Origin of the sequence: Trujillonella humicola (assembly GCF_046233715.1) — a bacterium.
In the GTDB taxonomy this organism is placed as follows: Bacteria; Actinomycetota; Actinomycetes; order Mycobacteriales; family Geodermatophilaceae; genus Trujillonella; species Trujillonella humicola.
This window is the reverse complement of the sequence record NZ_JBJNRJ010000038.1, coordinates 1-48,543: the sequence shown is the minus strand read 5'-3', so window position 1 is coordinate 48,543 and position 48,543 is coordinate 1. Positions and strand designations below refer to the sequence as shown.

The 48,543-nt window shown below is 74.4% G+C and carries 49 protein-coding genes, 1 tRNA gene and 1 pseudogene; 29 read left to right on the top strand and 22 right to left on the bottom strand.

What is annotated here, in order from left to right; genetic code table 11:
* The coding region (locus ACK586_RS17445; RefSeq protein ID WP_409331767.1) for a transposase at positions 1–805 on the top strand (805 nt) is incomplete at its 5' end.
* A 141-nt stretch (positions 806–946) separates the two neighbouring features.
* Positions 947–1,033 (top strand) — tRNA-Ser (locus ACK586_RS17440).
* Between the two features lie 115 nt (positions 1,034–1,148).
* Here ACK586_RS17440 and ACK586_RS17435 read toward each other — a convergent pair.
* From ACK586_RS17435 to ACK586_RS17415, 5 genes are all read right to left on the bottom strand, one after another.
* Positions 1,149–2,180, bottom strand: a complete 1,032-nt coding sequence (locus tag ACK586_RS17435) for a PH domain-containing protein (RefSeq protein WP_409331766.1) — start codon at positions 2,178–2,180, stop codon at positions 1,149–1,151.
* Positions 2,181–2,336: 156 nt separating this feature from the next.
* A complete protein-coding gene (locus ACK586_RS17430) occupies positions 2,337–3,473 on the bottom strand; it encodes an NAD(P)/FAD-dependent oxidoreductase (protein WP_409331765.1) in 1,137 nt (378 codons plus the stop codon).
* Positions 3,474–3,564: 91 nt separating this feature from the next.
* A complete protein-coding gene (locus tag ACK586_RS17425) occupies positions 3,565–4,473 on the bottom strand; it encodes an alpha/beta fold hydrolase (RefSeq protein ID WP_409331764.1) in 909 nt (302 codons plus the stop codon).
* Positions 4,474–4,625: 152 nt separating this feature from the next.
* Positions 4,626–5,201: an LOG family protein gene (locus ACK586_RS17420; RefSeq protein WP_409331763.1), complete on the bottom strand. Its 576-nt coding sequence runs from the start codon at positions 5,199–5,201 to the stop codon at positions 4,626–4,628.
* A complete protein-coding gene (locus ACK586_RS17415; protein WP_409331762.1) occupies positions 5,198–5,500 on the bottom strand; it encodes a hypothetical protein in 303 nt (100 codons plus the stop codon). The genes ACK586_RS17420 and ACK586_RS17415 overlap by 4 nt, the downstream gene beginning before the upstream one ends.
* A 42-nt stretch (positions 5,501–5,542) precedes the next feature.
* On the opposite strand from ACK586_RS17415, the gene ACK586_RS17410 reads away from it, so the two are divergent.
* Positions 5,543–6,013 (top strand): NUDIX domain-containing protein, encoded by a 471-nt coding sequence (locus ACK586_RS17410; protein ID WP_409331761.1) that lies wholly within the window; start codon positions 5,543–5,545, stop codon positions 6,011–6,013.
* 22 nt (positions 6,014–6,035) lie between these two features.
* On the opposite strand, the gene ACK586_RS17405 is transcribed toward ACK586_RS17410, so the two are convergent.
* On the bottom strand, positions 6,036–6,854 hold the full coding sequence (locus ACK586_RS17405; protein WP_409331760.1) for an endonuclease/exonuclease/phosphatase family protein: 819 nt from the start codon (positions 6,852–6,854) through the stop codon (positions 6,036–6,038).
* A 150-nt stretch (positions 6,855–7,004) separates the two neighbouring features.
* Between ACK586_RS17405 and ACK586_RS17400 the strand changes: the two genes are divergently transcribed.
* The 4 genes from ACK586_RS17400 to ACK586_RS17385 all read left to right on the top strand — a co-directional run bounded on the left by ACK586_RS17400 (position 7,005) and on the right by ACK586_RS17385 (position 9,865).
* Positions 7,005–7,814 carry a hypothetical protein gene (locus ACK586_RS17400; protein WP_409331759.1) on the top strand — a complete coding sequence of 270 codons (810 nt, stop codon included), beginning with the start codon at positions 7,005–7,007 and terminating at the stop codon, positions 7,812–7,814.
* Between the two features lie 55 nt (positions 7,815–7,869).
* Positions 7,870–8,757, top strand: coding sequence for a 1,4-dihydroxy-2-naphthoyl-CoA synthase (locus tag ACK586_RS17395; protein ID WP_409331758.1), 888 nt, complete (start codon positions 7,870–7,872; stop codon positions 8,755–8,757).
* 90 nt (positions 8,758–8,847) lie between these two features.
* Positions 8,848–9,159 (top strand): hypothetical protein, encoded by a 312-nt coding sequence (locus ACK586_RS17390; protein WP_409331757.1) that lies wholly within the window; start codon positions 8,848–8,850, stop codon positions 9,157–9,159.
* A gap of 109 nt (positions 9,160–9,268) precedes the next feature.
* The gene (locus ACK586_RS17385; RefSeq protein ID WP_409331756.1) at positions 9,269–9,865 is read left to right on the top strand and encodes a TetR-like C-terminal domain-containing protein; all 597 of its coding nucleotides are present in this window, start codon (positions 9,269–9,271) and stop codon (positions 9,863–9,865) included.
* Positions 9,866–9,872: 7 nt separating this feature from the next.
* Here the strand turns inward: ACK586_RS17385 and ACK586_RS17380 are convergent, their stop codons facing one another.
* Both ACK586_RS17380 and ACK586_RS17375 read right to left on the bottom strand, forming a co-directional pair.
* On the bottom strand, positions 9,873–10,547 hold the full coding sequence (locus ACK586_RS17380; RefSeq protein WP_409331755.1) for a TetR/AcrR family transcriptional regulator: 675 nt from the start codon (positions 10,545–10,547) through the stop codon (positions 9,873–9,875).
* A gap of 43 nt (positions 10,548–10,590) precedes the next feature.
* On the bottom strand, positions 10,591–11,052 hold the full coding sequence (locus tag ACK586_RS17375) for a DUF5946 family protein (protein ID WP_409331754.1): 462 nt from the start codon (positions 11,050–11,052) through the stop codon (positions 10,591–10,593).
* Positions 11,053–11,176: 124 nt separating this feature from the next.
* Here ACK586_RS17375 and ACK586_RS17370 point away from each other — a divergent pair, with 124 nt between their 5' ends.
* The 3 genes from ACK586_RS17370 to ACK586_RS17360 all read left to right on the top strand — a co-directional run bounded on the left by ACK586_RS17370 (position 11,177) and on the right by ACK586_RS17360 (position 14,903).
* Positions 11,177–12,292, top strand: coding sequence for an NDMA-dependent alcohol dehydrogenase (locus ACK586_RS17370; RefSeq protein ID WP_409331753.1), 1,116 nt, complete (start codon positions 11,177–11,179; stop codon positions 12,290–12,292).
* Between the two features lie 126 nt (positions 12,293–12,418).
* A complete protein-coding gene (locus ACK586_RS17365) occupies positions 12,419–13,084 on the top strand; it encodes an HAD family hydrolase (protein ID WP_409331752.1) in 666 nt (221 codons plus the stop codon).
* Positions 13,085–13,157: 73 nt separating this feature from the next.
* Positions 13,158–14,903 carry a serine/threonine-protein kinase gene (locus ACK586_RS17360; protein ID WP_409331751.1) on the top strand — a complete coding sequence of 582 codons (1,746 nt, stop codon included), beginning with the start codon at positions 13,158–13,160 and terminating at the stop codon, positions 14,901–14,903.
* Here the strand turns inward: ACK586_RS17360 and ACK586_RS17355 are convergent, their stop codons facing one another.
* From ACK586_RS17355 to ACK586_RS17325, 7 genes are all read right to left on the bottom strand, one after another.
* The gene (locus tag ACK586_RS17355; protein ID WP_409331750.1) at positions 14,904–15,578 is read right to left on the bottom strand and encodes a hypothetical protein; all 675 of its coding nucleotides are present in this window, start codon (positions 15,576–15,578) and stop codon (positions 14,904–14,906) included. It abuts the gene before it with no gap.
* Positions 15,579–15,700: 122 nt separating this feature from the next.
* Positions 15,701–16,672, bottom strand: a complete 972-nt coding sequence (locus tag ACK586_RS17350) for a glucosyl-3-phosphoglycerate synthase (RefSeq protein WP_409331749.1) — start codon at positions 16,670–16,672, stop codon at positions 15,701–15,703.
* Between the two features lie 52 nt (positions 16,673–16,724).
* Complete coding sequence (locus ACK586_RS17345) at positions 16,725–18,914, bottom strand: phage holin family protein (RefSeq protein WP_409331748.1); 2,190 nt, start codon at positions 18,912–18,914, stop codon at positions 16,725–16,727.
* Positions 18,911–19,627, bottom strand: coding sequence for a DedA family protein (locus ACK586_RS17340; RefSeq protein WP_409331747.1), 717 nt, complete (start codon positions 19,625–19,627; stop codon positions 18,911–18,913). The genes ACK586_RS17345 and ACK586_RS17340 overlap by 4 nt, the downstream gene beginning before the upstream one ends.
* Positions 19,624–20,424, bottom strand: a complete 801-nt coding sequence (locus tag ACK586_RS17335) for an MBL fold metallo-hydrolase (RefSeq protein WP_409331746.1) — start codon at positions 20,422–20,424, stop codon at positions 19,624–19,626. The genes ACK586_RS17340 and ACK586_RS17335 overlap by 4 nt, the downstream gene beginning before the upstream one ends.
* A 193-nt stretch (positions 20,425–20,617) precedes the next feature.
* Positions 20,618–21,694, bottom strand: a complete 1,077-nt coding sequence (locus tag ACK586_RS17330; RefSeq protein WP_409331745.1) for a hypothetical protein — start codon at positions 21,692–21,694, stop codon at positions 20,618–20,620.
* A gap of 154 nt (positions 21,695–21,848) precedes the next feature.
* Complete coding sequence (locus ACK586_RS17325) at positions 21,849–22,238, bottom strand: VanZ family protein (RefSeq protein ID WP_409331744.1); 390 nt, start codon at positions 22,236–22,238, stop codon at positions 21,849–21,851.
* Between the two features lie 214 nt (positions 22,239–22,452).
* Between ACK586_RS17325 and ACK586_RS25650 the strand changes: the two genes are divergently transcribed.
* From ACK586_RS25650 to nrfD, 4 genes are all read left to right on the top strand, one after another.
* Positions 22,453–23,025 carry a hypothetical protein gene (locus ACK586_RS25650; protein WP_483409972.1) on the top strand — a complete coding sequence of 191 codons (573 nt, stop codon included), beginning with the start codon at positions 22,453–22,455 and terminating at the stop codon, positions 23,023–23,025.
* A gap of 12 nt (positions 23,026–23,037) precedes the next feature.
* The gene (fdh, locus tag ACK586_RS17320) at positions 23,038–25,752 is read left to right on the top strand and encodes a formate dehydrogenase (protein ID WP_483409971.1); all 2,715 of its coding nucleotides are present in this window, start codon (positions 23,038–23,040) and stop codon (positions 25,750–25,752) included.
* Between the two features lie 43 nt (positions 25,753–25,795).
* Positions 25,796–26,863, top strand: coding sequence for a 4Fe-4S dicluster domain-containing protein (locus ACK586_RS17315; RefSeq protein ID WP_409331743.1), 1,068 nt, complete (start codon positions 25,796–25,798; stop codon positions 26,861–26,863).
* Positions 26,864–26,966: 103 nt separating this feature from the next.
* Positions 26,967–28,004: an NrfD/PsrC family molybdoenzyme membrane anchor subunit gene (gene nrfD / locus ACK586_RS17310; RefSeq protein WP_409331742.1), complete on the top strand. Its 1,038-nt coding sequence runs from the start codon at positions 26,967–26,969 to the stop codon at positions 28,002–28,004.
* Here nrfD and ACK586_RS17305 read toward each other — a convergent pair.
* From ACK586_RS17305 to gmd, 3 genes are read right to left on the bottom strand one after another with little or no spacing between them, the layout of a single operon-like run.
* Positions 27,994–28,890, bottom strand: a complete 897-nt coding sequence (locus tag ACK586_RS17305) for an SGNH/GDSL hydrolase family protein (RefSeq protein WP_409331741.1) — start codon at positions 28,888–28,890, stop codon at positions 27,994–27,996. The genes nrfD and ACK586_RS17305 overlap by 11 nt on opposite strands.
* Before the next feature lie 31 nt (positions 28,891–28,921).
* Complete coding sequence (locus tag ACK586_RS17300) at positions 28,922–29,905, bottom strand: GDP-mannose 4,6-dehydratase (RefSeq protein ID WP_409331740.1); 984 nt, start codon at positions 29,903–29,905, stop codon at positions 28,922–28,924.
* A 1-nt stretch (position 29,906) separates the two neighbouring features.
* Positions 29,907–30,887 (bottom strand): GDP-mannose 4,6-dehydratase, encoded by a 981-nt coding sequence (gene gmd, locus ACK586_RS17295; protein WP_409331739.1) that lies wholly within the window; start codon positions 30,885–30,887, stop codon positions 29,907–29,909.
* Positions 30,888–31,078: 191 nt separating this feature from the next.
* On the opposite strand from gmd, the gene ACK586_RS17290 reads away from it, so the two are divergent.
* From ACK586_RS17290 to ACK586_RS17275, 4 genes are all read left to right on the top strand, one after another.
* Positions 31,079–33,295, top strand: a complete 2,217-nt coding sequence (locus ACK586_RS17290) for an acyltransferase family protein (RefSeq protein WP_409331738.1) — start codon at positions 31,079–31,081, stop codon at positions 33,293–33,295.
* A gap of 87 nt (positions 33,296–33,382) precedes the next feature.
* Positions 33,383–33,580: a hypothetical protein gene (locus tag ACK586_RS17285; RefSeq protein WP_409331737.1), complete on the top strand. Its 198-nt coding sequence runs from the start codon at positions 33,383–33,385 to the stop codon at positions 33,578–33,580.
* A 149-nt stretch (positions 33,581–33,729) separates the two neighbouring features.
* Positions 33,730–33,903, top strand: a complete 174-nt coding sequence (locus ACK586_RS17280; RefSeq protein ID WP_409331736.1) for a hypothetical protein — start codon at positions 33,730–33,732, stop codon at positions 33,901–33,903.
* A 45-nt stretch (positions 33,904–33,948) separates the two neighbouring features.
* The gene (locus ACK586_RS17275) at positions 33,949–34,392 is read left to right on the top strand and encodes a hypothetical protein (RefSeq protein WP_409331735.1); all 444 of its coding nucleotides are present in this window, start codon (positions 33,949–33,951) and stop codon (positions 34,390–34,392) included.
* Between the two features lie 3 nt (positions 34,393–34,395).
* On the opposite strand, the gene ACK586_RS17270 is transcribed toward ACK586_RS17275, so the two are convergent.
* Complete coding sequence (locus ACK586_RS17270) at positions 34,396–35,643, bottom strand: glycoside hydrolase family 3 N-terminal domain-containing protein (RefSeq protein ID WP_409331734.1); 1,248 nt, start codon at positions 35,641–35,643, stop codon at positions 34,396–34,398.
* Positions 35,644–35,757: 114 nt separating this feature from the next.
* Complete coding sequence (locus ACK586_RS17265; RefSeq protein ID WP_409331733.1) at positions 35,758–35,994, bottom strand: AbrB/MazE/SpoVT family DNA-binding domain-containing protein; 237 nt, start codon at positions 35,992–35,994, stop codon at positions 35,758–35,760.
* Positions 35,995–36,130: 136 nt separating this feature from the next.
* Between ACK586_RS17265 and ACK586_RS17260 the strand changes: the two genes are divergently transcribed.
* The 3 genes from ACK586_RS17260 (at position 36,131) to ACK586_RS17250 (ending at position 37,199) form a co-directional block, all read left to right on the top strand.
* A complete protein-coding gene (locus ACK586_RS17260; RefSeq protein WP_409331732.1) occupies positions 36,131–36,541 on the top strand; it encodes a hypothetical protein in 411 nt (136 codons plus the stop codon).
* Between the two features lie 76 nt (positions 36,542–36,617).
* A complete protein-coding gene (locus tag ACK586_RS17255; protein WP_409331731.1) occupies positions 36,618–36,944 on the top strand; it encodes a hypothetical protein in 327 nt (108 codons plus the stop codon).
* A 123-nt stretch (positions 36,945–37,067) separates the two neighbouring features.
* The gene (locus ACK586_RS17250) at positions 37,068–37,199 is read left to right on the top strand and encodes a hypothetical protein (RefSeq protein ID WP_409331730.1); all 132 of its coding nucleotides are present in this window, start codon (positions 37,068–37,070) and stop codon (positions 37,197–37,199) included.
* 4 nt (positions 37,200–37,203) lie between these two features.
* On the opposite strand, the gene ACK586_RS17245 is transcribed toward ACK586_RS17250, so the two are convergent.
* Positions 37,204–37,491, bottom strand: a complete 288-nt coding sequence (locus tag ACK586_RS17245; protein ID WP_409331729.1) for a Dabb family protein — start codon at positions 37,489–37,491, stop codon at positions 37,204–37,206.
* A 108-nt stretch (positions 37,492–37,599) separates the two neighbouring features.
* Between ACK586_RS17245 and ACK586_RS17240 the strand changes: the two genes are divergently transcribed.
* From ACK586_RS17240 to ACK586_RS17205, 8 genes and pseudogenes are all read left to right on the top strand, one after another.
* Entirely contained in the window at positions 37,600–38,391 is a 792-nt protein-coding gene (locus ACK586_RS17240) for a hypothetical protein (protein ID WP_409331728.1), read from the top strand.
* Positions 38,392–38,565: 174 nt separating this feature from the next.
* Positions 38,566–39,285 carry a hypothetical protein gene (locus ACK586_RS17235; RefSeq protein WP_409331727.1) on the top strand — a complete coding sequence of 240 codons (720 nt, stop codon included), beginning with the start codon at positions 38,566–38,568 and terminating at the stop codon, positions 39,283–39,285.
* Between the two features lie 230 nt (positions 39,286–39,515).
* Positions 39,516–41,078, top strand: a complete 1,563-nt coding sequence (locus tag ACK586_RS17230; protein WP_409331726.1) for a hypothetical protein — start codon at positions 39,516–39,518, stop codon at positions 41,076–41,078.
* Positions 41,079–41,251: 173 nt separating this feature from the next.
* The gene (locus tag ACK586_RS17225) at positions 41,252–42,013 is read left to right on the top strand and encodes a PP2C family protein-serine/threonine phosphatase (RefSeq protein WP_409331725.1); all 762 of its coding nucleotides are present in this window, start codon (positions 41,252–41,254) and stop codon (positions 42,011–42,013) included.
* 1,467 nt (positions 42,014–43,480) lie between these two features.
* Positions 43,481–44,116 (top strand): glycoside hydrolase family 16 protein, encoded by a 636-nt coding sequence (locus tag ACK586_RS17220; protein ID WP_409331724.1) that lies wholly within the window; start codon positions 43,481–43,483, stop codon positions 44,114–44,116.
* A gap of 362 nt (positions 44,117–44,478) precedes the next feature.
* Complete coding sequence (locus tag ACK586_RS17215) at positions 44,479–45,654, top strand: acyltransferase family protein (RefSeq protein ID WP_409331723.1); 1,176 nt, start codon at positions 44,479–44,481, stop codon at positions 45,652–45,654.
* Positions 45,655–45,820: 166 nt separating this feature from the next.
* Positions 45,821–47,305, top strand: a complete 1,485-nt coding sequence (locus ACK586_RS17210) for an oligosaccharide flippase family protein (protein WP_409331722.1) — start codon at positions 45,821–45,823, stop codon at positions 47,303–47,305.
* Positions 47,306–47,354: 49 nt separating this feature from the next.
* A pseudogene (locus ACK586_RS17205) lies at positions 47,355–48,131 on the top strand (alpha-1,2-fucosyltransferase); the annotation flags it as partial.
* Here ACK586_RS17205 and ACK586_RS17200 read toward each other — a convergent pair.
* On the bottom strand, positions 48,059–48,418 hold the full coding sequence (locus tag ACK586_RS17200) for a transposase (RefSeq protein ID WP_409331721.1): 360 nt from the start codon (positions 48,416–48,418) through the stop codon (positions 48,059–48,061). The pseudogene ACK586_RS17205 and the gene ACK586_RS17200 overlap by 73 nt on opposite strands.
* Between the last annotated feature and the right edge of the window lie 125 nt (positions 48,419–48,543).

The following is a 48,543-nucleotide window of genomic DNA, read 5'->3' as shown; positions in this document are numbered from 1 at the left end:
CGTCGTCGAGCTCGACCGACCCAAGCGCCCGGCCCGCCGCGCCGGCGCCAAGTCCGACCCCATCGATGCCGAGCGCGCCGCCCGCGATGCGCTGGCCCGAACCCAACTGGCCCAGCCCAAGACCGGGGCGGAGCGGGCTGCGCTGCAGATGCGCCTGACCGCCCGGCGTGCCGCCGTGGAGGCTGCCACCACCGCCCAGCGGCAACTGCTGGCCATGGTCATCACCGCCCCGGAGCCGGTGCGCGCCCGGTTCCGCGGGCAGACCACCCGCGCCATGATCTCCACCGCCGCCCGGCTGCGCCCTGGCGCCAGCAACGGCGACATCGAAACGATCACCGCGCTGACCGTGCTGCACGACCTGGCCGCCCGGATCCGGTTCCTCGAGGTCGAAGCGCTCGACCACGAGAAGGCCCTCCGCGCCATCGTCCGGTCCTGGCGGCCGGACCTGCTCGAACTGACCGGAGTCGGCCCGATCGTGGCCGCCACCGTGCTCACCGCCTGGTCCCACTCCGGCCGCTGCCGCAGCGACGCCGCGTTCGCGATGCTCGCCGGCACCGCGCCGATCCCGGCGTCCTCGGGCAAGACCGTGCGCTACCGGCTCAACCGCTCCGGCGACAGACAGCTCAACCGCGCCCTGCACACCGTCGTCCTCAGCCGGCTGCAACGCGATGAACGCACCCGCGCCTACGCCGACCGCCGCCGGGCCCAGGGCAAGACCGATCGAGAGATCAAGCGCTGCCTCAAGCGCTACCTCGCCCGAGAGCTCTACCGACGCCTCGAATCACCACCGGCAGCGGGGGCTTGACGAGCCATAGGAGCGTCCGCCGTCCGCCCGCTCGCCGTCTCTCCGCCCACCGCCTCTCCGCTCGCCGCTCGCTGGACGGACGGACGGACGGGCGGACGGGCGGCGGCGGGCCGCGGCCCGGGCGCTAGCCTCGGGAGGCCAGGAGGGCTCGCCTAGTGGCCGATGGCGGCGGTCTTGAAAACCGCTAGGAGTTCGCGCTCCTCGTGGGTTCGAATCCCACGCCCTCCGCTCGCGGCCCCGTGGCCCGGTGCCGCCGCGCGAGGACGACGACCGCCCCCGGCGCGGACGGCCGGACGCCCTCCGGCCCGCTCCGCGACGCGGAACGGGCCGGAGGGGACACCGGTCAGCCCAGCAGCTTGGCCTTCTGGGCGGCGAACTCCTCCTCGGTGAGGATCCCCGCGTCGCGCAGCTCGCCGAGCTTGCGCAGCTGCTCGACGAGGTCCGGCTTCGCCTCCGGGGCCGGCGCGGGCGCGGGCGCGGGCGGGGCGCCGTAGGCCATCTGCGGGTTCATGTGGTGCACGTACTGCGACTGCCGCTCCATCGTCTTCTTGTGCCGCGCCTCGCTCACCAGCGGCGCGAGCAGGTCGTAGACCTGGTGCGGGCTCTCGATGTTGTCCAGCACGACCTGGCCGCTGGTCGTCCCGCTCTCCAGGACGCCGGTCAGGTTGAAGGTGTCCTGGGAGACGCCGTAGGCCGGGTCGTCGAGGCCGAGGACGAGGTCGCCCACGTCCTTGCCGCGCTGCCACAGGGCCTGGCGGACGTCCATGTCGCGGACCGCCCACAGCGGCACGCTCTCGGTGCGGGTGCCGAGCAGCCCGCTCTCGATCCAGATGCGGTCCTTGGTGATCCGGTACCGCGCCTTGGCGACGCCGGCCGCGCCGGTCGCCCCGCCCTTGCTCTCGCCGAACCACAGCGTGTTCGGGTCGTTGGCCCACTGCTCGGTGCGCTTGGCCGACTGCTCGGCGAGCTTGGCCTTGCCCTGCTCGGCGACCGCCTTGCCCTGGTCGGCGACCTGCTTGAGCCGGTCCTTCCAGCTCGGCTTGCCCGCCGGCGGCTGCTGCTGCGGCGCGTAGGGCTGCTGCTGTCCGTACGGCTGCTGCGCGGGGCCCCCGGCGGCGGTGGCGCCGTACGCGGCCGGCTGCGTCTGGTCCGGCGCCGCGAAACCGGCCTCGGCGGAGCCGTAGTACTGCACGTCCGCGTCGCCCGGCGGCGGCGGGGGCGGGGGCGCCGCGGCACCCGGCAGCGGCAGGTCGGGCCGCGGCGCGTCGATGCCCGTCGTCCCCTGGTCGGAGACGTGCTCGGTCCAGGCGCCGCCGTTCCAGTAGCGCAGCTCGTGCGTCCCGCTCGGGTCGGGCAGCCAGCTCGCGTCCACCATCAGATGTCCCTCCAGCCCCCGGGACCCTCCCGGCGACCGCGACACTGTGCCAGCGGCCCGCCCGCTCGGGAACACCTCCGGGCGCGGTGCAGACAGGCCTCGGGTGGGGCTGCTCCGGGCGCGGGATCCGGCCGCCCGGCGGCAGCGGCGCGGTCCCTACCGGTCGCGGAGGTTGCGCGCCGCGGCGGCGAGGGTCCGGGCGGTGAGCCGGCCGTCGGCCAGGCCGAGCGCCACGACGTCGTCGAACACCCGCTGGTCGGCCGCGGCGCCTCGGACGGCGGCGTCCATCAGCCGCGGCCACCGGGACAGCTGCGAGGCCACCGTCGTCGCGCGCAGGTGCCCGCCCAGCCGCCGCCCCAGCGCCACGCGGTACGCCGCCCCGGCGCCCGCGCCCGCCGCCCCGGCGCCCGCGCCCGCCGCCGCGGCGGCCCCCGCGAGCGCGCCGGAGAGGACGGCGTAGAAGATGCCCTCCCCGGTCAGCGGGTTGATCAGCGAGGCGGCGTCCCCGGCCAGCAGCACGCGGCCGTCGGGCTGGCGGTGCCGGCCGGTCGACAGCGGCAGCCGGTGCGCGCGCAGCTCCCGCGGCTCGACGCCGGGCAGCAGGCGGTGCAGGCCGGCGACCAGGTCCGCCCGGCTCGCACCGCCCGACACGAGCTCGCCGTACCCGACGTTGGCCCGCCCGTCGCCCAGCGGGAACGACCACGCGTAGGCCGGCCACCGCTGCTCGGTCAGCACCAGCGCCTGCGCGCCCGGGCGCAGCCGCGGCTCGGGGGCGTAGCCGCGGATCGCCACCGCGATGCGGTCGTCCCGGGTGCGGGGCAGCCCGAGCGCCCGGCGGACGACGGACTCCGCGCCGTCCGCCCCGACCAGCACGCGCGCACGGAGGGCGCCGTCGACGACCACGCCGTCGTCGTCCACGACCAGCGACCGGACCCGGTGGCGGCGGAACACCGCGCCGGCGGCGAGCGCGGCGGCCAGGATGCGCGCGTCCAGCACCTGCCGGGGGACGACGTGCGAGGGCCGGGCGGTGTCCCCCTCGACGAGCGCGCCGCGCGGTGCCCGCAGCGACAGCCGCGGCACGGCCGGGTGGCCGGCGACGAGCGCCGCCGGGTCCGCGCCGAGGACGGCGAGCACGTCGAGGGCCTCGGCGGCGATCCCGTCGCCGCACACCTTGTCGCGGGGGAACTCGGCGCGGTCGATGATCAGCACGCTCAGGCCGGCCCGCCGCGCACCCAGCGCCGCCGCCGCGCCCGCCGGACCACCGCCGGCCACCACGACGTCCCAGGTATCCACCCCCGCGACGCTAGGGAGCCGCGTCGAGATCTGCACACTCGTCGCCATCACGCGCTGATGGCGACGAGTGTGCAGATCTCGTCGAGGGGGGTCAGCGGTCCTGGGCGAGCAGGGCGCGCCAGCTGTCCCGGTCGTGCGCGGCGGGCACGGTGTCGCGGAGGAAGGCGGCCAGGACGCGGCAGAAGCGCTGGGGGTCGTCGATGTGCGGCCAGTGCCCGGCGCCCTCGAAGACCTCGACGCGGGCGCTGGGCACCAGCCGGCGGACGGCGTCGGCGTGGCTCGTCGGCACGATCGGGTCGCGGCTGCCCCAGATCACCAGCATCGGGACCGCGTCGGCCAGGTAGAGCCGGTCGAGCGCGGTCACCGCCTGGCCCCGGGCGTCGACGACGCTGCGCAGCGTGCGCAGGAAGGCCCGCCGGGCCTCGACGTCCTTGAGCGCGAGCAGCGCCTCCCCGGCCTCGGCCAGGTCGCGCGCCTGCTTCCACCCGGTCACCCGGCCCACGCCCTCGACGGCCCACAGCCCCGCCCGCAGCGCCCCGGAGGCGCCGGCCAGGCCGGTGAGCACCAGCTCGGCGCCGGGGAGGGTGGCCGCCCGCAGCGTCGCCGACAGCTCCGGGCCCAGGCCGCCGCTGCCGACGAGCACCAGCCGCTGGCAGCGCTCGGGGAACTGGTAGGCGAACTGCAGCGCCACCCCGCCGCCGAGCGAGTGGCCGACCACGGTGACCTGCTCGACGTCCAGCACCGACAGCAGGTCGCGCATGCCGTTGGCGTAGCCGGCGATGGAGTAGTCGCCCCGCGGCTTGTCCGAGTCGCCGTGGCCGAGCAGGTCCGGCGCGATCACCGTGTGCTGCTCGGCGAGCGGGCCGATCACCTCCGCCCAGGTCTGCGCGTTGTTGCCGATGCCGTGGATCAGCAGCAGCGGCGGGCCGCTGCCGGCGCGGAGGAACGCGCGCAGGTGGCCGTGCACCACCCGGGTCTCCCGCACGAGCCGCGTGCTCATCCCCCCAGTGGACCACCGGTCCTTTGCGCCGGTATTACGCCGTCCCCCGGCGTTACGGTGGCCGCCCGCGCGAGATCTGCACACTCGTCGGCATCAGGCGCTGATGCCGACGAGTGTGCAGATCTCGTCGAGGGGTCAGGGGGGTCGAGGGGTCAGGGGGGTGTGGGGGTCCACTTCCGCGGCGGGTGCTCGTAGGACCCGATGAAGTCCAGCAGGCCGGCGGCGTCGGTCACCACGCCCAGCGCGTCGAGGCGGCGGCGGTCGAGGTAGCCGTCGTCGGCCATCCGGCGGAGCTGGGTCAGCAGCGGCTGCCAGAACCCGTCGACGTCCACCAGCACCGTCGGCTTGGCGTGCAGGCCGAGCATCCCCCAGGTCCAGGCCTCGAAGAGCTCCTCCAGGGTGCCGGCGGCGCCGGGCAGCGCGACGAACGCGTCGGCCAGCTCGGCCATCCGGGCCTTGCGCTCGTGCATCGACCCGACGACCTCCAGCCGGGGCAGCCCGGGGTGGGCGAGCTCGTCGTCGACCAGGTGCTGGGGGATGACCCCGACCACCTCGCCGCCGGCGGCCAGGGCGGCGTCGGCCACCACGCCCATGAGCCCCACGCGCCCGCCGCCGTAGACGATGCCCACCCCGGCGCGGGCCAGGTCGCCGGCCAGCGCGGCGGCCGCCGCGCGGTGGGACCCGGGCCCGCTCTGCGACCCGGTGAAGACGGCGACGCGCGAGGTCACCGGCCGAGCACGTCCTCGACGAACCCGTTGACCTGCTCGGTGATCACCCGCGGGAAGGTCTCGAAGGCGGCGGCCTTCTCCGGGGAGGCGTCGTAGGCCTGGACGGCGGCGGTGAACGCGGCCTCGTCGCCGTCGTGCGCGACCGCCCAGGTGAAGGTGTCCTGCGCGTGGTCGGCGTAGGCGAACACGACGCGGAACCCGTACTGCTCGCGGACGGGCGGCACGGCGGGGAACCAGGCGAGGAACTCGGGCAGGCGGCCGGGCTCGAGGCGGTAGCGGCGCAGCTGGACGGTGGTCACCGCGTCGATCCTGCCAGGGGGATCTGCGCTTCACTGGAGGGCGTGGCGTTCACCCTGACCGACGGCTGGACGACGTGCGATCTCGGCCACCGGCACTGGGGGAGGGCCGGGGCGGCCGGGCTGCTGCTGCACCGGCACGGCGGGTCCGGCCCCGAGCTGCTGCTGCAGCACCGCGCCGAGTGGTCGCACCACGGCGGCACCTGGGGCACGCCCGGCGGGGCGCTGCACCGGGGCGAGGCGCCCGAGCGCGGCGCACTCCGGGAGGTGCACGAGGAACTGGGGCTGGGGGAGGACGACGTCGTCCTCGGGGCCCGGTCCGTGGACGACCACGGCGGCTGGGCCTACACCACGGTGCTGGCCACCCCGTCGCGCCCGATCGAGCCGGCGGACCTGCGGCTGGACGGCGAGAGCACCGCGGTGGGCTGGATCCCGCTGACCGGGCTGGAGCGGGTGCCGCTGCACCCCGGGCTGGCCGCCTCCCTCCCGCGCCTGGTCCCCCTCCTGCTCCGATAGCCCCGGAGGAGAACCGGGGGCGTCACGCCGACGGTTCTCCTCCGTGCACGGGGGCGACGAGCGCGCGGTGGTCGCCGACCGCGAGGGTGGCCGCGGCGCCGTCGCCGGCCGGGACGGCGCCGAGGGACACCACGTGGTCCAGCTGCACCCGCGGCTCGCCGGCCGGGAACGACGCGGCCCGGACCAGCGGCACGCCGCCCAGCAGCCGGGCCGGCAGCCCGCCGGGGAGGTTGAGGTCGCCGGCCACGACGACCGGCCCGGGCAGCGTCGCCGCCCAGCGGCGCACGGCCCGCAGCTGCCGCAGCGCGGTCGGCGGGGAGAACGACAGGTGCGTGCCGATGACGGTCAGCCCGTCCAGGCACGCCGCCACGGCGACGCGCGGCTCGTCGGGCACCCACCACCAGCGCGGCCGGCCGGTCCGCGGGTCCGGCGCGCGCACCGGCAGCCGTGCCCGCCCGCCGCCGAGCGGCAGCACCGACCAGCCGAGCACCGGCCGGCGGCTGACCACGGCGATGCCGTACAGCGGGCCGGGGACGGCGTCGCCGGGCCCGCGGAGCACCGGCGGGTCGACCGGGGTCCAGCGGCGCACCGGCCCGGGGGTGCCGGCGACGGTGGCCGCGGCCCGCCAGTGGACGGCGTCCAGAGCGGCGGCGACCAGCGCCGGCTGGTCGCTGCCGCCGGACCGGGGTTGCCCCGCGTCGAGCTCCTGCACCGCCAGCACGTCCACGTCCAGCGTCGCGAGGGCCGCGCGCACGCGCTCGTCGGTCAGGACGGCGCCCGAGGGGCCGCGGCCGGAGGCGAGGTTCAGCGTGCCGACGCGCAGTACCGGTCGGTCGGCCACCCGCCGGACGGTACGCCGCGCGCGGTCCGGCACGCCGCGCGCCGGACCGGTCCGTCCGCCGCGGGCTCCGCTCCGACCTGGGGCTGCGCGATGCCGGGATCCATGTGACAGTGATGTGTGACACGGTTACGCACGGGTAGAGGGAGCGCCGTGAGCAGTCGCCAGCAGGTGTCCGGAGCAGCCGGGCGCACCTCGTCGTCGCGTTCCGCAGCAGGGCCCGCCGCAGCGCGGGCCGCGGCCGATCCCGCGGAGCGCCGCACCTGGCGGGTGCTGATGACCGCAGCGGTCGCCGGCCTGGTCGCCGCGCCCGTGCTGGCCCTGTCGGGCACCGGCGAGGCCGGCGCGGACGACGCCTCGGCATCCGGCGGCGCGGGCGGCGGCGGCGGCGCGGTCGCGGGCGGCCCCGGCATCGCGGCGCCCGGCGACTTCGGCCGGCTCTCCCCGCTCTTCGGCGCCGAGGGGCTCGACGGCTGGCCGTTCACGGCGGCCGGCGGTGCGGCCAACGCCGCGCAGTTCCAGAGCCTGAGCACGGCCTCGGGCCGGCTCGCCGAGTTCCTCGCCCCGCCGGGCGCCCTCGCGGTCCCCGGCGCGGCGGACGCCGCGGCGCCCGGTGCCCCGGCCGCGGCTCCGGCGGCGCCCGGCGCGCCCGGCACCGGCGGCACGGGCGGTTCGGGCGGCTCGGGTGGCACCGGCGTCCCCGCTCCGGGCGGCACCGGCGGCGCTCCCACCGCGCCGGCCCCCGCCCCGGTCCCGCAGCCGGCGCCGGCCCCGCCCCCGCCGCCCCCGGTCGTCCAGCAGACGACCGACGCCGTGGAGCAGACGGTCGGAGGCGTGACCGACGGGCTCGGCACCGTCGTCGACGGCGCCACCGGGGGCGACCCGGTGGGCGGACTGGTCGACGGGACGGGCCAGGTGGTCGGCGGGGTGACCGGCGGGGTCGGCGGGCTGCTCGGGCGGTGAGCCCGACGGCGGTCCGGCGCGAGCCCGCCCGCCGGTCGGCACTACCGTGCGGGTCATGAGCGCGCGCGACGACGTCTCGGAGATCTTCGACGCGACGGCGTGGCGGCCGGTCGAGGGGTTCGACTTCGCCGACCTCACCTACCACCGCGCCGTGGACGCCGGCGTCGTCCGCATCGCCTTCGACCGGCCCGAGGTGCGCAACGCCTTCCGCCCGCAGACCGTCGACGAGCTGATCACCGCGCTGGAGCACGCCCGGCTGTCCACCGACGTCGGCTGCGTGCTGCTCACCGGGAACGGGCCGAGCCCGAAGGACGGCGGCTGGGCGTTCTGCTCCGGCGGTGACCAGCGGGTGCGCGGGAGGTACGGCTACGAGCACGCCGCCGGGTCCAGCGGCCGGCTGCACGTGCTGGAGGCGCAGCGGCTGATCCGGTTCATGCCCAAGGTCGTCGTCTGCGTCGTCCCCGGCTGGGCGGCCGGCGGCGGGCACAGCCTGCACGTGGTGAGCGACCTGACCCTGGCCAGCGCCGAGCACGCCCGCTTCAAGCAGACCGACGCCGACGTCGGCAGCTTCGACGGCGGCTTCGGCTCGGCGTACCTGGCCCGCCAGGTCGGGCAGAAGTTCGCCCGCGAGGTCTTCTTCCTGGGCGAGGAGTACAGCGCCGCTGACGCGCACGCGATGGGCATGGTCAACCGGGTGGTGCCGCACGCGGAGCTCGAGCGCACGGCGCTGGTCTGGGGACGCCGGATCGTGGCCAAGAGCCCGACCGCCCAGCGGATGCTCAAGTACTCGTTCAACCTGATCGACGACGGTCTGGTCGGTCAGCAGCTCTTCGCCGGGGAGACGACCCGGCTGGCCTACATGGCCGAGGAGGCCGTCGAGGGCCGGGACGCGTTCCTGGAGAAGCGCGACCCGGACTTCTCGCCGTTCCCCTGGCACGTGTAGCCGCGCCGGTTCCCGCCGAGATCTGCACACTCGTCGCTATCGGCGTCTGATGGTGACGAGTGTGCAGATCTCGTCCGGGAGGAGAGCGCCGTGATCGTCGAGGTGGTGGGGGGCGCCGACCAGCGCCCCGAGGTGCGGGTGGTCGACGTCGACGACCTGACCTCGGTCTTCGTCGCCGTGGGTGAGGTCACCGACGAGGAGGTGGGGGCGGCCCTCGCCGCCGCCGGGCTCGGCCGCCTGGAGGACGCCGACACGGCCGCGCTGGACGCCGCCGCGGTGCGGGCCGCGGCCGAGCCGAACGCCGGCGGCGGGGACTGGGGACAGCGCTGGGAGCGGCTGACCGGGTCCGCGACGGAGGCCGGGACGCTGCGCGTGCCGGTGCGGAGCGCGGCTGGCGCGTGACCCGGTCGTGTACGACCGACTTGAGTGTGTCAAGCTCCGATCTTGTGGTCGCTCCAGTGAACGGCCAGGATGGCGCGGGACTGCGCCTCTAACAGGACGGGAGCGCGTTGTGAGTGGGACCCCTGGACGGCCGCTGAGCTCCGAGCTGTCGGAGCAGCTGCTGTCGGTCGCCGTCGACATCCTCGCCGAGGAGGGCTGGGGCCGGCTCAACAGCGACCGCGTCGCCGCCCGGGCCCGGGCGGGCAAGGCGGGCATCTACCGCCGCTGGCCGACGATGTCGGCGCTGGCCCGGCACGCGGTGAGCCGGTTCACCCTGGTGGACGAGCCGGCCGACACCGGCACGCTGCGCGGCGACATCGCCTCCGTCGTCGACCGGTGGCGCCGGCCGCTGGACCGCGAGGAGCGCGCCGCCGCGAGCATCGTCGGGGCCGCGCGCCACGACGAGGAGCTGCGCGCCGGGCTGGACACGGCGCTGACCCGCCCGCTGGCCGCCGCGGTCGCCACGATCGGCGAGCGCGCGGCGGCCCGGGGCGAGGAGGTGCCCGCGGCGCGGCTGGCCCTGCTGACCTCGGTCCTCGAGGCGTTCCAGTGGCAGCGCTACACGGCCGCCGGCGACGGCGCCCTGGTGGCCGAGCGGCTCGACGGGGTGGTCGACGAGGTGCTGCTGCCGCTGGTCGCCGGCACCCGGCAGACCGCCGCCGCCTGAGGTCGGCTCAGGCGGTGTCGCGCGGGTCGACCGCCGCGCTGGCCCGCAGCGCCGTCTCCAGGGCCGACAGCACCTGCTCGGCCAGCGCCGCGGCCGCTCTCGCCCGGTCGGGCACCTCCGGGGGCTCGGGCAGCGGCTGACGGGTCTCGGCGGCCACCGTGCGCGCCGCCGCCGTCCACGTCGCGGCCACCAGGGCCGCGGTGAGGTGGACGTCGGGCGGCCGGCGCCCGCTGTCCGCGGCCGACCACGCCTCGAGCAGCGCGGCGTGCAGCCGGGCGCGGGCCTGGTCGTTGAGCTCGCGCTCGTGGGCCTGCAGCGCCGGGGACGCGGTCATCGTCGTCACCATGCCGCGGTGCGCCGGGTCGGCGAGCCCGGCGATGTGCGCCTCGACCTCGGCCACCAGCGCCGGCCGGAGCGCGGCCAGGGGCGAGACGCCCGCCGGCCGGGCCCGCACGGCCGCGGCCGGTGCGTCCACCCACGACGCGCGGCCGGTGAAGAACAGCCCCTCCTTGGTGGGGAAGTGGTTGAACACCGTCTGGACGGCGACGTCGGCGGTCGCCGCGATGTCGGCGACGGTCACCGCCTCGTACCCGCGCTCGGCGAACAGCCGCTGCGCCGTCTCCAGGACCAGTGCCCGGGTCGCCGCCTTCTTCCGCGCTCGGCGGTCACCCCCATCACTCACGGCTGCCAAGGTAACAACGCTCCGTAGTCCATGCGTCGGCGCCTCAGGAGCGGGTGGCCCGGCTCCAGTCCTCGACGACGGTGCGCGCCCAGGTCTCGACGAGCACCTCCAGGCCGACCACGTCGAGGTCGGCGGCGATGTCGGCGGAGGTCATCTGCCAGGCCCGCGGCCGCTGCGGGGCGGGGTCGGGGTTGGGCTCGTCACCGAGCCGGCGGACCAGCAGGTCGAGCACCGGGTGCACGGCGCGCGGGTCGGCCGGGTCGGGGTGCTGGGCGGCGTAGGCGGTGTCGGCGAGGGCCGCCGTGGCGGCGGCCCGGGGGTCCGCGGCGGCCTCCTCGCGCAGGCCGCGGGTGGTCTCCTCGAACAGCCGGCGGCACGCGGCCGCCGCGCCCGCCGGCCCCTCCCGGCCGGGGGCCGGCACGAGCACCGCGCCGCAGCCGGGGCAGGCGGCCGGGTCCGTGCCTCCTCCGGGCGCCGGGGCAGGGCCGGCGTGCGTCGTGGTCATCCCGTCATCGTCCTCCAGCGGGCCCCGATCCGCCGCGGCGAGCGGACCCGGTGGGCGGGGAGCCGCGCCGCCCGGGGAAGCTGGGGCACCAGACGGCGCAGCGGCGGAAGGAGACCGGACCCCGGTGAGGACGACAGGAGCGGTGCTGTTCGAGCCCGGCGCGGAGTACCGGGTCGTCGACCTCGAGGTGGTCGACCCCGGGCCGGGCGAGGTGCTGGTCGAGATGGCCTACGCCGGGCTGTGCCACTCCGACGAGCACCTGCGGCACGCCAATCCCGGCGGCCAGTACCCGATCGTGGGCGGGCACGAGGGCTCGGCCGTCGTCCTCGCGGTGGGGCCGGGCGTCACCCGGGTCGCGCCCGGCGACCACGTCGTCACCAGCTTCCTGCCCGCCTGCGGGCACTGCCGGTACTGCGCCACCGGCCGGTCGAGCATCTGCGACGCCGGCGCCACCATCGCCACCGGGCAGCTGCCCACCGGCACGCTGCCGTTCCGGCTGGACGACGGCCGCGAGCTCGGCGGCTTCTGCATGGTCGGCGCGTTCGCCCGGCACGCGGTGCTCAGCGAGTTCTCCTGCGTGCGCATCGACCCGTCGGCGCCGCTGGACGTCGCGGCGCTGCTGGCCTGCAGCGTGCCGACCGGCTGGGGGTCCGCGGTCTACGCCGGTGGGGTGCGGCCGGGGGACACGGTCGTCGTCGTGGGCCTGGGCGGGGTGGGGGTCAACGCCGTGCAGGGCGCGGTGCACGCCGGCGCGCTGCACGTGATCGGCGCGGACCCGGTGGAGATGAAGCGGACGTTCGCCGGGTCGGTCGGTGCCACGCACACCGTGGCGGACGCGAAGGAGGCGGCCGGGCTGGCCCGCGAGCTCTCCCGCGGCACCGGCGCCGACGTCGTCGTCGTGACCGTCGGCAAGATGTCGGCCGAGGTCATGGCGGACGCGACGCGCTGCGTGGGCAAGGGCGGCGCGCTGGTGCTCACCGCGCTGGCCGACCGCCTCGCCGACGGCGTCGGCACCCTCAACGGGCAGCTGACCACCGTGTTCGAGCACCGGATCCAGGGGACGCTGTTCGGCCACTGCAACCCGTTCACCGACATCCCGCGGCTGCTGCGGATGCACGAGGAGGGCCGGCTGGAGCTGGACCGGCTGATCACCCGCCGCTACGCCCTCGACGAGCTCACCCAGGGCTACCGCGACCAGGCGGCCGGGGAGACGGTGCGCGGCCTGCTGGTCCACGGCTGAGCAGCCCCCGCGGCCACCTGCTCCCGAGGCATAGGAAGCTTTACCCACGTCTCAGCGGTCAGGACGTGGGTAAAGCTTCCTAAGCCTCGAGGTTGCGGGAGCGGCGGGGCGGGCACCGGATCGCCCATGGCCGCCTCCGCGATCGCCGTCCTCGACGTCGACGGCACCCTCGTCGACACCAACTACCAGCACGCCCTGGCCTGGTACCGCGCCTTCCGCTCGCTGGGCGAGACCTTCCCGATCTGGCGGATCCACCGGCTGATCGGCATGGGCGGGGACCAGCTGGTGGCGGCCCTCGGCGGCGGCGAGCTCGAGCAGCGCATCGGCGACGAGGCCCGGGAGCGCTGGGTGCAGGAGGCCGACCCGCTCATGCAGGAGGTGTCGGTCCTGCCCGGCGCCCGTGACCTGCTGCTCGCGGTGAAGGAGCGCGGCCACCGGCTGGTGCTCGCCAGCTCCGGCAAGCCGCACCACGTGGACCTGTCCCTGGACCTGCTCGACGCCCGCGACATCGCCGACGCCTGGACCAGCAGCGACGACGTCGAGAACACCAAGCCCGCGCCCGACCTGCTCCAGGTGGCCCTGCACAAGCTGGGTGCGCCCGACGACGCCCCGAGCGTGCTGGTCGGCGACTCGGTGTGGGACGTCGAGGCCGCCGGCAACGCCGGGATGCCCGCGCTGGTGGTGCGCTCCGGCGGGTTCGGGGACGACGAGCTGTCCGGCGCCGGCGCGATCGCCATCTTCGACACCCCCGGCGACCTCGCCGGCCAGCTGCAGGACACGCCCCTGGCCTGACGCCCTCCGGCGCGGCTCCGGCACCGCATACTCGTGCGGGCTGCCCGTCGGCGGGCGCGTACGCGGGGGGGACGTGGAGATCTCGAGCGGCTCGACCGTCGGGGGCTACCGCATCGTGCGGTTGCTCGGGCAGGGCGCCATGGGGGCCGTGTACGAGGCGCAGCACCCGACGCTGCCCCGGCGGGTCGCGCTCAAGGTGCTCAACCCGGTGGTCGCCCACCACCCGGAGCTGCGGCAGCGCTTCGAGCGCGAGGCCGACCTGCTGTGCGCCCTCGAGCACCCGAACGTCGTCGACGCGCTGGACCGGGGCCAGGACGGCGACCGGTTGTACATCGCGATGCGCTTCGTGGACGGGACGGACCTGGACACTGCCCTGCGCGAGCGCGGACCCTTCGCTCCGGCGCAGGCGGTCGAGGTGGTGGCGACGGTCGGCCGGGCGCTGGACCACGCCCACGCCCGCGGCCTGCTGCACCGGGACGTCAAGCCGGCGAACATCATGCTGCGGCGGGGCGCCGACGGCACCGAGGAGGCGGTGCTGACGGACTTCGGCATCGCCAAGGACCTCACGGCCGATGCGGGGCTGACCGCCGACGGCGGGGTGCCGGGCACCTTCCCCTACACCGCGCCCGAGCGGCTCGAGGGCAGGGCGGCCGACGGTCGCTCGGACGTCTACTCCCTCGGCGCCGTCCTCTTCGAGCTGCTCACCGGCCGCCGGGCCTACCCGATGGACGAACTGGCGCCCCTGTTCGCCGCCAAGGTCATGGGGCCGGTGCCCGACGTCGTGGAACTGCGCCCCGACCTGCCCCCGGCGCTCGCGGCGGTCGTGACCCGGGCGCTGCAGAAGGACCCGGCCGGCCGTTTCGCGACCTGCGCGGAGCTGGCCGCCGCGGCGCGGGCGGCCCTGGCGCCCCGGCCGCCCGCGCCGCCGACCACCATCGGCATCGGCGCCGGTACCGCGCCGCCTGGTCCCCCGCCGCCCGGTACCGCGCCGCCCGGGGCCCAGCCGGAGGAGGGCGGCCGCACGCCGACGCGCCGCGACCCGCGCCCCGGACAGCCGGCTCCCCCGCCCGCGCCGCGCCGCGTGCGGTGGGTCCCCGTCGTCCTCGCGCTCGCCCTGCTGGCCGGCCTGGTCACCGTGGTGGCCGTGCTGGCCGGCGGCGGGGACGGCGACCGAGGTGACCAGGGGGGCGGGACGACGGCGGACGGCGGGACGACGGCGCAGGACCCACCCGGCGCGGTCACCCCCTCCGACGACGACGACGGCGGGGAGCCCGGCTCCGGGGCGGGGGCCGCGCTGGCCGTGGGGGACTGCCTCGATGCGTCGTCGGCGCCGACCGCGTGCGACGGCGCGCACGCCACCGAGGTGTACGCCACCGGCGAGTGCCCGCCGGCCGCCCTGCTGGACTACCTCGGCGGGCGCCCGGGCACCGACGTGCTCCGCCAGGACCTGGTTCTCGGGACGGCGGGTGCCGCGTGCACGGTCGGCCTCCCGGACGCCGACCTCGACGGCTCGAGCGCGGGCGTGCTCGACGGCCCGGCCGACGAGTGGCGCCGCTGCCTGGACGACGACGGGGCCGAGCTGCCCTGCTCGCAGCCGCACGCCGCCGAGGTCGTCTTCGAGCAGCAGGCGCCCACCGATGCCCTGAACTGCACCGCCCGAGCCGGGGAGTACCTCGGCGCGCCGTTCTCCCGGCACGTCGCCGACCTCGTCGTGCGCGAGGCCGGGACGACGTGCGTGGTGGAGGCCCGGGGCAGCAACGTGCTCACCGCGTCGCTGCGGGACCTGGGCTCCCGCGCGCTGCCGCTGGAGGCCGACTGACTAGTCGACCGTGGCCCCGTAGATCACGCCGAGGACCGAGCCGCCGCAGTTGCTGACCGCGTCGTCGAGGTAGAACCGCAGGACGAGGGCGTTGACGCCGCTCACGTCGAGGGTGAAGTCCTGCGTCTGGTTGAACGGCACGCTGCGGATGTCGCGCTGCTCGTTGTTCGCGACGACCTCCACGACCAGGTTCTGGTCCGAGCGCTGGCTGTTGTTCGCCTGCGCGGCCGAGAAGGTCAGCTCGCTGAAGTTGTTGCCCAGCCGCAGCTCCAGCGTCTGGTTGGAGTAGCTGCGGTCGCCGCAGGAGCTCACCGTCGTCCCGACGCCGGGGACGTCCTTCTGGTCGGCGAGGTCGTAGCGGCGCTCCTCCCACTGCGAGCCGGCGTTGAAGAAGTCGTCGAGGCCGAGCTGGCGGCCCTCGTCCTGCTCGTCGAGGACGCCGTCGTCGGTCGCCGACGCACCGGCCGGGCTCGAGGAGGTGGTGGCCGTCGAGGACGTCGTCGTCGGGGTGGCCGAGGTCTGCGCCGGCTCCGACGTCGTCTCCGGGGCGCTGCTGGTGGTCTGCCCGATCGGCTGGGCCTCCCCGTCGCCGTCGCCGCCGCCGCACGCGGCACCCGTCAAGGTCACCGCCAGCGTCATCGTGCTCACAGCCAGCGCCCGCCCGGTCCTGCTCACGTCCACCCCGTTCTGCGGCCCGCACCCTGCGACGCCGCGGCTGCACAGGGTAGGCGGCCCGCGGCGCGCGGTCGCCGCGTACGGGCCGTGTCGGAGCCGGAAAGGCCCCGTCCGGGTCGGGGTCAGCCGGGGAGGGACCGCACCGCGCGGTACTCGGGGACGCCGGCCATCGGCGGTCGCTCGTCGACGGCGACCGCGCTGCTGTGCGGCACGAAGGCGGCGCCGTCGTGCCGGAACTGGGTGAGCAGGCCGCCGGCCGCCCGGTCCAGCCCAGCGCGGGCGAGCACGGTCGACAGCACCTGGCCGGCCATCCGGCCCAGCGCCTCCTGCGACTGGGAGGTGTGCCGGCGGACGCCGAGGTCGACCTGCGCCAGCCCGTGCAGCCCGACCAGGCCCAGCAGGTCGACCAGCAGCCCGACCTCGACGCCGTAGCCGGACACGAAGGGCACCTGCTCGAGCAGGTGCCGGCGGCCGGCGTACTCGCCACCCAGCGGCTGGACGACGCCGGCCAGCTCCGGCCACAGCGCGTTCAGCAGCGGGCGGGCGGTCAGCTCGGTGACCCGCCCGCCCCCGGCCGGCTCGCTGAGCCCGTCGACCTCCAGCGGGCGGGTGTAGCAGCCCTTCACGTAGCCGACGGTGGGGTCGGCCAGCAGCGGCCCGAGCAGCCCCGGCACGTAGTGGGTGACGTCGCCGACGAGGTCGGAGTCGAGGAAGACGAGGAGGTCGCCGCTGGTGGCGGCCAGCGACTTCCACAGCGCCTCGCCCTTGCCCGGCCGGCTGCCCTGCGCGGGGAGCACGTCGGCGCTGGCCACCACCTCGGCACCGGCGGCCCGCGCGACCGCGGCCGTGGCGTCGGTGGAGTCGGAGTCGACCACGAGCAGCTCGTCGACCAGCGGGACCCGGCGCACCCAGTGCTCGGCGAGGTCGGCGACCAGGGAGCCGACGGTGGCCTGCTCGTCGCGGGCGGGGAGGACGACGCTGATCCGGTGGCCGCCACGGCGCTTGGCGCGCAGCAGCGCCGCGACGTCGATCTCTGCCAGGGAGGCGGCCGACGAGGTGCGGCTGTCGAACCAGGCGCGGGCGTCGGGTCTCATCGCCACACTCTCGGTGGTACCCGGTCGCCCCGCCAGGGTGGCGGCGCGGTGTTCACCGGCTCGTCACCGTCCGATTCCCGGCGCCCGCCGCGGCATCCGCGGCGCCGCGCCGGCGGGCGGTGGCGCTGTTCGGGCCGACGTCCGCTCCGGCGCCGTCGGGCTCGGGGTGGCCGAGGTCGGTGAGCCAGCCGCGGAACACCCGGTGCAGCTGCTCGGCGCCGACCACCTCGCCCGGCGGGGCGAACTCCCGCGGGTGCACGAGGAAGGCGTGCTGCTGCGGCCCGCCCAGGCCGCCGTGCGAGCCGACGTGCGGCTCGAACGGGGAGGCCTCGTCGGTGGCCGGGTCCCAGGCGCTGTTGACGACGACGTCCGGGCAGTGCGGGAAGTCCGAGACGCGGGCGACCAGCGCGGCCGCGTGCTCGCCGTAGGGCGCCAGCGGGTCGCTGCCCACGACCTGGCCGGTGGCCAGCCGGTGGATGCCCTCGCGGCCGAGCACGACCGGGCCGTGCTCGAGCGACTGCACGAGCAGGAAGCCGATGCCGGCGTGGTCGACCAGCCCGGGCAGCAGGTCGGGCCAGTGCCGCTCGATCTCCTCCAGCGGCACCCGGCCGGGCAGGTCGGCGAACGAGACGGACGCGGTGTGCCCGGAGACGGTGACGACGACGCCGGGGGCCACCCGTGGCACGGGACCCTCGGCCCCGCCGGTCTCGCGCGGCAGCTCGTGGTCGTGGTGCCCGGCGGCCCTCACGCGGGCGCGCAGTCGCCGGGCGACCGGTCCGGCGCCCTCGCCGAGGGCCGCGCCGAACTGCCAGCCGCCGTCGGCGGGGCCGCGGCTGGTGGGCGGGCCGCTGGACGCCGTCCGCGGATCGGGGGCCGCGCCGCACAGCCGGCCGACGAGCGACTCGACGGTCTCGCCGAACCGGGCCTCGAACGCCTCGCCCTGGGTGAGCCCGTGGTCGGACAGGCACACCAGGTGGTAGCGCCGGGGCGCCAGCGCGGCGGCGCGGTGCAGCCGGCCGATCTGCTGGTCGATGGTCCGCAGCACGGCGAGCACGTCGGCGCGCTCCAGCCCGGCGTGGTGCCCGGCCTCGTCGTAGCCGAGGAAGTCGGCGTAGGCGACCGGGCGGCCGGCCAGCATGTCCTCCAGCAGCGCGAAGACGACGACGTCCCGGGCGATCACCGTCGTCCCCGGCCGCAGCAGCGGCCACAGCCCGCCGCGGGACACCCGCGGGCGGACGTCGTCGCGGCGCTCGCGAGCGGCGGCGACCAGCTCGCGGCCGATGTCGACGGCGGAGACGGCGAGGGTGCGCAGCGCGTTCACCGGGTCGGCGAAGTAGGCGTAGTAGCCCGACCCCACCCGGTCCAGCCGGCGGGCGCGGCGGCTGCGGGCGGGGACGACGTGCGCCAGCGAGCTCATGGTGAGGCTGACGTGCTGGGCGTCGCCGGTGAACAGGTTGCCGCGGCTCGCGCCGCCCCCGGCGAGCAGCCCGCGGCCGTCGGACAGCCGGCGCTCGACGAGGGCGGCGTCCTCGGGGTGGGAGACGCGGACCAGCCGATCGCGCTCCTTCTCGTACCAGCGGAACCCGAAGACGTCGTGGTTGCTGCCGAACAGGATGCCGCTGACCGCCGCGCCGGTCTGCGAGCTCCAGTCGGTGTGCCACGACGTCAGCGCGTGGCTGCCCTCGCGCAGCCAGGCGGCGACGTTGGGCATGGACCCGTCGCGGACGGCGCGGCGGGCGGTGTCGTGCGACAGCGCGTCGATCTGCAGGAACAGCACGCCGGGCGGCTGCCCGGGAGCCTCCGCGGAGCGGCGGGCCCGGCGGCGGGCGCGGCGGAAGAACAGCTCGTCGTCGTCGATGGCCAGCAGGCTGCTGACCACCCCGGAGACGGCGGCCATGCCCACGGCGACGGCGACCCCGGTGCCGACCCGCTCCACCACGACGCCGGGCACGAGGAACGACACCCCGAGCGTGGCGACCCCGAGCAGCAGGAAGCTGCCCAGCCCGAGGGTGAGGAACGCGACCGGCAGCGCCACCCGCATGACCAGCGGCCAGACGACCGCCGTCAGCAGGCCCAGCAGCAGCGCCATGAGCGGCGGCTGCCACCACGACGCGAGCTCGAACCGGGGGAGCCGCGCGTCGAGCAGCACCAGCACGACGGTGCCCGCGGCCCAGGTGAGCAGCACGCGGGCCGTCGTCCGCCCCCGCTGCAGGACCCGCCCGCGCTCGGTGCGGCGGGTCACCGGCGCCCCGTGCGGTCGCCGACCGGTCCGCACGGCGTGGGCCGGGCGGGGTCCCGGGGTGCGACCGGCGCCCCGGGGTCCCGGGGCGCCCCGGGCGACCGGGGCGCCGCCGCGGCCGCCGCGTGCTGTGCGGACCGCCGCCGGGCGGCGGACACGAGGTTGAGCAGGGCGCCGACGACGAGCACCAGGATCGTCGCGATGAGCGTCGCGACCAGCGGCGAGTCGAAGATCCCGCCGCTGAGGACGCCGATCAGGGCGTAGGACGAGGCCCACAGCGTCGTGGCGAGCAGGCTCGCGGGCAGCAGCCGCCGCCACGGGTAGGCCAGCGCGCCGGCGGCCACGAGCACCGGGATGCGCCCGGCCGGCAGCAGGCGGCCGGCCACGATGATCTGCCAGCCGTGCCGGGTGAACTGCCCGCGCACCTCGGCGATCCGGTCGGCGTGCTGGCCGCGGGCGACCCAGCCGACGGCGGCCGGCCCGCCGAAGCGGCAGACGGCGAAGGTGATGACGTCACCGGTCCAGGCGGCCAGCGTGGCCAGCAGGAGGACGGCGACCAGGTCGAGGTGCCCGGTCGACGTCGCGACCGCGGCCGCCGCGCCGACCACCGCCCCCGTGGGGACGACCGGGACGAGGGAACCCAGCAGCACGCCGCCGAAGAGGACGGGGTAACCGATCGCGGAGGCGTCGGTCCAGCCGCTGGCCAGGGCGCTCATACGGCGTCCGCGGCGGGGAGGCGGACCGGCCGGCCGGGCTCGGTCAGCGCCACCCGCGTGTCGAGGCCGCGGGCGGCCACCAGCTCGGCGAACGCGCGCGGTGGTTCGGTGAGCAGCCGGCGCATCCGGCCGCGCAGCGGCGGGAGGACGGTGCTGCCCGGCAGCGCGAGCGTGCCCCAGTGCACCGGGACCACGGTCCGCGCCCGGATGCGGGCGACGGCCTCGGCGGCGCGCAGCGGGTCGAGGTGGCCCGGGCCCAGCGTCGGGCCCCAGCCCCAGACCGGCAGCAGGGCGACGTCGACGTCGGGCAGGTCGTGCATCCCGTCGAACAGGTCGGTGTCGCCGCTGACGTAGACGGTCCGGCTCCCGCCCTCGAGCAGGTGGCCGACGGCCGGGGCGTCGGGCCCGTGGGTCAGCCGCGGACCCCAGCGGTGGGCGCTGTGCTCGGCCTCGACGGCGGTGACCCGCAGGTCGCCGTCGACCAGCGACTCCCCGGGCGCCAGCTCGTCGACGCGGGCGACTCCGCGGGCCCGCAGCCAGGCGCCGGCCCCCCGCGGCGCGACGACCCGCACCCCGGGGCCGAGCAGCCGCAGCGAGGGCAGGTGCAGGTGGTCGCCGTGCAGGTGGCTGAGCACCACCAGGTCGACGTCCGCCCAGGCCGCCGGGTCGGGCAGCGGGGCCACCCGCCGCAGCGGGCCGACGCGGGAGGTGAGCAGGGGATCGGTGAGCACGGTGCGCCCGGCCAGCTCGACGCGGACCGTCGAGTGGCCCAGGAAGTGCAGCACCGGGTCGACCACGTCCCCAGTGTCCCCCGCCCCTCCGACCAGATCATCGGGGTTTCCCCTGGTTCGCCCGCCCGTGTACCCGGGTTCACCTGCCTCCAGCCCGGGGTGTCTGCGAGGCATAGGAAGCTTTCCCCACGTCTCCGACGCCAGGACGTGCGTAGAGCTTCCTATGCCTCGGGGCGGGCGGGGGGCCCTTCGGCGGTCCTCAGTCGGCGTCGGGCCCCAGCAGGTCCACGCAGCCGCCCGACAGCTCGTGGTCGATCCGCCCCGCGCAGCTGGAGCCGAACCACTCGTAGAAGTCGCCGACCGGGGTGGACCAGTACAGCGAGTCGCAGCTGGTCATGTCGCCGGCGGAGCAGTCGCGGGCGTCGGCGTCGTACTGCGCGTCGTACAGGTGGCTGCTCCGGGGCGGTGCCGGGAGGGCCTCGCCGCCGCTGTAGTAGCGCCCGCCCCACGAGCTGTAGCCCGAGTAGCCGTCGCCGCCGCGGGCGCCGGGCGCGTAGGGGTCGGCGAGGGGCAGGCCGGCCGAGCCCGTGCCCGAGGTGCCGACGACGACGGCCGCCACCACCGCGAGGACCGCGGCCGGCGCGACGACGGCGGCGAGCACCCCGCCGGGCAGGCCGGGACCGCGGGCCGGCACCCAGCGGCCGCTGACCGGTGACCAGACCGGGGCGCCGGGCGGGGGCGCGGTCGCCAGCCACTCCGGCGCCGGGGGACGGGCGAGCAGCACGAGGCGGACGACGGGCAGCGCGGCGACCGCGACCCCGGCGAGCAGCACCCCGGCCGCGGCGATCCCCGACCCGGCGCCGGCCAGCCCGGCGACCGCCCAGAGGGTCAGCGCGCCGAGCAGCGCGAGCTCGGCCCCGGTGGTGGCGGTCACCAGGCGGCGCCCGGAGCGGCGCAGCAGCGCCAGGCCGCCGATCACCAGCAGCGCGGCCAGGGCGCTCGCGGCGACGGCGGCCAGCGCGGAGGCGGTCGCCGCGCCGACGCCGTCCCCGCCGGCGACCAGGAGCAGCGCGATCACGGTGCCCAGCGCCAGCAGGCCGGCCTCGACGAAGGCGAGGACGGCGGCCGCGGTCACCGGCTGCGGGCGGCCACCGGCGGGGGCCGGGGCAGCGGGCGCCGGGACGCCGTACCCGCCGCCGTAGGGGTCGGGCCACGGGGGAGCCGAGCCGGGGATCTGGCTCAGCGGCGGGTAGACGACCTCGTACTCCACCTCGGCCGGCGGGTACGGCTCGGGCGCCGCGGGCCGGTCCGGGTACCGGCCGTACGGGTCGGTCATCGCTGGTACCCCGCTTCGTCGTCGACGGCAGGGACGCCGTCCCCGCCAGCGTCCGTCGCCCGGGCCCCCGGCGCAACGACCTCTCCCCTGCGGGGGTGGCACGCCACCGCCGGCGCGGCGCAGGCCGCCGTCGGCGCGGCGTCCGGCGCCGGGCTCAGCGCGGGGCCCGCGCCCGCGTCACCGCCCAGGCCAGCACCACCCCGATCGCCGCGCCCAGGGAGTTCATGACCAGGTCGCGCACCGAGGCGTCCCGGCCGGACCCCGCGTACTGGTACAGCTCGATCGCGGCCGACGCCGCCACGCACGCCCCCCACAGCAGCACCCGCCGCACCGCGGGCAGGGCCAGGCACAGCAGGAACCCGACCGGCACGAACAGCGCGACGTTGGCGCCGGCCTCGATCGCCGCGGTGGACAGGCCGCCGCCGGTGAGGTCCTTGACCGTCCGGGTGCCGGTGGTGAACAGGTCCTCGGGCGTGGGCCCGAGCGTGACGGCCGCCCCGGCCAGGAGGTACAGGACCAGCGCGAGGCGCGCCGTCCGGACCATGCGCGCACGGTAGCCGCCGGCGGCGGCCGCGCACGGTCGCCCGGCCGGGTGGTCGCGATGTCCCCGGCACGGGCACGGTGCGGAGAGTGCCCGGAGCGCGCCCGGAGCGGGCACCCGGCGCGCGGTGCCCGTGGTCCCCGGCCCGCGCGGCGGAGGAGGAACCCGATCGGGCCCCGAGCGGCCGGATCGGGCCGGCGGTGGCAGCATCTGCGGGGTGAAGACCTGGCTCGACGCCTGGCCGGTGTTCCGGCAGCTGACCGGCTCCGACCCCCTGGGGCGGGGGAGGGCCGCGCGCAGCAGGGCGACCGAGCAGGTCGTCAGCCGCACCGCGACCGCCGACTCCGTCGCCAAGAGCGTGTGCCCCTACTGCGCGGTGGGCTGCGCGCAGAAGGTGTTCGTCGAGGACGGGCGGATCACCCAGATCGAGGGCGACCCGGACTCGCCGATCAGCCGCGGCCGGCTGTGCCCCAAGGGCAGCGCGAGCAAGCAGCTGGTGACCAGCCCGACGCGGGTGACCACGGTCCGCTACCGCCGTCCGTACGGGACGGAGTGGGAGGACCTGGAGCTGGACACGGCGATGGAGATGATCGCCGACCGGGTGCTCGAGGCCCGGCGCAAGGGCTGGCAGGACGAGGACGGGCCGGCGGGCAACCGGCACCGGGTGAACCGGACCATGGGGATAGCGAGCCTCGGAGGGGCGACCCTCGACAACGAGGAGAACTACCTCATGAAGAAGCTCTACAGCGCCCTGGGCGCGATCCAGATCGAGAACCAGGCGCGCATATAGCACTCCTCCACGGTGCCCGGTCTGGGTGCCTCGTTCGGTCGTGGCGGTGCCACGAACTTCCTGGAGGACCTGGCGAACTCCGACTGCATCGTCATCGAGGGTTCGAACATGGCCGAGTGCCACCCGGTGGGCTTCCAGTGGGTGATGGAGGCCAAGGCGCGCGGCGCGAAGGTCGTGCACATCGACCCGCGGTTCACCCGGACCAGCGCCGTCGCCGACCTGCACGTGCCGCTGCGGGTGGGCACCGACATCGCCTTCCTCGGCGGGCTGATCCGGTACGTGCTGGACAACGACCTCTACTTCCGCGACTACGTCGTCGCCTACACCAACGCCGCGGCGCTGGTGGGTGAGGACTTCGTCGACACCGAGGACCTCGACGGGCTGTTCTCCGGCTTCGACCCGGAGACGAACACCTACGACGAGGCCAGCTGGTCCTACGACCCCAGCGGGCAGGACGCCTCGACCGACGACCCGGCCGAGGCCGCGCAGCAGGAGCGGCAGGAGCAGCACCCCGACGTCAAGCACTCCGACCGCGCGCAGGCCGCCGGCAGCGGCGGCCCGACGATCCCGAGCAAGCCGTTCCGCGACGAGACCCTGGAGCACCCGCGCACGGTGTTCCAGGTGCTCAAGCGGCACTTCGCCCGTTACACCCCGGAGATGGTCGCCGAGGTGTGCGGCATCGAGCCGGCGGTGTTCGAGCAGGTCGCCCGGTGGGTGACGGAGAACAGCAACCGCGACCGGACGACGGCGTGGGTGTACTCGGTGGGCTGGACGCAGCACAGCGTCGGCGCGCAGTACATCCGCACGGCGTCGATCCTGCAGACGCTGCTGGGCAACATCGGCCGGCCCGGCGGCGGGATCCTGGCGCTGCGCGGGCACGCGAGCATCCAGGGCTCCACCGACGTCCCCACGCTGTTCAACCTGCTGCCCGGCTACCTGCCGATGCCGCACGCCATGCAGCACGGGACGCTGGACGAGTACTGCGCCGACGCGTCGGGCAAGGCCGGCTTCTGGGGCAACAAGCGCGCCTACACGGTGAGCCTGCTCAAGGCCTGGTTCGGCGACGCCGCGCAGCCGGAGAACGACTTCCGGTTCGACTGGATCCCGAAGATCAACGGCGACCACAGCTCCTACCGGACGATCGCCGACATGATCGAGGGGAAGGTCTCCGGCTACTTCCTGGTCGGGGAGAACCCGTCGGTCGGGCACCCCAACGGCCGGATGAACCGCTTCGGCCTGGCCAACCTGGACTGGCTGGTCGTCCGCGACCTGCAGATGATCGAGTCGGCGACGTTCTGGAACGAGTCGCCGGAGATCGAGACCGGGGAGCTCGCGCCGGAGACCATCGCGACCGAGGTCTTCTTCATGCCCGCCGCCACGCACGTGGAGAAGGAGGGCACCTTCACCCAGACCCAGCGGCTGCTGCAGTGGCGGGAGAAGGCGGTCGAGCCGCCGGGCGACGCCCGCAGCGACCTGTGGTTCTACTACCACCTGGGCCGGATCCTGCGGGAGCGGCTGGCGGGCTCCACCGACCCGCGCGACCAGGCGCTGCTGCACCTGACCTGGGACTACCCGCTGCACGGCGAGACCGGGGACCCCGATGCCGAGGCCGTGCTCCGCGAGATCAACGGCACCGGCCCCGACGGCCGCGCCCTGTCGACCTACATGGACATGCGCGACGACGGGTCGACCACCGGCGGTTGCTGGATCTACTGCGGCGTCTACGCCGACGAGGTGAACCAGGCCGCCCGCCGCAAGCCGGCGAGGGAGCAGGGCGCCGTGGCCGCCGAGTGGGGCTGGGCGTGGCCGCTCAACCGCCGGATGCTCTACAACCGCGCCTCGGCCGACCCCGAGGGCCGGCCGTGGAGCGAGCGGAAGAAGTACGTCTACTGGGACGAGGCCGCCGGCGAGTGGACCGGCGCCGACGTGCCCGACTTCGAGAAGACCAAGCGCCCGGACTACGTGCCGCCCGAGGGGGCCAAGGCGCAGGACGCGCTGGCCGGCACCGACCCGTTCGTCATGCAGGGCGACGGCAAGGCGTGGCTGTACGCGCCGGCCGGGCTGGTCGACGGGCCGCTGCCGACGCACTACGAGCCGGTGGAGTCCGTCGTCGAGAACGCCTTCTACAAGCAGCAGGCGAGCCCGACGATCGAGCGGATCCCGGGGCCGTGGAACCGGGAGAACCCCTCGATGAGCGAGGTGTTCCCGTTCCAGGTGACCACCTACCGGCTCACCGAGCACCACACGGCCGGGGCGATGAGCCGCTCGCTGCCCTACCTGGCGGAGCTGCAGCCGGAGTTCTTCGTGGAGGTGTCGCCGGAGCTGGCCGCGCTGCGCGGGCTCACCCACGGCGAGTTCGCCACGCTGGTCAGCACCCGGACGGCGATCGAGGCGAAGGTGCTGGTCACCGAGCGGATCCGGCCGATCCGGCTGCGCGGGGGGCAGGTCGTGCACCAGATCGGCATGCCCTACCACTGGTCCTACAGCGGGATCTCGACCGGTGACTCGGCCAACGACCTGCTCGGCATCGCGCTCGACGCGAACACCCACATCCAGGAGGACAAGGTCAGCACCGCCGACATCGTCCCGGGCCGCCGGCCGCGCGGACCCGAGCTGCTCGAGTTCGTGGAGGCCTACCGGCGCCGGGCCGGGGTGGAGTCCGGGCGGGTCGGCGTCAACGGCCGGGACCCGGTCGAGGCCGAGGCCGGCGAGGGGTCGACCCTGTGACCGCCGCGGTGCGGGGGGACGGCGACGTGACGGAGGGACGGGCATGACCTCGATCAGCTCGGCGAGCCCGGCCTTCACCGGCCGGGACCCGCAGAACCGGCTGTTCGGCCCGCTGCCCGACGTCTCGGCCGAGGCCGGCTACGACGAGGGCCACCCGAAGCGGGTCGGGTTCTTCACCGACACCTCGGTGTGCATCGGCTGCAAGGCCTGCGAGGTCGCCTGCAAGGAGTGGAACGCGCTCCCGATGGACGACGCGCACGGCACCCGCGACGTCATCGGCCTGTCCGGGATGTCCTACGACAACACCGGGCAGCTGGGCGCCAACAGCTGGCGGCACGTGGCGTTCATCGAGCAGGTGCGCACCGTCGACCTGCCGATGCCGACGTTCGGCCGGCCCGGCGACGACCGGCAGGGCAGCGGCCCCTCGCCCGCGGTCGCCGGGGACGCGAGCAGCCTGGCGAACGCCCAGCAGAGCGTGCTCAACGCCGAGGCGCTCAGCGAGTTCGACCCGCAGACCGGGCAGAGCGGCACCGACAAGCAGGTGCGCTGGCTGATGAGCTCCGACGTCTGCAAGCACTGCACGCACGCCGGCTGCCTCGACGTCTGCCCGACCGGGGCGCTGTTCCGCACCGAGTTCGGCACCGTCGTCGTGCAGGGCGACATCTGCAACGGCTGCGGCTACTGCGTGCCCTCCTGCCCGTACGGGGTGATCAACCGCCGGGAGGACGACGGCCGGGTCTTCAAGTGCACGATGTGCTACGACCGGCTCACCGACGGGCTCATGCCGGCCTGCGCGACCGCGTGCCCCACCCAGTCGATCCAGTTCGGCGCCCTCGACGAGCTGCAGGCCCGGGCCGACGCGCGCCTGGCCACGCTGCAGGGCCAGGGTGTGGAGACCGCGCGGCTCTACGGCCGTGACGAGGACGACGGCGTGGGCGGCAACGGCGCCTTCTTCCTGCTCCTCGACGAACCCGAGGTCTACGGGCTGCCGCCGGACCCGGTCGTCACCACCCGCGACCTGCCGGCGATGTGGAAGGCCGCGGGCAAGGCGGCGGTCATGATCGTCGGCGTCGCGGTGACCGCCGTCCTCGGCTCGCGGCGGCCCCGGTGAGCGCCCCGACCTCCCCGCCGAAGTGGCCACTTCGGCGGGAGGGCGGTCAGGGCGCCGCCCCCGTTCCCGCCGAAGTGGCCACTTCGGCGAAGAAGGAGGCGGCGTGACCGAGGGGATCGCGACGCCGGGCGGGGGCTGGCGGCGGGCCGACGGCCCGCCGGCGGAGAAGCGCGGCAAGCGCCGCAGGGGCGGACGGCGGGGCGGCCGCGGCGAGGTCGCCATGGTCGAGGACGTCGAGTTCACCTCCTACTACGGCCGGCCGATCATCAAGCCGCCGGTGTGGAAGACGCCGGACGTGCCGCTGTACCTGTTCCTCGGCGGCGTCGCCGGGTCGTCGTCGGTCCTCGGGGCGCTGGCCGACGTCACCGGCCGGCCGCAGCTGGCCCGGGTCAGCCGGCTCACCGCGGGCGGCGGGGCGATCCTGTCGGTGGTCTACCTGATCCACGACCTGGGCCGCCCGGCCCGGTTCCTGCACATGCTGCGGGTGTTCAAGCCGACCTCGCCGCTGTCGGTGGGCACCTACATCCTCTCGCCGTTCGGCGCGGCGGCCGGGGCCACGGCGGCGGTCGAGCTGCTGGGCTGGTTCCCGCGGCTCAAGCGGTTCGGCGGGGTGGTGGCGGCGGTCTTCGGCGGGCCGCTGGCCACCTACACCGGGGTGCTGCTGGCCAACACCGCCGTCCCCTCCTGGCACGCGGCGCACACCGAGCTGCCCTACCTGTTCGGCGGGTCGGCGATGGCCGCCGGCGGCGGGATCACCATGGCGTTCACGCCGGTCGAGGAGGCCGGGCCGGCGCGGAAGATGGCCGTGGCCGGGGCCGCGATCGAGCTCGCCGTGGCGCACCGGGTGGAGAACGGCCACGGGATCGTCAGCGAGCCGTACCACGAGGGCCGCGCCGGGTTGCTCATGCGGCTGGCGAAGGGGTGCACCGTGGCCGGGGCGGCGCTGACCGTGGTCGCCGGCCGCCGCCGTGCCGGGGCGGTGGTCTCCGGGGTGCTGCTGGCGGCGGGCTCGGCGCTGACCCGGTTCGGGGTCTTCGACGCCGGCATGGAGAGCGCCCGCGACCCGAAGTACACCGTCGTCCCGCAGCGCGAGCGGCTGGCCGCCCGCGAGAACGGGCACGCCCCGACCGTCACGCGCTAGCGGGGCGCCCCGGTCCGTCCGCGAGCAGCGCCCGGGCCACCAGGTGCGCCATGACCGCGTGCCCGGCGTCGGTCTGGTGCACGCGGTCGCGGTGCAGCAGCCGGCCGGGGTCGGCCCCGGGGACGCCGAGGGCCCGGTACTCGTCGCTGAGGTCGACGGCGACGACGTCGGCCGGGGCGCGGGCGGCGACGCCGGTCAGGACCGTCCCGAAGTCCCGCCAGGACGCGCGCGGGGCCCGGGCGGGGTCCATCCGCTCGTAGGAGTGGACGAGGACGTGCACGCAGGGCCCGGGCAGCGCCGCGCGCAGGGCGGCCAGCCGGGACTCCAGCCGGTCCCGGTAGGTCTCCGGCGCGGTGCCGGCGTGGAAGTCGTTCGACCCGACCATGTGCACCACGGCGACGGGGGCGACCGCGGCGAGGCGGCCCAGCACGGCCTCGGGCAGGTAGCTGGCCGCGGTGCTGCCCGAGCGCCCGGCGTTGTAGCCGTGCACCCCGGTGGCCGGGCCGGTCGGCGCCCAGCGGGCCTCGGGGGAGGCGAGGACGGCGGCCTCGCTGCCGGTGCCGGAGGGATGGGCCCGCTGCAGCGCCGCGACCGTCCGGTCGACGTAGCAGAGGGCCGGCCGGGAGGCGGCCGCGCCGGCGGTCGTGGAGGAGCCGGCGAAGACCACGGGGCACGGCGCGGTGGTGGCGGCGGCCAGCGCCGTCCGCAGCACGTCGAGCCCGGTGGGGACCGGCGGCGGGGCCGGGATGGCGTTGGGCGCGACCACCGGCCGGGGCGGCGGCGGGGCGGCGGCGTCGCGGGCGGCCGGGGCGCACCCGGCGGTGAGCAGGGCGGCGGCGGACGCGGCACCCAGGAGGAGGTCCCGCCGGGTCAGGCTCCGGGGCACCGCGCCACGGTACCGGCGGCGGGGGCCCCGATCAGGGACCGTGCGGCTCGGCGAGGTCGGCGTCCACCATGGCGTGCACCAACTCCTCGAACCCCACCGTCGGCGCCCAGCCGAGCCGGGACCGCAGCCGGGTGGAGTCGCCGACCAGCGCGGCGGTGTCGGCGGGCCGCAGCAGCGACTGGTCGGAGCTCACCCGCGCCTCCCAGTCGTCGATCCCCACCCGCGCGAAGGCGATGGCGACCAGCTCCGTGAGCTCGTGCGCCTCGCCGGTGGCCACCACGTAGTCGCCGGGCTCCTCGGCGTCGGCGGCGAGCGTCATCGCCCGGGTGTAGTCCGGCGCCCAGCCCCAGTCCCGGCGGACGTCGAGGTTGCCCAGCGTCAGCTTGTCGGCGCGGCCGGCGGCGATGGCGGCCACGCCGGCGGTGACCCGGCGGACGACGAAGCGGTGCGGACGGCGCGGCGACTCGTGGTTGAACAGGATCAGCGAGCTGCAGTGCACGCCCTGCGTCCGGTACATGCCCATGAGCTGGTGGCCGACCGCCTTGGCCGCGCCGTAGGGGTTGACCGGGCTCACCGGGGAGGTCTCGTCGATCGGGTGTCCGGACACCGACCCGGCGAAGCTCTCCCCGCTGGAGGCCTGGATGAACCGGATCTCCCGCTCCCCGCGCCGCGACCGGCCGCGCAGGTACTCGAGCACGCCGACCACCGGCCGGGCGTTGGTGTCGAAGGTGATCAGCGGCTCGGTCCAGGAGGCCGCGACGCTGGACAGGCCGCCGAGGTTGAACAGCCGGTCGGGGGCGACGTCGTCGATGACGCGGATCAGCGCGGGCAGGGTGCGGATGTCGGCCCGGTGCAGGGTCAGCCGGTCGCCGAGCGCGGCCAGGTGCGGCAGCTCCCGCGCGCGGGCCGGTTCGCCGCGGACGACGCCGTGCACCTCGTGGCCCGCGGCCACCAGCTGCTCGGCCAGGTAGCCGCCGTCCTGACCGGTGATGCCGGTGACCAGCGAGGTGAGCACGTCAGGCAGCCAGCGCGCGCTGCTCCGCCAGGTCGGCGTCGACCATCATCCGGACCATCTCCTCGAATCCCACCTTCGGCTGCCAGCCCAGGGTGGCACGGGCCTTCGACGAGTCGCCGATCAGCAGGTCGACCTCCGCCGGCCGCAGCAGCTCGGGGTTGAGCACGACGTGCGGCGCCCAGTCGCCGATGCCGACGTGGGCGAACGCGACGTCGAGCAGCTCGCGGATCGAGTGCGTCTCGCCGGTGCTGATGACGTAGTCGTCGGGGCTGTCCTGCTGCAGCATCAGCCACATCGCCTCGACGTAGTCGCCGGCGAAGCCCCAGTCGCGGCGGGCGTCGAGGTTGCCCAGCTCCAGGGTCTTCTGCAGCTCGAGGGCGATGCGGGCCACCGCGCGGCTGACCTTGCGGGTGACGAACTCCGGCCCGCGGCGCGGCGACTCGTGGTTGAACAGGATCCCCGAGGAGGCGTGCATCCCGTAGGACTCGCGGTAGTTGATGGTCATGTAGTGGCCGTAGACCTTGGAGACGCCGTAGGGCGAGCGGGGCCACAGCAGCGTCGACTCCCGCTGCGGGACCTCCTGCACCTTGCCGAACATCTCCGAGCTCGACGCCTGGTAGAAGCGGACCCGGCCGGGGGCGTCGCCGCAGTACAGCCGGGTGGCCTCGAGCATGTTGAGCACGCCCATGCCGGTGACGTCGGAGGTCAGCCGCGCGTTCTCCCAGGAGTAGGCGACGTAGGAGATGGCGCCCAGGTTGTAGATCTCGTCGGGCCGGGCGGTGTGCACCGCGCGCAGCAGGCTCGACAGGTCGGTGAGGTCGCCGTACAGCAGCTTCAGGCCCGGGATCGCCGCGGCGACCTCCACCTTGGGGTTGTTCTGCCCGCGGACGAGCCCGTACACCTCGTAGCCCCTCCCCAGCAGGAACTCGCTGAGGTAGAGGCCGTCCTGACCGGTGACACCGGTGATCAGGGCAGTGGGCATGGGACACCTTCCGTCGACGGCGCGGGAGCGGCCGTGGCCGCCAGGAGAGTAATCGGCGGTCGCGGGCTTACCCGGACGCCGCCCGGCCGGTTCCACCCCTCGGGGCGAGGTGGCACACGTCTCTCCGGTCGTATCGTTCGAGCTCACGGCCGCGAGCGGCGACGACAGCACGAAGGGGAGTCCTCCCGCCGATGGCGACAGACATCCGCGCGACCCGGCCGGCGGCCCGCCCGCCGGACCCGCGCCCGGTGGAGCTGCCGCGCGACGGGGGCCGGCACCACCGGGGGGACATCGAGGGCCTGCGGGCGCTCGCCGTCCTCCTCGTCATCGCCGAGCACCTGTTCGGCCGGCCGGTCGGCGGCTTCGTCGGCGTCGACGTCTTCTTCGTCATCTCCGGCTTCCTGATCACCGGGCTGCTGCTGCGCGAGCACCGCGAGCGCGGCCGGATCTCGTTCGCCGACTTCTACCGCCGGCGGATCCGGCGGATCCTGCCCGCCTCGGTGCTGGTGCTGGCGGTGACCGTGGTGGCGGCGCAGGTGGTGTTCTTCGAGACCCGCGCCCGGGCCACCCTCGAGGACGCGCTGTGGTCGCTGCTGTTCGCCGGCAACTGGCACTTCGCGCTGGAGGGCACCGACTACCAGCAGGCCGCGGGCCCGGTCTCGCCGCTGCAGCACTACTGGTCGCTGTCGGTGGAGGAGCAGTTCTACGTGGTGTGGCCGGCCGTGATGGCGGTGGCGCTGGCCCTGGCCGGCTGGCGCCGCCGGCACCGGGTCAAGGGCCTGAAGGGCATCGCCGCGATCACCGCCGCGCTGGTGGCCGGCGGCTACGCGTGGGCGCTGCACGAGACCGCCGCCGACCCCACGTGGGCCTACTTCTCCACGTTCTCCCGGGTGTGGGAGCTGGGCCTGGGCGCGCTGCTCGCCGTCACGGTGCCCGCCGCCGCCCGCATCCCGGCGCGGGTGCGCCCGCTGCTGGGCTGGGCGGGGCTGGCCGCCATCGGTGCCGGCGTGCTCGTTCTCGACGCGGGGACGCCGTTCCCCGCCCCCGGCGCGCTGCTGCCGGTGCTCGGCGCCGTCGCGGTGATCGCCGCGGGCACGGGCGGGGACTCCGGGCTCGGGCTGCTGACCAACCCGGTCGCGCGGTACGTCGGGGCGCTGTCGTACTCGCTCTACCTGTGGCACTTCCCGGTCATCGTCGTGCTGGCGGCGCTGATGCCGGTCGACCTCCCGTACTACGCGCTCGTCCTCGGGATCACCGCGCTCGGCTCGGTGGCGAGCTACCACCTGGTCGAGCAGCCGATCCGGCGGTCGGCGTGGCTGGTGCCCGGGGTGCCCGGGGTGCCCGGGGTGCGCCGGGAGCCGCGCGCGTGGCGGACCGGTCTGCGGCTGGCGACCGCGGTCGCCGCGGGGCTGGCCGCCGTCCTCGTCGCCGCGCAGGCCACCGGCATCGGCTGGCCGTGGAGCCGCGATGCCGGCGCGCAGACCCCGCCGCCGGCCGCGGCGAGCGCGGCGCCGGCCGCGGGCGCGGCCCGGGACGCGGCGGGAACCCCGGCCGCGAACCCGGCCGGGGAGCTGTCGGCGGAGATCTCCGCGGCGCTGACCGCCACGGAGTGGCCCGAGCTCACCCCCGGCCTGGACGCCCTGGGGCCGGCCGCCCAGGCGACCGAGTGGACCCGCGACGAGTGCCTCAACGTGCTCGACACCACCGACCGGTGCCGCTACGGCGACCCGCAGGCGCCCCGGACGGCGGTGCTGCTCGGCGACTCGGTGGCCATCAGCTGGATGCCCGGGCTGCGGGAGGCGCTGGGCGCCGGCTGGTCGGTGCAGAGCCTGACCCTGGGCCAGTGCCCGCAGGTCGGGGTGCGGGTGCGCAGCGTCCAGGAGATCCCGGGCTTCACCGACTACTGCGCCGAGCACCAGCAGTGGGTCCTGGAGCAGGTGCAGCGGCTCGCGCCGGACCTGGTGGTGGTCGGGTCGTCGGCGAACGCGGTCGACCGCCTGTCCTCGGGTGCCGACGGCGCGGCGGCGCTGGCCGAGTGGCAGGAGGGGCTGGCCGCGATGCTGGCCGGGCTGGACACCACGCCGGCCCGGGTCGTCGTCCTGGCCGCCCCGCCGGAGGGCGAGAACCTCGAGGAGTGCGCCACCCGCTTCAACGGTCCGCAGGACTGCGTGAGCTCCGGCCGCGCCGGCCACGGCGACCTCGTCGAGGCCGAGCGCGCGACCGTCGCGCGGTTCGCGCCGGCGGCGGCGGAGGTCGTGTACGTCGACACCCGGGCCTGGTTCTGCGACGCGCAGGGCCGCTGCCCCTCGTTCGTCGACGGGACGCCGGTGTTCGCCGACGGCACGCACCTCACCGCCGCCTACTCGCAGCGGCTGGCCCCGGTGCTGCGGGCGACGCTGCTGGGCTGACGGCCGCCGGGCGGGTCGGCTGGGGCGCATCCGCTTCCCGGCCGGCCCGCGAAGACCTCCGGACCGGTGGTCGACGGGAGGTCCGCGGTGAGCATCCTCGTGTTCGCGGTGCCGGCGCTGCTCGTCGTCGTCGCCGGCTACGCGGTCGGCTTCACGGTCGCGGGCTGGTGCGGGGCGTCGGCGACCGTGTGCGAGGGGATCGGCTGGACGACCGGGCTGGTGCTGCTGGTCGCCGTCGTGGTCGCGGCGCTGCGCTGGCACCGGCGGCGGACACGGCGGATGTGACGGACCGGTCCGAGCACCTCGGGACCGCGCGCGCCCGAAAGCGCCGGAGGGGTGACGATCCGGCGCGGGGCTCTCCCCCGGGCCACCGCCGCGCCTACCGTTGACCCCGAGGCCCAGCAGGAGGGCGCGCCCGCTCCGGAGGAGCCCGGATGAGCGGCTGGACGTTCGTCGTCGTGGTCCTGGTGGCGTGGCTCGCCGTCGCCGTCCCCCTGGCCTGTGCCCTCGGGGCGGCGCTGCGGGCCGCGGAGCGCCGCGACCGGGAGGCGCGTGCGGATCTCCCGGACCGGCTCGACGACGAGCAGGACTGGCCGGCGGTCGGCTGAGCTGCGCCCCTCCCGGAACGGGCCGGCGTGCGGGAGGATCGGGCCGTGGCCAGGAGCCCAGCCGGGGCAGGGCTGCTCGCGCTCGTCCTGCTGTCGGCGTGCACCTCGGAGGTCGCCGGGACGGCGGTCCCGGCGGGCGTCGTCACCGCCCCGCCCGTCCTCGAGGGGACGACGTGGTCGTCGACCTCCGCGGACGTCACCACCTCGGCCGGCGACACCTGCGGCGGTGAGCAGGAGCTCACCTTCCGGCCCGACGGCTACCTGGACTACCGCAGCCGCTGCGAGGACGAGCAGGGATTCCGCTCCTACGACGGCGAGGAGGACGACAGCACCTGGACCGTCGACGGCGAGGAGGTGCTGCTGTCGTTCAACGACGCGTTCAACGTGTGCGTGGCGGTGTTCCGGACGCCGCGGGAGCTGGTCGCCTCCTGCGAGAACGTGCGCGGCGACGTCTTCGAGCGGGTGTTCCGGCCCGGCTCGGCGTCCTGATCCTCAGCCCAGCAGCCCGCGGTCGGCCTTGGCCCGCAGCGCGGTGCGCACGGCGTCGTCCACCCGGGCGGCGAAGGCCGGGTCGGCCTCGGTGCGGGCCACCACGGCGTCGATCATCGCCGGCAGCACCGCGGGGGTGACGGTGAGCACGAGCGTGCCGCCGGCGGCCAGGAAGCGGACGGCGCGCTCGCCGGGGGCGAGGTCCTGCACGGCGCGGGCGTCGCCGAGGTCGTCGGAGATGACCACGCCGTCGAAGCCGAGTTGCCCGCGCAGCAGGTCGGTGACGACGACGGGGGAGAACGCGGCCGGCGCGGCCGGGTCGATGAGCGCGTAGGTGGCCGAGCTGGTCATGACGAACGGGGCGGCGTCGGAGGCGGCCAGCGTGCCGAAGGCGGCGACCTGCTCGTCGTCGGCGGCGGTGACGGTGTCGGTGACGCCGGAGCTCTCGTCGGTGTTGCCCTCGACCCGGCCCAGCCCCGGGAAGTGCTTGATGGTCGAGGTCACGCCGTGGGCGGCCAGCCCGTCGACGACCGCGCCCGCGGCGGGGACGACGGCGGCCGCGGTCGAGCCGTACTGCCGGCCGTAGTAGCCGATCGGCCGGTTGCGCTGCTCGGTGCCGGCCGGGACGACGTCCACCACCGGCGCCAGGTCGAGGTTGATGCCGGCCGAGGCGAGCGAGGCGCCCAGCCCGTCGGCGAGGCCGGCCAGCTGGTCGGGCGGCAGCGCGCCCTGGTCGACGGCGCGGGGCAGCGGGCCGAAGCCGGGGCCGGAGAGGGTCTGCACGTTGCCGCCCTCCTGGTCCACGGCCACCCACGGCCGGATGCCGGGGGTGAGGCCGGTGAACGAGGCGGCCGCGGCGGCCAGGTCGGTGGCGGCGAGGCTGCTGCGGCCGCGCAGGAAGACCCCGCCGACGCCGGTGTCGCGCAGCAGCGCCACCGCCTCGGGCGCCGGGTCGCCGGCGGGCACGCCGACCACGAACAGCTGGGCGATCTGGCGGCGGCGGTCCAGGCCGGCGAGCGCGGCGTCGACCTGCGCCTCGCGCGCCGCGGCGGCCTCGGCCTCCGGGTCGGGCGGCGGGGTGGTCGGAATGCCGGACCCGGCGGAGGGGGCGGACGGCGACGCGGCCGGCCGGGACGGGGAGCCGCCGCAGCCGGCCAGCACCAGCAGGACCAGGACGGTGACCGCGGCGGCCAGGCGGCGCGCGCCCCGGGGGGTCGAGCGGCCGTGGGTCGTTCCTCCGCGGCTGGGCACGGGTCCACTGTGCCGCAGGCCGCCGGGCGGGCTGCACCCGCCGCGCGGGGGCGGACCGCGGTACGCCCCGGGTGGCGCTCGGTCCGGTGGTGCGGGTGTCCAGCGGGAGGGTGGTTACCGGCGGACGGCGTCGAGCAGGCCGAAGACGACGTCGTCGTCCACGGGGGTCGTGGACTCGGCGGCGAGGGCGCCGTCGTCCGCCATCAGGCGTGCCGTACGGCCGACGGGGAGGATCTGCAGGCCCGCGCCGTACCGGCTCACGTCCACCGTGGTGCCGGGGGCCAGCCCCAGGGCATCTCGGAGGCTCCTCGGCACGACGATGCGGCCGAGGCCGTCGATGGTGACCTCCACCTCGACGACGCTACCGCCGGAGCAGCAGTTCTCGGGGTGGGTGCTGATCCTGGCCGCGCGCGCGATCCGGCCCCGCAGTGCCCTGACCGGCGCTACCTTCCGCCAACCCTGTACCGACGTCACGAGGGAGCGGACCGTGGAAGAGCAGATCGTCGCGGAGACCGATGCGGTCTACTGCTGGCCGGGCCCGAAGATGGGCATGACCGTGTTCAGCGCCAAGCTGGGCAAGATGGTGCTCACCGACCGGCGGCTGCTCTTCCTCTCGGCCGGCAAGTCCGGTGGGGCCCAGCTGGCCGCCGGCGCGGCCGGGCTGCCTACCTTCGGCGGCTCGCAGGTCTCCGTCTCGCTCGACGGCGACGGCGGCCTCGAGGTGCCGCTGGCCGCGGTCACCCGGTGCGAGATGGGCAAGAAGCGCGCGCTGGTGGTCTGGCACCGCAACCAGGACGGCTCGGAGACGGCGCACGCCTTCGGTCAGCGGATGGGGATGCCGGCCGGGCACGACTGGGTCGCGCAGATCGACCGGCTGCGGGGAGCGGCGACGGCCTGACCCCGTCCCCACCCTCACGGGGACCCCGCCCCGAGCCGGCGGGTAGCTTCGCTCCCGCGACGACCCCGGGAGCGTGATGAGACGAGCACTCGCCGGCCTGGGGGCGGTGGCCGTGCTGACCAGCGGCTGCGCCTCCATCTCGGCCGCGGACGAGGACGCCTGCGACCGGCTGCACTCCGCGCGGGCGGCGTCGAACCAGGAGGAGCCCAGCGAGGACAACCTCCGCCGGATCGTGGACGAGGTGGGCGACATCCCGGGGGACGAGCAGCTCTCCCCGCAGCTGCGCGAGGCGGTGCGCGTCGTGATCCGCGACGTCGAGCGGCTGCTCGACGACCGCAAGGCGAAGTTCCTCGGGCCGCACTACCGCGACGCCCTGTCCACGTGCATGGACCTGGGTTGGTAGCCGCCGCGGCTCCGTGTTGAGGGTCGGCGACGATGGACCCCTCGCGTCCCAGCCGTCACAACCGGCTGTTGAGGACGGCGCGGTCTCGCTAGCGTCGCCTGCCTGAGCCAGAGGGGGCCGGCGATGGAACAGCAGCAGCAGGGACAGCCGCACGCGACGAAGGTGCGGCGGATCGTCTCGCTCGGGATGTGGCTGGTGGCCGCCGGAGCGGCCGTCGTCGTCGGGCTGGACCCCGAGGGGCTCGCCCAGTCCTGACGGATCAGCCCTCGACGTCGCCGACGAGCCAGTCGGCGACCTCGCTGAGGTACGCGCCGGCCCGCCGGTGGGCGGCCGAGTCGCGCCACGCCTCGAACGCGGCGCGGTCGGCGAAGACGGCGTCCTGGACGAGCACCGCGCCCTTGCGGGTGTCGAGCGACCAGCCAAGGCGCCACGACAGCAGCCCGAGTGCCCGGCCGGACGCCTCGACGAGGTCGTACGCCGCGGCGCGGGCGTCGGCATCGACGTCGTCCCGGAAGCGGAACAGCACGAGGTGCCGGTAGGGGCGCACGGGTGCATCGTGCACCGGCCCGGTCGCGCTCGGGGACGGGCCGGGGGCCCGCACGGCGACGTCGTCCGTCGGACGGTCGGGTTCGGAGCGCGACGGTAGGTTCGGGCCATGGCACGGGGGGACCACTGGTGGAACGAGCCGCCCTGGTGGGCCTGGGCGGTCATGGCGGCGAGCCTGGTGGCGATCATCGTGATGCTGCCGTTCGCGCTGAACCGCCAGCCGCCGGAGCCCGACCTGTCGACGGGCTCGGCGCGCACCCCCGAGCCCGGCGGCGCACCGACCCCGGCCGCCGGCACGGCGGGCACGTCGGCCCCGGGGACGGCGCCGGCGGACGAGGACGTCGCCCAGGTGCTGGTGATCGGGGACGTCGACACCGCCGGCTTCGAGACCGGGGCCATCGGCTGGCCGGCCGTGCTCCAGGAGCGGCTGACCGACGTCGAGATCACCGTGGCCACGACCGGTGACGCCGGCTACGTGACCACGGAGGGCCCGGCGGATGCCACGTTCCCCGAGCTGATCGCCGACGCGGACCTCGACGACGTCGACGTGATCGTCGTGTTCGGCAGCCGCTACGACGCCTCCGGCATCGCCGACCAGGTGGACTTCGCCGTCAACCTGTCGGTCGGCGCGATCGGGCAGCGGGCGCCGGACGCCGAGCTCATCCTGATCGGCCCGGCGTCGCCGGCGGACCCGGCCCCGGCCGGCGTCCGCAACAACCGGGACGTGATCCGCGCCGCCGCAGAGTCCGGCGAGGCGGTGTTCGTCGACCCGCTGACCGACGGTTGGCTGGCCGACGCCCCGGAGCTGGTCGGCCCCGACGGCGAGCACCTGATCGCGGAGGCCGACGTCTACCTCGCCAACCGCATCGCGCCGCTCATCCAGGAGGCGCTGCGGGCCTGACGGATCGGTGGGTGGATCCGCAGCGTTCCGCATCACGCGCGTCTCATGAGCCGCTGCAGTCCCGGATCTACGCACCCGACGGAGTGGCCGCCGTACTGCGGGCGCACGCGCCCCTAGCGTCGCTTGTCGCCGGCGCCCGACCGCACGGAACGGGCGCGACGAGGAAGGAACGGGATGAGACGACGCATCGGGATCATCGGCGCTCTGGCGCTCGGCATGGGTCTGCTGACGACGGGGTCCGCGTACGCGGCGCCCGCGAACACGGGCACGATCTCCGTACCGCAGGACTTTGTGCCCGCCCTGTCGGACACGAGGGCGACCGGTCACTACGACGTGGTGGGCTCCGGCCTGCGCATCTGGACCGAGAGCAACACCAGCACGGACAAGGTCGCCGAGTACGTCGCCACCAGCACGCCGCTGGCGGACGCCGGCGAGCCCAGCCTGGAGTACACGCCGACCGAGGGGGCGATCCCGCCGGGGTTCCAGTTGGTCGTCGACTTCGACGGCAACGGCACCGCGGACGGCATCCTGGTGGGGGAGCCCACCTACAACGGCGTCTGGTGGTTGAACAACGCCGCGCAGCCGTTCGTCAAGGCAGGCGCCCCGGCGACCGGTGGTGGCTACGGCAGCAACTGGCACGGCACCCTAGACCAGTGGCGCGCGGAGTTCCCGGACGCTGACGTGGTGGCTTTCGGCTTCTCCCTCGGCTCCGGCGTGCGCGGTGACGGCGTCATCGCAGCGATCAACTTCGCCGGGACGCGGTACACCTTCTCGGAGCCCGTGACGCTGACCAGCAAGGACGAGTGCAAGCAGGGCGGCTGGGCGACGAGCACGAACCCGGTGTTCCGCAACCAGGGCGAGTGCGTGAGCTCCTTCGCCAAGGCGAAGAAGTAGCGGTAGCAGGAGCCACGCCGGAACCGATCCCGGATCCGGCGTGGCTCCTGCTCGTGCGCCGGCCCGCAAGTCGCATGCGGTGCTCCCGGCGGAGCGCCTGTGCGTCGTCTCCGGCCCGCTCCGCTCGGGGACACGGCATCCGGTGTCAGCTGCGCAGCATCGGCGCACCTACCCTGCCGCGGGCGCTGTCATCGCGGCACCATGCACTGGCACGACGGGGGAGTAGGACCATGACCGACAGCATCTGCGAGGGCTGCGGCACCGGGCTGCCGTACGGCGCCGGCTGGTGCCCCGGCTGCGGGGCGCCCCTGACCGCGCCGCCGGCCGTACCCGCTGCCGCCGCGCCGCACGCTCCGCAGTGGACCGCTCAGCAGCCGGCAGACCCGTCTGCGCACGGCCTCGTGCTGCCGCCCGCACTGCAGCCTCGGGCGTACGCGTATGGCCAGGCCCCGTTCGGCCAGGCGCCGTCCACCGGCCATGCCGGCGGCCCGGCCGGCCCGCCGCGTGCGCCGGGCGCCGCGACCCTCGAGGCGCTGCTCTCCGGGGACTGGCTCGGTGCGCTGCGGTCTGCCGCGCTCGCCGTCGTCGCCATGCTCGCCGTCTCGCTGGTCGGCATGCTGCTGATCGCCAACGGCCAGCTCGGCTTCCGCGAGACGCTGGTGCTGATCCTCGGCGGGGCGTGCCTCGCCGTGGGCGGGGACATGTTCGGCCAGGCCGAGGCGAGCTCCTTCGACTCCGGTGCCGCCTCGGTCAGCGTCGGGATCCTGCCCCTGACGGTTACGGTCGTCGGCCTGCTCGTGCTCGGCTCCTCCTTCGCCCGGCGGCTGCGCAGGCGGGGCGTCACGGGCGACCGGGACGTCGTCCTCCAGCTCGTGCGGACGTCGCTGCTGTTCGCCGTGCTCTTCCTCCCGCTGTCGCTGCTCACGCACTACCGGCCGGACCGCTTCGGCGATGACGCCCTCGCCGACCTCGTCGACGTCGAGGGACGGATCGGCGTCGGCGTGTGGTCGACGCTGAGCGGCGCGCTGCTGTTCGCGGTCGCGGCGACCGGCCTGGTATCGCTGCTGCGCGGCTCCGGCCCGCTGCTCGGCCGGTTCCGCCCGCGCGTGTTCCCTGCGCTCATGGGCGCGCTCGCGGTGTTCGCGACGGGCGCGCTGGCGATGGCCGTCTTCGTGGTCTGGGGCCTCACGGACATCCCGGACGGCGGCGCCCCGACGCTGCTCGGCGTCTCGCTGCTCGGTTTCGTGAACGGCATGCTGGCGGCGGTCCTCTGGACGGCCGGCGTGCAGCTGACCGGTCAGGGTGGCCTGGCCGGGGAGTTCACCCGCGGCTCGGACTCGATCGACCTGCTCACCTTCACCGACATCAGCGGCTTCTACTGGCTGGCGCCGGTGGTGCTGTTCGTCGTGATGCTGTGCGTGGCCGTCGTTGTCGTGATCCGGCAGCACACGCTCGTGGAGGCGCGGCTCGAGGGCCTGCGGTTCGCCGCGGCGCTCGCCGTGGTGGCACTGGCCGCGGCCCTGCTGCTGCGGATCGTGGTGCAGACGAGCGCCGGCGGGGGGCCGGGCTTCGGTGCCTCGACCACCGCGTCGGCGACGTTCAACCCGTTCCTAGCGGCGTTCGTCCTCGCCCTGTGGGGCGCGGTGACGGGCCTGATCGCGCCGGCGATCGCCGCCGGCCTCCCGCCGGGCATGGTGCAGGCGCTGCGGCGCCGCTTCGGCATGGGCCCGCAGCCGGCCTCCGTGGCTCCCGCACCGGTGGCGCCGCCCGCGCCGCCGCAGCAGTGGTCCTGACGTCCTTCCCTCCGCTGTGGGCGGGCTCATCGACGATGGCGGGGTAGGCCCGCGCACCTGCGGTTATCCCCGTACGGCGACGGCCGGGTCCGCCGATGGCCTCCTCGGCCAATAGGCTCACCGGCCCACGGGGATGACGTGCGCAGCGAGGCCGCGTCGAGACAGGGAGACCGATGCCGCAGGTGCAGCTGTCGTGGGGGAGTGCCACCCACATCGGGCAGCGCGAGGAGAACCAGGACCGGCTCCTCGCGGTGCCTCCGGTCTTCGCCGTTGCCGACGGGATGGGCGGCCACGCAGCGGGGGCCGAGGCGGCCCAGAAGGCGGTCGACTGCCTGTCGGCGGTCATCGGCCGGCCGATGCTGACGGTGGACGACCTGCAGGAGGCGGTGCGGACCGCCGACGAGGGCATCCGGGCGCTGGGCGAGACGGACCCCTCCATGGTGGGTGCCGGCACCACGGTGGCGGGCGTCGCGCTGGTGCAGGACGGTGATGAGTACTGCTGGGCGGTGTTCCACATCGGCGACTCGCGGGTCTACGAGTGGACGCCCACGTCATGGCGTCAGGTAACCGTGGACCACTCGCTCGTGCAGGTTCTCGTGGAGAGCGGGCACGTGGCGCCGGAGAACGCGGCGACGCATCCGCAGCGCAACATCGTCACCCGGGCGCTGGGCGTCGGGGCCGGCGGAGATGCTGATGTGACGATGCTGCGTCTGGAGGTGGGCCAGCGCTTCCTCGTCTGCTCGGACGGACTGTCGAACGAGGTCGCCGATGCCAGACTCACTGAGTCGCTCGGTGGTGCCCGGCCGGCTCAGGAGGTCGCGCACAAACTTGTGCAGGAAGCGGTCGGCAACGGTGGGAGAGACAACATCGCCGCGATTGTGATCCATCTCGACGCGGTCTTGGACGACCTAGTCCGCCAGCCGACCGAGGGCTGATGGCCGGTCACCTGCGCCTGAGCCTTGTCTGAAGAGTCGCGGAGATCGATGTTGGCGACCTCGACGGTGGCGTCGTAGCGGACGGCGAGCTTGTCGCACCGGGGGGCAGAGGCGCGGGCTCTGCTTGCGCCGGTTGATTCCGCACTGCACGATGTGCCGCTGCCGGTAGCGGTCCCGGTCGCACACGGGGGCCGGCCGCCCTGGCTCTGGCGCGGCGGTGGGCCATGTGTTCGACCGTGTTCGGGATCGTCGCGGGGTGCCTCGTCGGCGTAGGTAGGCGTGGGTTGCCGCGGCCACTGGATAGTGGCGATACGTGTTGGTTGACCGAGACGGCGAGTACGTAGGACATGCCACGCCCCCCAGGGAAGCCGCAGCCCGGGAGAGCTGCCCGTACACCCCGTCACCGGCCGCTCGGTCGATACCCGGGTCGACGCGCTCTTGGCCACCGTCCCCGAGGAACAGTGGCGGCGCTTCTCGGCCGGCCGGCGCGGCAAGCGCCCGCGAATCTACGGCGGATGCTGATCCCCATCCGCCTCTCGTCCCCCGACCGGCCGGTACTGGCTGCTGGTCCGCCGCCGCCTGTCCATCAGCGAACTTGCCCAACACCTGTGCTTCTGCCCGGCGCAGGCCTCGCTGGCCGACTAGGTCGCGTCGCCGGACGCTGCTGAGCAATCAAAGAGACCTTCGAGACCGGCAAGGGCGAAGTGGGCCCGGACCACTACCAGGTCTGCCGCTACGACGCCCGGTACCAGCACATCACCCTCGGCTTCCTGATCGTCACCCGCGCCGCCACCAAGGGCAAGATAGGCAGACCCGGACCTGCCCGGCGAGCTCACGGCGCTATCCCTTCCCAAGATTCGCCATTTCATGACCTGCCTGGTCTGGCGCCCGCTGCGCCACCCCGAACACGAGTTGAGCTGGTCTCGCCGGCGCCGCAGACACCAGGCTCGAGCCAAGCCCGCCGCTGCCACGACGTCCGACTCGGCACCGCCGGCGAAGTGCGGATGTGGGACTGGGAGTCGCAGCGCTCGCCGTGGTGATACCACCGAAGCGGACTCGAGCACATCACTCGCCCCAAACATCACGCTGTGCGCACGTGTAGCCGCCTTGAGTGCCAAGCTGGGGGACGTGCGTCGGGCGACTCAGGTATGCGTGATCCTCGTCCTGCTCGTCGGCAGCCTGCTCCTCGTCGGCCCCGTGTCGAGTCCCGTGGATGGATCACTCGAGCAGTCGACCCAAAGCCGGGCGACGCCCCAGGATCAGCGCCCCCCGCAGGCGGCTGGCCCCCCCACCGCGCAGTCGCTGGCCCGCGAGTCGAAGGTCAGGGCGCCAGGATCGCCGGGTCGCGGAACTCTCCCCACGTTGCCGGCTCCGGAATCGACCGTCGGCGAAAGCGCATCCGTGCCGCCCCCGTCTTCCTCTCAGGATGAGACATCCGTCGCAGCCAACGAACCCACCCCGGTCTGGGTGCTCACATTCGCGGAGGACTTCGAGTCAACCCTGGATGACGCCGTCTGGCACAACTATTGGGCTACCTCCGGTGCGACTGGTGAACTTTATCGGCCGAACCATGTCACCGTGTCCGACGGCGTGCTTACGATCGCCGCATTCCCGGAGTACGGGAGGTATGTGACCGGTGGGCTTGCCATGAGGCAGGGGCAGACATACGGCAAGTGGGAGGTTCGGGCGCGCGTGCAGGACGGTGCCGGAATCAGCGTGAACGCGCTGCTCTGGCCTGACGACGGATCCTGGCCACCGGAGGTGAACTTCCTCGAAAACGCGCAGAGCCCGCGTGTTCTCAACACGGCAACCGTGCACTATGGCGTCGATGACCGGATGCTTCACGAGACAGTCGCGGCGGACCTCAACGAGTGGCACACCTGGGGTGTCGAGTGGAGCCCAGACGCCCTGCGCTACACAATGGATGGTTCGGTATGGGCGACCGTGGAGGACGCCGCCGTTGTCCCGCAGACCTCGATGCACCTGGCTCTGCAGCTGGACGCTTGGCGGTCGTCGTCCGGTTGGCACGACACCATCGATGCGACGACGCCCGAGCGCGTCGAGTACGAGGTCGACTGGGTCCGCGTATACATCGCGGCGTGACGTTCCGTCATGGAAAAGTGTTGAATGGTTGCACAAGTCGCGAGCAGGCGATTGACATCAGGCCGGTCGTTGGCTGGCTCCACTTGGGGCGCCATCCACCTCGGGGAGTGGTGGTGAGGGGTGTGACATCTCCATCCGCCGCTCCTTCGGATGAGAGCGTCGATGAGGAGTTCCGCCGACTCTCCCCGTGCCCTAGTCTTCGCGCTCATGGCAGACGGGGTGCAGCAGGCAAGGACTGAACGCCATCCTCGAATGCCCTTCTTCTGCCGATCGCGTGGCCTTTCGTGGTCGAGGGAGTCCCGGTGGGCGTGGCGGGTCGCTGACATCGCGTCCGATCGAATGGCCATGCGGGACGTGCCGGCATGATGGCGGATCCTCCTGTATCGCTCGATCGCAACCGCCGGCCAGCGGATCAAGTCGCACCCGTCGCAGTCTCGAGACACGCGGTGCGTCTTGATTCACTCACTGGACTCCGATTCTATGCCGCGCTCATCGTGGTTATCGACCACACTCTCGCTGCTCTCTTTCCGGGCGCTTGGCTTACCAAGGCCTTCTCGCTCGGAGGCGTTGGCGTAAGCTTTTTCTTCATCCTGTCCGGCTTCGTGCTGACCTGGTCTCGCGACGAACGGCAGGGTGCCCACCACTTCTGGAGGAACAGGTTTGCGCGCGTCTATCCGTTGCATGCTCTGACCTGGCTCGGGGCTGGCCTCATCATCCTCGCCGGCGACGAGTCCGTGTCCGTCCCGGCTGCGCTCGCGGCCCTGCTGTTGATTCAGAGTTGGAGTCCCGACCCGGACGTGTACTTCGCCATGAATGGACCGTCCTGGTCCCTGTCCGACGAGGCATTCTTTTATGCCGCATTCCCCTTCCTCGCACCTCGGGTGCTGCGTCGCTCAAAGGACTTCCTGATCCGCGCCATTCCCCTCGCGGTCGTGGGTGTCGCCATGGGGACCCTGGCTATGCACGTCCTACTCCCACAGGGAACCACCGTCACATATCTGTATATCAACCCTGTGTATCGCATCTGGGAGTTTGTGTTCGGAATTGCGCTCGCGGCGCTGATGAGGTCAGGCCTGTCGAGGGTGCCAAGTTTAAGATGGGCGGTAGCGGCGGTCGTCGCCGGTCTAGTCCTTATTGCCACCCTGCACGTCCTGCTAGTCGAAGGTCTCGGCATCTTCGAGGGCGTCCTCCCTGCTGGCATTCCGACGCATTTCGCCTCACTCGCTCTGGTTCCACTGTTCGCCTGGCTCATCATCGCCGCCGCTCAATGCGATCGTGCAGAGGAGGGCAGTCATTTCAGCAGGGCGGAAATCGTCACGCTGGGGAGATGGTCCTTCGGTCTATACCTGGCGCATTACCCCATTATCATGGTCCTGGAAGACATGTCGCCGGACAATTGGGTCAACCAGGTGCGACTGGTCGTGATCATAGTCGTCATCGGCTCCTCGATCGTTGTCTCGGGACTCCTGCACAAGTTCGTGGAGGCGCCGATCGAGCGCCGTCTTCGTGTCCGACGAGAATCTCGGCGGGCCAATTGAGCATGGAGTCCTCGTATGTCGACGGGCCCGGGGGCGCAGCCGGACACGCCTTCCTCACCGGTTCCCGTGGTGACGGTGAGGAGGCGCCTCAGTTGCGCTATCCGGATCTGCGAGCCGCCCGTCCGCTGGGGTGTCCGTCGTCGTTCGCGCACAGTGGCTGCGCGCAATGACGTTCGTGCAACAGGCCGACGGCGACCGTCCGCCTTCCGCGCCGACCGCCAAGGTCGTCGCCAAGGGGGCGCTGTGGAACTACGCGGCACAGATTGCGACGGTCATCGTCCAGGTGGCCTACGCAGCTGTCACGTCCCGCCTAGTCGGCGCTGAAGCCTTCGGCGTCTTCGGTGCCGCGGTCACGAGCGCGGCGCTCATCAACCTACTGGCGACCGCGGGTCTCCCTCAAATAGTCGGCAGGATGCAGACCCTTCACGAGTCTCGCCTGCGAGGGCTACTGATCTATGCAGGAGGCGTCGGGATCATCGCGGCTGTCGTCTTGATCCTGACGGCACCGGGGTGGGCCAGGCTGTGGGGGTTGCCAGACGTCGCCGGGATGGTGCGCCTCCTGGCCATAACGTCGTTCCTGGCCCCCTTGTTTGCGTTGGGGACCGGACTGCTCCTCCGACTTGGACGCTTCCGCGTCCTGGCGGTTGTGACGTTCTTCGGCAACGCGGCCGGCATGGCGGTCGGCGTGGTCGTCGTCGCTGTGACGAGGTGGGCAGCGTCCTTGGCGATCGCGGCGATCGTCGCCCAATTCATCATCGTCGTCACGACGTTGGGCATCGCACGCGATGGGTTCCGTGGGCGTACCACGTTTGGAACCGTTCTCCGAGACGTCAAGTTCAGCGGAAAGACAGCGTTCTCAGGAGTGCTCTCTTACACGGCTGGTAACGTCGGCAAAATCGGCGTTTCCCAGGCATTCGGGCCGGTGGCGCTCGGCAACTGGAACCGCGCGGAGGCGTTGACGACCACGCCCTTCTACCAACTGCAGGCGGCACTAATCCAGGCTGTTTACCCCGAGTTTCGCCACGACATCGGTGGTCACAGTCGAACGGCCCGCGTGTGGTCGGACCTGATCGGCGTCATCGCCTGGATCTGCTTGCCCCTGGGCGCGGCCGTCGCCGTCGTCTCACCCGTCGCCATTCCCCTCGTGCTCGGCGAGGGATGGGAGCAGGCAGGACGATTCGCTCCGTGGTTGGCGATGATCGGGGGGATCCAGGCAGTCGTCTTCCTCTTGGTGTCCGGGCTCGAAGCTCTGGGCCGCTTTCGCTGGGTGTGGACGGGGCACGCGATCGCCATCGTGGTCAACGTGATAGGCGCGGTCCTCGCAGTGTCCCTCGGCACTCCCACGTATTTCCTGGTGGGGATCCTCGCCGGCCTGCTGGGTATGCACGTCTTCCATGTGGTGATGTGCGTCAGAGCAGGGCTTGTGGAGGCGAAGCGAGTGGCAACTCACTACCTCGGGGTGGCGGCCTTTGCTGGCGTTGTTGCGCTCACGTGTGTTTTCGTGATCAGGATCCCGGCCCTCCTGGACTCGGCACCCTGGTCCGTGGTCGGCGGAGCCGCCTTGCTGGTCCTTGGAAGCACCGCGCTCTGGCATCGGCGGCGAGTACTGCCTCCGCTGGTTCTCGCCCGGTCATACGGGCTGGTGAAGTGACGAAGGGTCACGAGTCCGTCGTGCTCCCGTGGTTCCCGGACTTGAAGGGATGACGATGAGCCCGAACGCGCTCCTCAGCCTCACTAGAGCGAATATCATCGGCCTGCGGGGCGGTCTCGGCAACCAGCTATTTCAGTACTCGTTCGCGCTGTGGTTGCAGAAGCGGACCGGTTGCCCTTCTCGGCTCGACCTCAGCGCCTACCGGGGGCGCCCCGAGGCCCTTAGCCTGTCAGAGTTCGGGCTCCATCGAGTCCGGCCGGATGGCTTCGCGGGGCTTCTTCCTCATCCGGGATATAGGCATGATTGGCTGGCCCGCGCATGCCGATCACTGCGTGGCCCGCGAGAGATCTTCACGGAAGGCGACCCCGCGGCGGGGCCGCCGCGGTTTCCCGGGCTGGTAGAGCTGAGCGCCCCGCGTTGGTACTACGGCTACTGGCAGCACCCTCGGGTCGTGGAGGAGGTGCTGGAGGACGTCCGGGCGGAGATCGGAGTCGATTGGAACGAAGATGAGGAGGTGGAGCCGATCGCAGTGCACATTCGGCGCGGCGACATGGTTCACCACGTGTCCATCTTGGATCCCTCCTACTACCCGCGCGCGCTCCGGCGGCTCCGCGAGGTCAACGGGCTGGCCGAGGACACGCCGATCGCCGTCTACTCGGACGATCCCGACTGGTGTCGCCGGGAGATGGGGCTCGGGAACGCGCGGTTCGTCGTGCCCGGATCCGCCAGCGCGGATTTGGTGCGGCTCGCACGTCATGACTTCCTCGTGCTCTCCGGGAGCACGTTCTCTTGGTGGGCGGCGTCACTGCGCCACCGAGCCCCCGACACGGTGGTTGCCCCCGAGCCGTTCAGCATGGTTCCGCACCAGCGACTTGAGCGAACCGGCTGGGTGCTCGCAGAAAGATAGGGCCTTCGGCGGCTCTTCTTACTTGAGGTCGGGCTGGTCAGTCCGCCGGCGATGAGGAGCATGCGTAGGCGGTAGTTCTCGCGCTTGCGGAAGGCGCGGGCGACCCGCCGGTGGAGGTCGATGAGGCCGTTGACGGCTTCGGTGCCGTCGTTACTGGCGCGGCCGGTGTCGAAGTAGGCCAGGAACGCCTCCCGCCACTGCCTCAACCCTGATCCACCGACGGAATTGGGCTTGTGGTTCCCCCGAGATCGTGGAGGGCTTCCCTATGCCGCTGCTCGGTCGAGCGCGGTCGTCTCGTAGGTGATTGGTGACAGGTTCCCGGCGGCACTGT

Excerpts from the sequence above, each read along its gene's own strand:
- ACK586_RS17325 (WP_409331744.1), bottom strand. The coding sequence starts at position 22,238 with ATGGTCCGGACGGCGCGCCTCGCGCTGGTCCTGTACCTCCTGGCCGGG.
- ACK586_RS17255 (WP_409331731.1), top strand. The coding sequence starts at position 36,618 with ATGAGACGAGCACTCGCCGGCCTGGGGGCGGTGGCCGTGCTGACCAGC.
- ACK586_RS17280 (WP_409331736.1), top strand. The coding sequence starts at position 33,730 with ATGAGCGGCTGGACGTTCGTCGTCGTGGTCCTGGTGGCGTGGCTCGCC.
- ACK586_RS17395 (WP_409331758.1), top strand. The coding sequence starts at position 7,870 with ATGAGCGCGCGCGACGACGTCTCGGAGATCTTCGACGCGACGGCGTGG.
- gmd (WP_409331739.1), bottom strand. The coding sequence starts at position 30,887 with ATGCCCACTGCCCTGATCACCGGTGTCACCGGTCAGGACGGCCTCTAC.
- ACK586_RS17225 (WP_409331725.1), top strand. The coding sequence starts at position 41,252 with ATGCCGCAGGTGCAGCTGTCGTGGGGGAGTGCCACCCACATCGGGCAG.
- ACK586_RS17230 (WP_409331726.1), top strand. The coding sequence starts at position 39,516 with ATGACCGACAGCATCTGCGAGGGCTGCGGCACCGGGCTGCCGTACGGC.
- ACK586_RS17315 (WP_409331743.1), top strand. The coding sequence starts at position 25,796 with ATGACCTCGATCAGCTCGGCGAGCCCGGCCTTCACCGGCCGGGACCCG.
- ACK586_RS17250 (WP_409331730.1), top strand. The coding sequence starts at position 37,068 with ATGGAACAGCAGCAGCAGGGACAGCCGCACGCGACGAAGGTGCGGCGG.
- ACK586_RS17375 (WP_409331754.1), bottom strand. The coding sequence starts at position 11,052 with ATGACCACGACGCACGCCGGCCCTGCCCCGGCGCCCGGAGGAGGCACG.
- ACK586_RS17435 (WP_409331766.1), bottom strand. The coding sequence starts at position 2,180 with ATGGTGGACGCGAGCTGGCTGCCCGACCCGAGCGGGACGCACGAGCTG.
- ACK586_RS17210 (WP_409331722.1), top strand. The coding sequence starts at position 45,821 with ATGACGTTCGTGCAACAGGCCGACGGCGACCGTCCGCCTTCCGCGCCG.
- ACK586_RS17290 (WP_409331738.1), top strand. The coding sequence starts at position 31,079 with ATGGCGACAGACATCCGCGCGACCCGGCCGGCGGCCCGCCCGCCGGAC.
- ACK586_RS17235 (WP_409331727.1), top strand. The coding sequence starts at position 38,566 with ATGAGACGACGCATCGGGATCATCGGCGCTCTGGCGCTCGGCATGGGT.
- ACK586_RS17215 (WP_409331723.1), top strand. The coding sequence starts at position 44,479 with ATGATGGCGGATCCTCCTGTATCGCTCGATCGCAACCGCCGGCCAGCG.
- ACK586_RS17425 (WP_409331764.1), bottom strand. The coding sequence starts at position 4,473 with ATGAGCACGCGGCTCGTGCGGGAGACCCGGGTGGTGCACGGCCACCTG.
- ACK586_RS17330 (WP_409331745.1), bottom strand. The coding sequence starts at position 21,694 with ATGACCGACCCGTACGGCCGGTACCCGGACCGGCCCGCGGCGCCCGAG.
- ACK586_RS17365 (WP_409331752.1), top strand. The coding sequence starts at position 12,419 with ATGGCCGCCTCCGCGATCGCCGTCCTCGACGTCGACGGCACCCTCGTC.
- ACK586_RS17350 (WP_409331749.1), bottom strand. The coding sequence starts at position 16,672 with ATGAGACCCGACGCCCGCGCCTGGTTCGACAGCCGCACCTCGTCGGCC.
- ACK586_RS17340 (WP_409331747.1), bottom strand. The coding sequence starts at position 19,627 with ATGAGCGCCCTGGCCAGCGGCTGGACCGACGCCTCCGCGATCGGTTAC.
- ACK586_RS17240 (WP_409331728.1), top strand. The coding sequence starts at position 37,600 with ATGGCACGGGGGGACCACTGGTGGAACGAGCCGCCCTGGTGGGCCTGG.